At 70.5% G+C, this 57,140-nt stretch carries 50 protein-coding genes (2 of these 50 cut by a window edge); 29 read left to right on the forward strand and 21 right to left on the reverse strand.

Features of this window, described 5'->3' with window-relative positions:
- A protein-coding gene (locus ACFHWT_RS06775) for a SulP family inorganic anion transporter (protein ID WP_416593712.1) crosses the window boundary here: on the reverse strand, positions 1-1,318 show its 5' portion. Its footprint begins 182 nt before the window's first position; the window shows 1,318 of its 1,500 coding nt (coding positions 1-1,318); the start codon lies at positions 1,316-1,318; the stop codon falls past the left edge of the window.
- Positions 1,319-1,797: 479 nt separating this feature from the next.
- Here ACFHWT_RS06775 and ACFHWT_RS06780 point away from each other — a divergent pair, with 479 nt between their 5' ends.
- Positions 1,798-3,954, forward strand: a complete 2,157-nt coding sequence (locus ACFHWT_RS06780; RefSeq protein WP_416593713.1) for a HelD family protein — start codon at positions 1,798-1,800, stop codon at positions 3,952-3,954.
- A 51-nt stretch (positions 3,955-4,005) separates the two neighbouring features.
- Here the strand turns inward: ACFHWT_RS06780 and ACFHWT_RS06785 are convergent, their stop codons facing one another.
- The gene (locus tag ACFHWT_RS06785; RefSeq protein ID WP_416593714.1) at positions 4,006-5,028 is read right to left on the reverse strand and encodes an ADP-ribosylglycohydrolase family protein; all 1,023 of its coding nucleotides are present in this window, start codon (positions 5,026-5,028) and stop codon (positions 4,006-4,008) included.
- A gap of 233 nt (positions 5,029-5,261) precedes the next feature.
- On the opposite strand from ACFHWT_RS06785, the gene ACFHWT_RS06790 reads away from it, so the two are divergent.
- The 4 genes from ACFHWT_RS06790 (at position 5,262) to ACFHWT_RS06805 (ending at position 10,517) form a co-directional block, all read left to right on the forward strand.
- Positions 5,262-6,539, forward strand: coding sequence for an MFS transporter (locus tag ACFHWT_RS06790; RefSeq protein WP_416593715.1), 1,278 nt, complete (start codon positions 5,262-5,264; stop codon positions 6,537-6,539).
- A 146-nt stretch (positions 6,540-6,685) separates the two neighbouring features.
- On the forward strand, positions 6,686-8,509 hold the full coding sequence (locus tag ACFHWT_RS06795; RefSeq protein ID WP_416593716.1) for a carbohydrate-binding domain-containing protein: 1,824 nt from the start codon (positions 6,686-6,688) through the stop codon (positions 8,507-8,509).
- A gap of 163 nt (positions 8,510-8,672) precedes the next feature.
- Positions 8,673-9,527 (forward strand): class I SAM-dependent methyltransferase, encoded by an 855-nt coding sequence (locus ACFHWT_RS06800; RefSeq protein ID WP_416593717.1) that lies wholly within the window; start codon positions 8,673-8,675, stop codon positions 9,525-9,527.
- A 51-nt stretch (positions 9,528-9,578) separates the two neighbouring features.
- The gene (locus ACFHWT_RS06805) at positions 9,579-10,517 is read left to right on the forward strand and encodes a beta-ketoacyl-ACP synthase III (protein WP_416593718.1); all 939 of its coding nucleotides are present in this window, start codon (positions 9,579-9,581) and stop codon (positions 10,515-10,517) included.
- Between the two features lie 48 nt (positions 10,518-10,565).
- On the opposite strand, the gene ACFHWT_RS06810 is transcribed toward ACFHWT_RS06805, so the two are convergent.
- Positions 10,566-11,426 (reverse strand): cytochrome c biogenesis protein CcdA, encoded by an 861-nt coding sequence (locus tag ACFHWT_RS06810; protein ID WP_416593719.1) that lies wholly within the window; start codon positions 11,424-11,426, stop codon positions 10,566-10,568.
- A gap of 30 nt (positions 11,427-11,456) precedes the next feature.
- Positions 11,457-12,044 carry a redoxin domain-containing protein gene (locus ACFHWT_RS06815; RefSeq protein ID WP_416593720.1) on the reverse strand — a complete coding sequence of 196 codons (588 nt, stop codon included), beginning with the start codon at positions 12,042-12,044 and terminating at the stop codon, positions 11,457-11,459.
- Between the two features lie 123 nt (positions 12,045-12,167).
- Here ACFHWT_RS06815 and ACFHWT_RS06820 point away from each other — a divergent pair, with 123 nt between their 5' ends.
- Both ACFHWT_RS06820 and ACFHWT_RS06825 read left to right on the forward strand, forming a co-directional pair.
- Positions 12,168-12,461: a metal-sensitive transcriptional regulator gene (locus ACFHWT_RS06820; RefSeq protein ID WP_123604214.1), complete on the forward strand. Its 294-nt coding sequence runs from the start codon at positions 12,168-12,170 to the stop codon at positions 12,459-12,461.
- Positions 12,462-12,579: 118 nt separating this feature from the next.
- A complete protein-coding gene (locus ACFHWT_RS06825; protein ID WP_416593721.1) occupies positions 12,580-14,871 on the forward strand; it encodes a heavy metal translocating P-type ATPase in 2,292 nt (763 codons plus the stop codon).
- Here ACFHWT_RS06825 and ACFHWT_RS06830 read toward each other — a convergent pair.
- Complete coding sequence (locus tag ACFHWT_RS06830; protein ID WP_416593722.1) at positions 14,861-15,070, reverse strand: heavy-metal-associated domain-containing protein; 210 nt, start codon at positions 15,068-15,070, stop codon at positions 14,861-14,863. The two genes, ACFHWT_RS06825 and ACFHWT_RS06830, sit on opposite strands and share 11 nt — an antisense overlap.
- Positions 15,071-15,353: 283 nt before the next feature.
- Here ACFHWT_RS06830 and ACFHWT_RS06835 point away from each other — a divergent pair, with 283 nt between their 5' ends.
- The 3 genes from ACFHWT_RS06835 (at position 15,354) to ACFHWT_RS06845 (ending at position 20,197) form a co-directional block, all read left to right on the forward strand.
- Positions 15,354-17,234 (forward strand): adenylyl cyclase, encoded by a 1,881-nt coding sequence (locus ACFHWT_RS06835; protein WP_416593723.1) that lies wholly within the window; start codon positions 15,354-15,356, stop codon positions 17,232-17,234.
- A gap of 60 nt (positions 17,235-17,294) precedes the next feature.
- Complete coding sequence (locus ACFHWT_RS06840; protein ID WP_123604217.1) at positions 17,295-17,489, forward strand: phosphatidylethanolamine-binding protein; 195 nt, start codon at positions 17,295-17,297, stop codon at positions 17,487-17,489.
- 137 nt (positions 17,490-17,626) lie between these two features.
- On the forward strand, positions 17,627-20,197 hold the full coding sequence (locus tag ACFHWT_RS06845; protein ID WP_416593724.1) for a SpoIIE family protein phosphatase: 2,571 nt from the start codon (positions 17,627-17,629) through the stop codon (positions 20,195-20,197).
- A 73-nt stretch (positions 20,198-20,270) separates the two neighbouring features.
- On the opposite strand, the gene ACFHWT_RS06850 is transcribed toward ACFHWT_RS06845, so the two are convergent.
- The gene (locus ACFHWT_RS06850; RefSeq protein WP_416593725.1) at positions 20,271-21,050 is read right to left on the reverse strand and encodes a S1 family peptidase; all 780 of its coding nucleotides are present in this window, start codon (positions 21,048-21,050) and stop codon (positions 20,271-20,273) included.
- Positions 21,051-21,247: 197 nt separating this feature from the next.
- Positions 21,248-21,742, reverse strand: coding sequence for a hypothetical protein (locus tag ACFHWT_RS06855; RefSeq protein ID WP_416593726.1), 495 nt, complete (start codon positions 21,740-21,742; stop codon positions 21,248-21,250).
- Between the two features lie 509 nt (positions 21,743-22,251).
- On the opposite strand from ACFHWT_RS06855, the gene ACFHWT_RS06860 reads away from it, so the two are divergent.
- The 3 genes from ACFHWT_RS06860 (at position 22,252) to ACFHWT_RS06870 (ending at position 25,714) form a co-directional block, all read left to right on the forward strand.
- A complete protein-coding gene (locus ACFHWT_RS06860) occupies positions 22,252-22,755 on the forward strand; it encodes an RNA polymerase sigma factor (RefSeq protein ID WP_416593727.1) in 504 nt (167 codons plus the stop codon).
- A gap of 2 nt (positions 22,756-22,757) precedes the next feature.
- Positions 22,758-23,834 carry a hypothetical protein gene (locus tag ACFHWT_RS06865; RefSeq protein WP_416593728.1) on the forward strand — a complete coding sequence of 359 codons (1,077 nt, stop codon included), beginning with the start codon at positions 22,758-22,760 and terminating at the stop codon, positions 23,832-23,834.
- A 65-nt stretch (positions 23,835-23,899) separates the two neighbouring features.
- Positions 23,900-25,714, forward strand: a complete 1,815-nt coding sequence (locus ACFHWT_RS06870; protein ID WP_416593729.1) for a glycoside hydrolase family 15 protein — start codon at positions 23,900-23,902, stop codon at positions 25,712-25,714.
- On the opposite strand, the gene ACFHWT_RS06875 is transcribed toward ACFHWT_RS06870, so the two are convergent.
- Positions 25,647-26,930 (reverse strand): glycosyltransferase, encoded by a 1,284-nt coding sequence (locus ACFHWT_RS06875; protein ID WP_416593730.1) that lies wholly within the window; start codon positions 26,928-26,930, stop codon positions 25,647-25,649. The genes ACFHWT_RS06870 and ACFHWT_RS06875 overlap by 68 nt on opposite strands.
- 91 nt (positions 26,931-27,021) lie before the next feature.
- Between ACFHWT_RS06875 and ACFHWT_RS06880 the strand changes: the two genes are divergently transcribed.
- Positions 27,022-28,788: a glycoside hydrolase family 3 protein gene (locus ACFHWT_RS06880; protein WP_416593731.1), complete on the forward strand. Its 1,767-nt coding sequence runs from the start codon at positions 27,022-27,024 to the stop codon at positions 28,786-28,788.
- A 43-nt stretch (positions 28,789-28,831) separates the two neighbouring features.
- Here the strand turns inward: ACFHWT_RS06880 and ACFHWT_RS06885 are convergent, their stop codons facing one another.
- Both ACFHWT_RS06885 and ACFHWT_RS06890 read right to left on the reverse strand, forming a co-directional pair.
- Positions 28,832-29,551 (reverse strand): ABC transporter permease, encoded by a 720-nt coding sequence (locus ACFHWT_RS06885; RefSeq protein WP_416593732.1) that lies wholly within the window; start codon positions 29,549-29,551, stop codon positions 28,832-28,834.
- A gap of 71 nt (positions 29,552-29,622) precedes the next feature.
- The gene (locus ACFHWT_RS06890; RefSeq protein ID WP_416593733.1) at positions 29,623-30,513 is read right to left on the reverse strand and encodes an ABC transporter ATP-binding protein; all 891 of its coding nucleotides are present in this window, start codon (positions 30,511-30,513) and stop codon (positions 29,623-29,625) included.
- A 134-nt stretch (positions 30,514-30,647) separates the two neighbouring features.
- Here ACFHWT_RS06890 and ACFHWT_RS06895 point away from each other — a divergent pair, with 134 nt between their 5' ends.
- A complete protein-coding gene (locus tag ACFHWT_RS06895) occupies positions 30,648-31,808 on the forward strand; it encodes a sensor histidine kinase (protein ID WP_416593734.1) in 1,161 nt (386 codons plus the stop codon).
- The gene (locus ACFHWT_RS06900) at positions 31,805-32,428 is read left to right on the forward strand and encodes a response regulator transcription factor (protein ID WP_416593735.1); all 624 of its coding nucleotides are present in this window, start codon (positions 31,805-31,807) and stop codon (positions 32,426-32,428) included. The genes ACFHWT_RS06895 and ACFHWT_RS06900 overlap by 4 nt, the downstream gene beginning before the upstream one ends.
- Positions 32,429-32,469: 41 nt before the next feature.
- Here ACFHWT_RS06900 and ACFHWT_RS06905 read toward each other — a convergent pair whose 3' ends face one another.
- Positions 32,470-32,925 (reverse strand): hypothetical protein, encoded by a 456-nt coding sequence (locus ACFHWT_RS06905; RefSeq protein ID WP_416593736.1) that lies wholly within the window; start codon positions 32,923-32,925, stop codon positions 32,470-32,472.
- Between the two features lie 183 nt (positions 32,926-33,108).
- Here ACFHWT_RS06905 and ACFHWT_RS06910 point away from each other — a divergent pair, with 183 nt between their 5' ends.
- The 3 genes from ACFHWT_RS06910 to ACFHWT_RS06920 all read left to right on the forward strand — a co-directional run bounded on the left by ACFHWT_RS06910 (position 33,109) and on the right by ACFHWT_RS06920 (position 35,869).
- The gene (locus ACFHWT_RS06910) at positions 33,109-33,849 is read left to right on the forward strand and encodes a VIT1/CCC1 transporter family protein (protein ID WP_416593737.1); all 741 of its coding nucleotides are present in this window, start codon (positions 33,109-33,111) and stop codon (positions 33,847-33,849) included.
- A 407-nt stretch (positions 33,850-34,256) separates the two neighbouring features.
- A complete protein-coding gene (locus ACFHWT_RS06915) occupies positions 34,257-34,904 on the forward strand; it encodes a class I SAM-dependent methyltransferase (protein WP_416593738.1) in 648 nt (215 codons plus the stop codon).
- Entirely contained in the window at positions 34,901-35,869 is a 969-nt protein-coding gene (locus ACFHWT_RS06920; RefSeq protein WP_416593739.1) for a lysylphosphatidylglycerol synthase domain-containing protein, read from the forward strand. The genes ACFHWT_RS06915 and ACFHWT_RS06920 overlap by 4 nt, the downstream gene beginning before the upstream one ends.
- Positions 35,870-36,078: 209 nt before the next feature.
- On the opposite strand, the gene ACFHWT_RS06925 is transcribed toward ACFHWT_RS06920, so the two are convergent.
- From ACFHWT_RS06925 to ACFHWT_RS06935, 3 genes are all read right to left on the reverse strand, one after another.
- Positions 36,079-37,860 (reverse strand): hypothetical protein, encoded by a 1,782-nt coding sequence (locus tag ACFHWT_RS06925; RefSeq protein WP_416593740.1) that lies wholly within the window; start codon positions 37,858-37,860, stop codon positions 36,079-36,081.
- Positions 37,857-38,270 carry a DivIVA domain-containing protein gene (locus ACFHWT_RS06930; RefSeq protein ID WP_416593741.1) on the reverse strand — a complete coding sequence of 138 codons (414 nt, stop codon included), beginning with the start codon at positions 38,268-38,270 and terminating at the stop codon, positions 37,857-37,859. Before ACFHWT_RS06930 ends, ACFHWT_RS06925 begins: the two co-directional genes overlap by 4 nt.
- An 89-nt stretch (positions 38,271-38,359) precedes the next feature.
- Positions 38,360-38,617: a hypothetical protein gene (locus ACFHWT_RS06935; RefSeq protein WP_416593742.1), complete on the reverse strand. Its 258-nt coding sequence runs from the start codon at positions 38,615-38,617 to the stop codon at positions 38,360-38,362.
- A 348-nt stretch (positions 38,618-38,965) separates the two neighbouring features.
- On the opposite strand from ACFHWT_RS06935, the gene ACFHWT_RS06940 reads away from it, so the two are divergent.
- Together ACFHWT_RS06940 and ACFHWT_RS06945 are read left to right on the forward strand one after the other, a co-directional pair.
- Positions 38,966-40,222: an XRE family transcriptional regulator gene (locus ACFHWT_RS06940; protein WP_416593743.1), complete on the forward strand. Its 1,257-nt coding sequence runs from the start codon at positions 38,966-38,968 to the stop codon at positions 40,220-40,222.
- Positions 40,223-40,976: 754 nt separating this feature from the next.
- Positions 40,977-41,414 (forward strand): VOC family protein, encoded by a 438-nt coding sequence (locus ACFHWT_RS06945; protein WP_416593744.1) that lies wholly within the window; start codon positions 40,977-40,979, stop codon positions 41,412-41,414.
- A gap of 396 nt (positions 41,415-41,810) precedes the next feature.
- Here the strand turns inward: ACFHWT_RS06945 and ACFHWT_RS06950 are convergent, their stop codons facing one another.
- The gene (locus ACFHWT_RS06950; RefSeq protein WP_416593745.1) at positions 41,811-42,179 is read right to left on the reverse strand and encodes a DUF4180 domain-containing protein; all 369 of its coding nucleotides are present in this window, start codon (positions 42,177-42,179) and stop codon (positions 41,811-41,813) included.
- Positions 42,172-42,657, reverse strand: coding sequence for a helix-turn-helix domain-containing protein (locus ACFHWT_RS06955; protein WP_416593746.1), 486 nt, complete (start codon positions 42,655-42,657; stop codon positions 42,172-42,174). Before ACFHWT_RS06955 ends, ACFHWT_RS06950 begins: the two co-directional genes overlap by 8 nt.
- Before the next feature lie 247 nt (positions 42,658-42,904).
- Here ACFHWT_RS06955 and ACFHWT_RS06960 point away from each other — a divergent pair, with 247 nt between their 5' ends.
- From ACFHWT_RS06960 to ACFHWT_RS06995, 8 genes are all read left to right on the forward strand, one after another.
- Positions 42,905-43,384 carry a hypothetical protein gene (locus tag ACFHWT_RS06960; protein ID WP_416593790.1) on the forward strand — a complete coding sequence of 160 codons (480 nt, stop codon included), beginning with the start codon at positions 42,905-42,907 and terminating at the stop codon, positions 43,382-43,384.
- Positions 43,384-44,808, forward strand: a complete 1,425-nt coding sequence (locus tag ACFHWT_RS06965) for a hypothetical protein (RefSeq protein WP_416593747.1) — start codon at positions 43,384-43,386, stop codon at positions 44,806-44,808. The genes ACFHWT_RS06960 and ACFHWT_RS06965 overlap by 1 nt, the downstream gene beginning before the upstream one ends.
- Positions 44,805-46,160: a VWA domain-containing protein gene (locus tag ACFHWT_RS06970; protein ID WP_416593748.1), complete on the forward strand. Its 1,356-nt coding sequence runs from the start codon at positions 44,805-44,807 to the stop codon at positions 46,158-46,160. Before ACFHWT_RS06965 ends, ACFHWT_RS06970 begins: the two co-directional genes overlap by 4 nt.
- Positions 46,161-46,212: 52 nt before the next feature.
- Positions 46,213-47,328 carry an ATP-binding protein gene (locus ACFHWT_RS06975; RefSeq protein WP_123604239.1) on the forward strand — a complete coding sequence of 372 codons (1,116 nt, stop codon included), beginning with the start codon at positions 46,213-46,215 and terminating at the stop codon, positions 47,326-47,328.
- 11 nt (positions 47,329-47,339) lie between these two features.
- Positions 47,340-50,336, forward strand: a complete 2,997-nt coding sequence (locus ACFHWT_RS06980) for a hypothetical protein (protein WP_416593749.1) — start codon at positions 47,340-47,342, stop codon at positions 50,334-50,336.
- A 240-nt stretch (positions 50,337-50,576) separates the two neighbouring features.
- Positions 50,577-50,780, forward strand: a complete 204-nt coding sequence (locus tag ACFHWT_RS06985) for a cold-shock protein (RefSeq protein ID WP_123604240.1) — start codon at positions 50,577-50,579, stop codon at positions 50,778-50,780.
- A gap of 53 nt (positions 50,781-50,833) precedes the next feature.
- Entirely contained in the window at positions 50,834-51,523 is a 690-nt protein-coding gene (locus ACFHWT_RS06990) for a class I SAM-dependent methyltransferase (protein WP_416593792.1), read from the forward strand.
- 14 nt (positions 51,524-51,537) lie between these two features.
- Positions 51,538-52,092: a Uma2 family endonuclease gene (locus ACFHWT_RS06995; protein WP_416593750.1), complete on the forward strand. Its 555-nt coding sequence runs from the start codon at positions 51,538-51,540 to the stop codon at positions 52,090-52,092.
- Positions 52,093-52,168: 76 nt separating this feature from the next.
- Here ACFHWT_RS06995 and ACFHWT_RS07000 read toward each other — a convergent pair whose 3' ends face one another.
- From ACFHWT_RS07000 to ACFHWT_RS07020, 5 genes are all read right to left on the reverse strand, one after another.
- On the reverse strand, positions 52,169-53,464 hold the full coding sequence (locus ACFHWT_RS07000; RefSeq protein WP_416593751.1) for a serine hydrolase domain-containing protein: 1,296 nt from the start codon (positions 53,462-53,464) through the stop codon (positions 52,169-52,171).
- Positions 53,465-53,504: 40 nt separating this feature from the next.
- Positions 53,505-55,160 (reverse strand): peptidase, encoded by a 1,656-nt coding sequence (locus ACFHWT_RS07005; RefSeq protein ID WP_416593752.1) that lies wholly within the window; start codon positions 55,158-55,160, stop codon positions 53,505-53,507.
- A 100-nt stretch (positions 55,161-55,260) separates the two neighbouring features.
- Entirely contained in the window at positions 55,261-55,926 is a 666-nt protein-coding gene (locus ACFHWT_RS07010) for an FMN reductase (protein WP_416593753.1), read from the reverse strand.
- 5 nt (positions 55,927-55,931) lie between these two features.
- A complete protein-coding gene (locus ACFHWT_RS07015; RefSeq protein ID WP_416593754.1) occupies positions 55,932-57,062 on the reverse strand; it encodes an LLM class flavin-dependent oxidoreductase in 1,131 nt (376 codons plus the stop codon).
- A 76-nt stretch (positions 57,063-57,138) separates the two neighbouring features.
- Positions 57,139-57,140: a 2-nt sliver of a condensation domain-containing protein gene (locus ACFHWT_RS07020; RefSeq protein ID WP_416593755.1), read on the reverse strand. The gene runs 1,393 nt beyond the window's last position; only 2 of the gene's 1,395 nt are visible here; the start codon falls outside the window, past its right edge; only part of the stop codon is in view: it crosses the right edge, with 2 bases visible at positions 57,139-57,140.

A 57,140-nucleotide genomic window follows, 5' to 3' on the forward strand; every position in this document is an offset into this window, starting at 1 on the left:
GGTCGCCGGCGTAGTCGAACTGGTAGACGAGGTCGTTGCTGGAGGCGAAGAAGAGTTCGCCGTGCACCGAGTAGATCCGGGTGGTGCCGTCGGGGTCGAGCACGCTGGTGACCTCCACCATGTGTGCGACCCGGCGGGCGAAGATCACCATGGCGGCCAGGACACCGATGATCACGCCGATCGCGAGGTTGTGGGTGATCAGCACCGCGGCGACGGTGGAAACCATCACCGCGAGTTCGCCCCACGGCATCCGCTTCAGGGTGGCAGGGGCGACGCTGTGCCAGTCGAACGTCGACACCGCGACGATGATCATTACGGCGACCAGTGCGGCCATCGGGATCCGGGCGACGACGTCGCCCAGGGAGACGACCAGGATCAGCAGGAAAACGCCGGACAGGAAGGTCGACAGCCGGGTCCGGGCACCCGCCGCCTTCACGTTGATCATGGTCTGGCCGATCATCGCGCAGCCACCCATGCCGCCGAAGAAGCCGGTGACGATATTGGCCACGCCCTGCCCCCACGACTCGCGGGTCTTGTTCGAGTGGGTGTCGGTGATGTCGTCGACCAGCTTCGCGGTCATCAGCGACTCCATCAATCCGACCAGAGCGATCCCGACCGCGTACGGGGTGATCAACTGCAGGGTCGCCCAGGTGTACGGGATCTGCGGCAGACCGAGCACCGGCAGACTGTTGGGCAGGGAGCCCTGGTCACCGACGGTCGGCACGGCGAAGCCGGCGACGACCGTGACGACGGTCAGCACGACGATCGCGACCAGCGGCGCGGGCACCGCCTTCGTCAGCCGGGGCAGTCCGACCATGATCACCAACGCGACGGCGACCATCGGGTAGACCAGCCACGGCACCCCGATCAGGTAGGGCACCTGCGCGGCGAAGATCAGGATCGCGAGGGCGTTGACAAACCCGACCATCACGCTGCGCGGGATGAACCGCATCAGCCGGGCAACGCCGAGCGCGGCGAGCAGCACCTGCAGCACCCCACCGAGGATCACCGCCGCCAGCAGGTAGCCGAGCCCGTGGTCGCGGGCCAACGGGGCGACGATCAACGCGATCGCGCCGGTCGCCGCGGAGATCATCGCCGGCCGGCCACCGCAGATCGCGATCGTCACCGCCATGGTGAACGACGCGAACAGCCCGACCCGTGGGTCGACCCCGGCGAGGATGGAGAACGAGATCGCCTCCGGGATCAACGCGAGCGCGACCACCAGGCCGGCGAGGACCTCGGTACGGAACACCTTCGGCGACAACCACGACGGGCGGGACAGACGCGGCCGAAACGCCGCAGGGGAGAACGCAGACATACAGCCTTTTCCGATCAGGGCGCGCGACAGCGCGCGGGGTCTCGTGACGGGACTCGCGGACCAGCACCGATCCCGGTGGTCGTGGCGGCACGATCCGTCACGATCACGATGACCCGAGAAGATGACCTGGTTGTTTCCTGGCGTCGTCGCCTCGGAAACCATCCCCCGCCGCGCTGGTCGAACAGCACGGGCGGCAGGGGTGAATCTACCGTCGCGGAAGGGTAGGGACGGCGTGGAGTGGCAATCGTCACCATTGGCGGATGGTGAGGCAGCGGGCGGGCGGGTGGAGCAGCGGCAGCGGAGGGGGCGCCGGCTCCACCCCGCCAACACTGGGGCCCCGCCGGTCGCCGAGCAGCACTCGTACTCTACCCTGACGTCAGGGTATTCTGTCCGGACAGGCGTTTTGCGCCGGCACCACGACCCGCCCTGGCGAGCAGGACGTTGGAGTCGTTCCACGGCAACCTGATCCGGAGATTGCTTTGACAGACGCGCAGCCACGAGACGAAGAACAAGAGCGCCGACATCTGGCCGAGACGGTACGGCTGCTGACGACGGAGCTCGAGCGTTTCACCACCACCATCGGCAGTTCCGCCAGCGCCATCCAGGCGCACAAGGAGCAGATGTGGGCGAACTGGCGCGACATGGACGGTGCGGAAAAGGCCAACGTCCGCGTCGAAGTGAACACGTCGGTCGCCTTGGCTGACCATGCCGTGACAGCGCGGAAGCGGATTCAGCGCCTTCTGGCGACTCCCTACTTTGGGCGCGTCGACTTCCACGCGCGAGGCGAGGCGGACACCAGCGCCCACTATATCGGGGTGCACAATCTGACGGACCCGCGAACGCAGCAGATAGTAGTACACGACTGGCGCGCCCCCGTGTCCAGCCTCTACTACGACTTCGAATCAGGGGACGCGCACTTCGAGGCCCCGCAAGGGACCATCCACGGCGAGATCACCGGCAAGCGCCAGTACAAGATCCAGGATGGGCACCTGGAATACATGTTCGAAAGCACGCTGAACATCGGCGATGACGTCCTGCAGCGAGAGCTCAGTCAATCCGCCGACGACAAGATGAAGAACATCGTCGCCACCATCCAGCGCGAGCAGAACGCGGTGATCCGTAACGAGACCGCTCAGGTGCTCATCCTGCAGGGCGTGGCCGGCTCCGGTAAGACGTCGATCGCCCTGCACAGGGTGGCGTTTTTGCTCTACCGCTTCAAAGACACCCTCTCGTCAGACAACGTGATGATCCTCTCTCCCAACAAAGTGTTCGGCGACTACATCGCCAACGTCCTCCCCGAGTTGGGAGAGGAGCAGATAGCTGAGATCGACTTCGGAACGATTGCAGACAAGTTTCTCACCAAGATCACCAACTATGAGACCTTCAGCGAACAGGTTGCCAGCCTACTCGATCATGCCGACGAAGCGGCAGCCGAGCGCATCCGGTACAAGGCGACAACGGAGTTCGTCGCCGACCTGAGAGCATGGATCGACTCACGTGCCGACGAAGACTTCACGGCTCGCGAGATCGAGCAGAAGAACCAACGACTCTCAGCGAGGTGGGTTGCAGCCACCTTCACAGATGCACCGACACTTCCGATCTTCACGCGGCTCGACCTGCTAACCAACAGCGCTGTCCACCTGTTCAAGCAGCGGGTACTGGACAGCGGCGGCAAGTGGACGGCCGCCGACACGGCCAGCATCCGCAGGCAGGTCCGCGCCATGTTCCCACACAAAGACGCACTCGCGTTGTACAAGGCGTTTTACTCCGACCCAGCCCGCCGCGACCTGTTCAAGCCGCTCGGCCGGAAGAAGATTGAGTATGCCGATGTCTTTCCCCTGATCTACACCATGATCAGGACAGCTCGCCAGGAGAATTACGGCAGAATCTTGCATCTCGTGGTTGACGAGATGCAGGACTACACACCAATCCAGTACGCCGTCATCCGCGAACTGTTCTCCTGTAAAATGACGATTCTGGGAGACTCCAACCAGTCGGTGAATCCGTTCAGTTCGTCCACGCCCGCGACGATCCACAGCATCTTCCCGGAGGCCGACTGTCTCGAGTTGCGCAAGAGCTACCGGTCGACAATCGAGATCACGGATTTTGCCCAGCACATCTCCAGGAACAGCAAGACCATACCTATCGAGCGCCACGGGCGTCCGCCCCAGATCATCAACTGCGCAGACCCGAAGGACCAGGAGTCACGGGTCCTGGCTCTCGTCGAGGAACACCAGCGCACCACGCATCGGTCCCTGGGCATCATCTGCAAGACCGCCGCTCAGGCTGAAGAACTTCATCGCGCGCTGTCGGCGGCCGGCGTAGAACTGACTTTTCTTGACTACGACAGTACAGAGTTCGTTGGCGGCATAATCGTCACCACAGCACACATGTCGAAAGGACTGGAGTTCGATTCAGTCATCGTCCCTAACGTGAGCGACGCGAACTACTCCAACGACATGGACAGAAGCATGCTCTACATCGCGTGTACCAGGGCGATGCACGAGCTCCACCTGACTCACCACGGGCCCGTCTCACGCTTCCTGCGATTCTCCGATGCGCGCCCGGGCACCGGCACCAACGACGCCGACGCCGCGGGGATCCGCGACCGCGAAATCGGCGTCCAGGTGGGCTGACGGTACTCGGCTCGCTATCTGGCACGCCGCCGCTGCCCGGCACGCGGGTGGTCAGCCGCCGTCGACCGGGCCGGCCTGGGTGACCGCTGCCAGGGTACTCGCCACATGCCACAGCCGCCGGGTGTCCGCCACCCGCAGCCCCCACAGCACCGGCAGGCCCTGCTCCCCGCACCGGGCACCGCACACCGCAGCCGCCATGGCCGCAATCGTGTCGGTGTCCCCGCCGATACAGATGGCCGATCGGACGACGTCGTGCGGCCGCTGCGAGCCGGCCAGGAACACGGCCAGCGCCGCCGGCACGGATTCGACAGCGGCGACTCCGTTGCCGACCGCCTCGGCGATCTCCGCCGGGGTCGCCTGCCGCCGGGCCAGTGCCCGCACGATGGACAACGCGGCCCGGAACTGCGGCGTCTGTACCTGCGCGGCGACCGCCGCGATGAACAGGTCGGTGTCGACCGGCGTGTCCTGGCGCGATCTGGCCGCGACCGCGACCGCCACCGCCTGTGCGACGGCACCGTCCTGAGCCAGCGGATGAGCATGGGTGATCTCGGCGGAGCGCCGGGCGCGGCGCGCCACCTCGGCCAGCGACAGACCCGGCAACAGCCCGACCGGGGCGACCCGCATCGCGGCACCGTTACCGTAGGAGCCCGCACCGCCGAAGGCCCCCCGTGACGTCACCGCCCAGGATTCACCGGCGACGATACGGGCGAACTGTTCGGCCACCCCGGTGCCGTACCCGAGGTCGGGGCGGGCGGACCACTCGGCCGCGAACGCCGCGGCCAGCTGGTCCTGGTCGACGTCCCCACCTCGGCGCACCAGGTGCTCTGCCAGGGCCAGGGTCAACGCGGTGTCGTCGGTCCATCGCAGCTGGGGCGGTGTCGCCAGCAGGTGATCCACCGCAGCCACGTCCACTGCGGCCACGCCCTCGAACGGAGCGCCCAGTCCGTCGGCACAGGCAGCGAGCAGGATCGCACCTCGGACCCGCAGCGACCATGGGTCGGGCCCGCTGACAGGCAGGTCCGGTGCGCTGGCCGGCGTCGCTGGCGACACCGGCTCATCCTCCCTGAACGCCACCTCGACATCCTACCCTCACGCAAAGGTAGAGTCGCGCCCGTCCTACCGGCACCGTCGATTCCAGCCGCACCATCGACCCTGTTAGCCGCGCCACTGGGCACCACCCCGAAGGCTTCCCGCACGTTAGGTTCGGGAAGGTGACCGCAGGGCCCGACCGCTGACCGCCCGGCGCCGCAGTCGGCATCGGAGCCGCACTCCGATACCCTGCGGTGTTCCCGACCGAGGAATGAACCGTGACCAGCAACTGCGCGCCCTCTCCAGCGGAGTCGACCGCCGCGCCGCCGGTGCGCTTCCACGGCTGGCGCATCGTCGGGTACGCCAGCGTCGCGCTCGCGATGACCGCCCCCGGCCAGACCCTCGCCGTGTCGGCGTTCATCGACCCGATGATCGCCGACCTGGGAATGACCCGGTCCGCCGTTTCCACGGCCTACCTGATCGGCACCCTCGCCGGTGCCGCCGCGCTGCCCGGCATCGGCATCCTGATCGACCGCTACGGTGTCCGCCGCTGCATGACGGTCATCGGCGCGGTGTTCGGCACCGTACTCGTCGCCCTTTCGCTCGTCACCGAGATCGTCGGCCTGACCGCCGGATTCGTCGGTATCCGCCTCGCCGGACAGGGTGCCCTGGGTCTGGCCGCCACCACCGTGACCGCGCACTGGTTCCTGCGCCGACGCGGCACCGCGCTCGCTGTCGTCTCCGCGGTCGGCACCACCGGCATCTCCCTGGCTCCGGTACTCCTTGAACGGCTCATCGCGATCCAGGGTTGGCGCACGGCATGGTTGGTCGAAGGGCTGGTGGTCTGGGCCATCGTCATCCCCATCGCGCTGCTCGGCATCCGCGACCGGCCCACCGACGTAGGCCAGTTCGTCGACGGCCAGCCGCCCGCCAAGGTCGGCGGGGACACCGGTCCGGTCGGCGTGACCCGGGCCGGGGCGCTGCGGACGCCGTACTTCTGGATCCTGGCCGGGGCGGTCGCCACCGCCGGCATGCTCACCACCGCCGTCGGATTCCACCAGATCAGTCTGCTCACCGAGCGAGGGCTGAGCGCCACCGCCGCGGCCGCGAACTTCCTGCCGCAGACCGTCGCCGGGCTCGCCGCCACCCTGCTGGTCGGTCCGCTCGTCGACGGTCGGCACCCGCGTGCCCTGCTCGCGGCCGCGATGGCCGGTCTCGGTACGGCGCTGGTCTGGGCGACGTTGGTCACGCCGGGCTGGTCGGCCATCGGCTTCGGCGTCGCGATCGGGGCCGCCTCCGCCGCAATCCGTACGGTGGAGACCGCGCTCACGCCCCGGCTGTTCGGCACCGCCCACCTGGGCGCCATCCGGGGTCTGCTGACCGCGATCACCGTCGGCTCCACCGCCTTCGGTCCGCTGCTGTTCGCCCTGGTCCACGACACCACCGGCGGCTACCAGGCCGCCCTGCTCGGTTGCGCCGTGCTACCGGTGGCGGTCGGGCTCGCCGCCCTGGCCACCCCGCTGCCCGCACCGCCTACCAACGCTCCCGAGGTCTGACCGCCAGGCGAAGCCAGGGCTCCGGAGCGGGTGAACCTGGCCGAGTTGATCATGCCAACGGCCTCGACAGCCATCCACGTTCATCTATAGTTATCGATGTGTTCACGCGCGCGTCCCGTCCCATCCATCCGAGTCAGGACAGACCGATGAAACGCATCCCCCTGAGAGCCATCGTCCCCGCCGGGCTCGCGATCGCACTGGTCACCGGCCCGCTACCGGCACCGGCCGCCGCGCAGGCGACCGTCCCGATCACGCTGACCGGTGCCAGTGCCACCAGTCCGAGTCCCGACGTCACGATCGCCGGGCGGGCCGTCACGATCACCGCACCGGGCACCTATCAGGTCACCGGCACCCTCAACGACGGCTACCTCAACGTCGACGCCTCGGGCACCGTCAACCTGATCCTCGACGGCGCCGCCATCACCAACTCCAGCAACGCGCCGCTGCAGGTCACCGACGCCGACCAGGTCGTGATCACGCTCGCCGCCGGCACCACCAGCCGGCTCACCGACGCGACCAACTACGTCTACCCCGACCCGGACACCGACGAGCCGAACGCAGCCCTGTTCAGCCGCGCCGACCTGCGGATCACCGGCACCGGGGCACTGACCGTACGCGGCAACGCCTACGACGGCATCACCAGCAAGGACGGCCTGGTCATCGAGTCGGGCACGATCACGGTGAACGCAGTCGACGACGGCATCCGGGGAAAGGACTTCCTCGACATCACCGGCGGGAACATCGACGTCACCGCTGGCGGTGACGGCATCAGGTCCGACGACACCGAGGCGGACCGGGGCCGGCTCACCATCACCAACGGCACCGTACGGGTGAACGCCGGTGACGACGCCATCAAGGGCGAGAACACCGTCGACATCTCCGGCGGCACCGTCACCGTCACCAACTCCTACGAGGCGATCGAGAGCCGGCAGGTGACCATCTCCGGCGGCACGGTCGACGTCACCGCCCGCGACGACGCGATCAACGCCGTCGAGGACGGGTACGGCGACTTCGAGGTGGCGCCGAACGCGTTCGTCCGGATCACCGGTGGGACCACCCTGGTCGACTCCAGCATCGACGGTATCGACTCCAACGGCACGGTGACCTTCGCCGGCGGCACGGTCGTGGTCAGCGGTCCGAGCAGCGGCAGCCCTGGCGAGGGCGCGATCGACTCGAACGGCGCGGTCCACTTCACCGGCGGCACGATGCTCGGGGCAGGGTCGACCGCGCTGGCGGTGCTGAGCCTGCCGCCGACCTCCGGTCAGGGCTGGGCCGCTCCTCAACTGTCCAGCAGCCAGCCGGCCGGCACCCTGCTGCATCTGGTCTCCGGTGGCCAGGTGCTCGCCTCCTATCGCGCCGCCAAGGCGTTCCGCGAGGTGGTCTTCTCCTCCAACCGGATCCAGAACGGGCAGAACTACGACGTCTACCTCGGCGGTAGCCTGTCCGGCCCGACGACCGGCGGCATGGCCACCACCGGCGGCAGCATCGCGGGCGCCAACCGGCTGATGACCGTCACCGCCGGGCAGTACCGCGGCGGTCTGGTCGGCTGGCCGCCCGGCCCTGGCTGGCCCCCGCCGCCGAACCCGACCACTCCGCCACCGAACCCGACCACCCCACCGCCGAACCCGACCACCCCGCCACCGAACCCGACCACCCCGCCACCGAGCGCTAGCGGCTGCACGGCGACCTACTCCGTGGTGGGCCAGTGGCAGGGCGGCTTCCAGGGCGACGTACGGGTCACCGCAGGCTCGTCCGCGATCAGCGGTTGGCGGGTGACCTGGACCTTCGCCAACGGTCAGACGATCAGCCAGTCCTGGAACGCGACCATCAACGCCAGTGGCTCGGCGGTGACGGCGACCAACGTCTCCTTCAACGGCTCGCTCGGTGCCGGGGCCAGCACCACCTTCGGATTCATCGGCACCTGGAACGGCAACAACACCGCCCCGGCCCTGACCTGCACCGCGACCTGACCTACGACAGACGACCTGGTCGGCACAGCGACCTGATCGGACAGCGTCCGGTCGCCATCCGATCGGCGTCCGATCAGTGGGGCCCGGCACCACGCCGGGTGCCGGGCCCCAGCACACCGACAAGCGGATTGATTCTCCTTTGGAGATAAGCCAGGATCGATCAATGGACCAGACCCGTGAAGACGACGTGGCGGTACGGCAGTTCTACGAGACCTACGGCTGGCAGCGCGGATCATCCGGGCAGTTCCGGGACGCGGAAGCCTTCGTCGACCTGCGACCGGTGATGGACGGCTACCATCGGCGCCGTGACCAGCGGGTCGCCCGACTGCTGGCGGGCGAGGGGCCACTGTTGGACCTCGGGTGCGGTGGGGCGCCGGTGCCGGTTGCGGCCGACGGCGGCCTACGGGTCAATCTCGATTTCGCGGCAGCGGCGTTACGCGGCGCACGGCAGACCCTCGGCGACGCCGCCAGCTACCTGCAGGCCGACATCTGCCAGCTGCCCTTTCCGGCGGCCACTTTCGGCCGGGTGCTGTGCGCCCACGTGCTTTACCACCTCACACCGGAACGACAAACGCTGGCGCTCACGGAGATCTGCCGGGTCCTGCGGCCGGGCGGCGTCGCCGTGCTCGTGTACATCCAGACGTTCGCGCGGCTGCAGAAGCTGGCCCGCCGGCTCCGGCTGGACTCCCGTCCGGTAGCGGACCTCCCGCCGTTGCCGTACCACCCGGTCGACCATCGCCGGCTGCAGGTCGGGCTGCGCGATCGGGCGCGAATCGAGGTTCGAAGCTGGTCCATTCTCGCGCCGGAGATCACCCGTACGGTGGTGCCCGGCGGGCGGGCCGGCCGGGCGATGGTGGCCGGAGTCGCGGCGGTCGAGGACCGGCTGCCCCGCTGGAGCGCACGACTCGCCCGCTACCCGATGCTGGTCGTCCGCAAGAGCCGCAGCCACGACGACCCGCCTACTCATGGCAATCGGCCGGCAACGCCACTCCGGCCGGAGGGCGGGCAGGCACTATAGTCGACCCCAGTCGCTGGCGTCACTCGTGGCAGCCCAAGGGAGATCAGACCGATGACCGGTTCCCGCATCCTCTCCGTTGGGCACTACCAGCCCAGCCGGATCCTCACCAACGACGATCTATCCAAGATGGTCGACACCAGCGACGAGTGGATCCAGTCGCGGGTCGGGATCCAGACCCGGCACATCGCCGAATCCGACGAGACCGTCGACGAGATGGCGGCGCACGCCGCCCGCAAGGCCCTCGCCCAGAGCGGCCTGTCCCCCGCGGACATCGACTACGTCTCGGTCGCCACCTGCACCGCCATCGACCGGTCGCCGAACATGGCCGCCCGGGTCGCCGCCCGCCTCGGGCTCGGCCACCCGGCGGTCATCGACGTCAACGTCGCCTGCACCGGATTCACCTACGCGCTGGCCACCACCGACCACGCGGTACGCGCCGGCGCCGCGCGTAACGCCATCGTGGTCGGCGTGGAGAAGCTGTCCGACTTCGCCGACTGGTCCGACCGTACGACGTGTGTGCTGGTCGGTGACGGCGCGGGAGCCGTGGTGCTGACCGCCGCCGACCAGCCCGGAATCGGTCCGGTCGTCTGGGGCTCGGTCCCGGAGATGTCCGACGCGGTACGCATCGAGGGTCGTGCCGGCAACTTCCAGCAGGCCGGCCAGGCGGTCTACCGGTGGGCGACCACGGTGCTACCGACCATCGCCCGGCAGGTCTGCGAACGGGCCGGGGTCGCCCCGGCAGACCTCGCCGCGATCGTGCCGCACCAGGCGAACCTGCGCATCATCAGATCCCTCGCCGAACGGATCGGCGCACCGGACGCGATCGTGGCCGAGGATGTCGTCGAGTCCGGCAACACCTCCGCCGGCAGCATTCCGATCGCCCTGTCGAAGCTGGTGATGCGCGGCGACATACCGTCCGGCGCGCCGATCCTGCTGTTCGGCTTCGGCGGCGGCCTGTCCTACGGAGGCCAGGTCGTCCGCTGCCCGTGACAGCCGACTACCGCGCCTGACGCCGTCGGTCAGCACGTACTGGACAAACTATCTACTGCCCTGACGGCGGGACCGGACCAGCCGGAGCAGTCCGGCACCGACCAGCAGCACCACCAGGATCGCTGCCAGGACGGCAGCCCCGGCCTGGTCCAGCGTGGCGGCCAGCCACCGCTGGACCAGGCCGGCGCCGTCGATCAGCGGGTCCCCGCCCGGCCCGCCACGCAGCAGCCGGATCTCGTACCAGCCGTACCAGGCGACGTAGCCGCCGGCAGCCACCAGCAGCGCGCCGCCGAGGCGGGAGAGCAGCGGGGCCGCGCGGCGTACCCGGCGCAACAGCCCGTCGCGGGCCAGCGCGACGGTGACGGCCGCCACCGCGACGGTCAGCCCCATCCCGGCGGCGTACGCCACGAACAGGGCCACCCCGGACGCCACCGAGCCGGCGCGGAAGCTGGCCGCCACGATCGCCAGGAACGGGGCGATCGTGCAGGACAGCGAGGCGGCGGCGTAGGCCATCCCGAAGACGACCATGGACAGTACGGACCGGCTGGTGGCCGGGGCGCGGGACGGCACCATGCCGATGCCGGGCAGTTGCCGACCGGCCAGCAGCACCCCACCGAGCCCGATGAGCAGCAGCCCGATGCCGATGGTCAGCCACGGCAGGTGGCGCTGCACCGCTCCGGCTGCCGGCGCCACGACCAGGCCGAACACCCCGAAGACGACGACGAATCCGGCGGTCATCGCCGCCGTCGTGGTCAGTGCCCTACCGACGGCGGCACCTCGGCCGGTGCCGGCCGCGTCGCCACCACTGACCAGAAAGGACAGGTACGCGGGCAGTAACGCGAACCCGCATGGGTTGACTGCGGCGAGGGTGCCTGCCGCCAGGGCGAGGGCGAGGGGTGCGTCGGTCATCGGATCGCCTGCGGTCGGTGGCCGGGCCGGCTATCCGGCCAGCAGCCGGTCGAGGGTGCCGGGCAGCGAGTCGACGTCGACATGTCCCTTGTCGACGACTTCGCCGTCGGCGTCGAGGACGACGAAGGTGCTCTGTGCGGTAATTTCGAAGTGCCGCCACACCGCGCCCTGCTCGTCGGCCAGTTGCGGGAAGCCGGAGAGCTTGGCCAGCTCGACGAAGTCGTGCATGGCCGGCACCCCGTCGAGCCCGGCCACGCCGACCACGCTGGCGGTGTCGGCGTAGTCGGCGGCCAGTGAGTTGACTTGGGCGGCCTGACCGAGGCAGGTGGGACACCACGGCGCCCAGAACCACAGCACCGCCGGTTTTCCGGCCAGGCTGCGCCCGTCGAAGGTGTCGCCGGCCAGGGTGTCGGCGGTGAAGGCATGGCTGGCGCTGGCGCCGCCGCTGTCGGAATCTGTGCCGCTGTCGGTGTCTGCACCGGTTTCGGGGGCGGTGTCCCCGGCTGGCGCGCTGACACCGGTCCCGTCCCCGCCGGACGGCGACGTGCCCTCCCCGTCGGCCGGAGCGCCGCAGCCGGCCAACGCCACCGAGCCGGCGACGACGAGGCTGATGATCATCGACCGCACCCGCATAATGTCCGCTCCGTCCCGACATCCGACGTCCGACGATGTTCCGGTAACCGTACCCGTTCGCCGGCTCGTTTCTCGCAGATACCCCCTGGGGGTTGCTAGCCTACGGAGATGACCAGCCAGACCACCCGCGGCTACACCGCGTCCAAGGACCAGCTCCAGGCCCGGCTGCGCCGCATCGAGGGACAGGTACGCGGTATCGAGCGGATGGTCGACGACGATCGGTACTGCATCGACGTGCTGACCCAGATCTCCGCCATCCAGGCGGCCCTGGACAAGGTCGCCCTCGGCCTACTGGACGGGCACGCCCGGCACTGCATGCAGGAGGGATCCGCCGAGGGCCGCGCGGACGAGATGGCCGCCGAGATGATGGCGGCGATCGGTCGGCTGATGAAGCGCGGTTGACCTCGTCACATCCGCTCAACGACACCGGACGGCTTGCGAATTACCCCCTAGGGGTATGGTAGGTCCCGCCAGCACAGCGGACGAGGATCCCGCCAGCACCGCGGGCGAGGAGGACGGCATGAGCAGCACCGGGGCGGGCCGGCCCACGACGGCGACCCGGATCGAACTGAGCATCGGTGGGATGACCTGCTCGTCCTGCGCGGCGCGGATCGAGAAGAAGCTCAACCGGATCGACGGGGTAACCGCGACGGTGAACTTCGCCACCGAGAAGGCCAGCGTCACCGTCGAGGATCCGACCGTGACCGCCGACGAGCTGGTCGACGTCGTACGCCGTACCGGTTACACCGCCGAGCTGCCCGCTGCGCCGCCGACGGGTCGGGACGCCGACGGATCGGCGGGCACCGACCGGCCGGCCGTCTCCGACGACCTCGGTACGCTGCGTACCCGGCTCTGGGTCGCGCTGGTGCTCAGTGTGCCGGTGGTCGCCCTGGCGATGGTACCCGCCTGGCAGTTCACCTACTGGCAGTGGGTCAGTCTGGTGCTGGCCGTCCCGGTGGTGGTCTACGGCGGCCTGCCGTTCCACCGGGCCGCCTGGACGAATCTGCGGCACGGCGCGGCGACCATGGACACCCTGGTCTCGATGGGGACCCTCGCCGCTCTCGGCTGGTCGCTGTGGGCGCTGTTCTTCGGCACCGCCGGCACCCCCGGCATGACCCACCCGTTCAGCCTGTCCGTCGACCGGGGCATGGCCGCCGCCAACATCTACCTGGAGGTCGCCGCCGGGGTGACCGTGTTCATCCTGCTCGGCCGCTACTTCGAGAGCCGGGCCAAGCGCCGCGCCGGTGCGGCGCTGCGGGCCCTGCTCGAGCTGGGTGCCCGGGACGTCGCCGTACTGCGCGACGGCGCGGAGACCCGGATCCCGGTCGACCGGCTCGCGGTGGGTGACCGGTTCGTCGTCCGGCCCGGCGAGAAGATCGCCACCGACGGCGTGGTGACCGAGGGCACCTCGGCGGTCGACGCCAGCATGGTCACCGGCGAGTCGGTGCCGGTCGAGGTCGCCCCCGGCGACCCGGTGGTCGGCGCCACCGTCAACGCTGGCGGCCGGCTGGTGGTGACGGCCACCCGGGTCGGCGCCGAGACCCAGCTCGCCCAGATGGCCCGGCTGGTGGAGCAGGCGCAGGCCGGCAAGGCGGCGGCGCAACGGCTGGCCGACCGAATCTCCGGCGTCTTCGTACCGATCGTCATCGCGCTCGCTGTCGGCACCCTCGGCTACTGGCTCGCCACCGGGGGCGGGGCCACCATGGCGTTCACCGCAGCGGTCGCCGTACTGATCATCGCCTGCCCGTGCGCGCTCGGCCTGGCCACCCCGACGGCGCTGCTGGTCGGCACCGGACGCGGTGCCCAGCTCGGCGTGCTGATCAGAGGCCCGGAGGTGCTGGAGTCCACCCGTCGGGTGGACACCGTGCTGCTGGACAAGACCGGCACGGTCACCACCGGCGCCATGACGCTGGTCGACGTGCTGGTCGACGGCGCAGACCCGGACCCCGACGAACTGCTCCGGCTGGCCGGTGCGGTCGAGGCCGGCTCGGAACACCCGATCGGCCGGGCGATCGCCGGAGCCGCCGCCGAACGGGTCGGGCCGCTACCAGCGGTGACCGACTTCGCCGGCCGGCACGGACTGGGCGTACGCGGCACCGTCAGCGGGCGTACCGTGCTGGTCGGGCGGCCGGCGCTGCTGACCGACGGCGGCCTGACCGTGGACGCGGCGCTGGCAGCCAGGATGACCGCCGCCGAGGCCGCCGGCCGGACCGCGGTCATGGTCGGCTGGGACGGCCGGGCCCGGGGCGTGCTGGCCGTCGCCGACCGGGTCAAGTCGACCAGCCGGCCGGCGATCGACGCGCTGCGTCGGCTCGGACTCACCCCGGTCCTGCTCACCGGGGACAACGCCACCGTCGCCCGGGCGGTCGCCGCCGAGGTGGGGGTCGACGAGGTGATCGCCGGGGTGCTGCCCGCCGACAAGGTGGACGCGGTCAAGCGGCTGCAGGCCGGTGGTCGGGTGGTCGCGATGGTCGGTGACGGGGTGAACGACGCCGCCGCCCTGGCCCAGGCCGATCTCGGCCTGGCGATGGGGACCGGCACCGACGCGGCCATCGAGGCCGCCGATCTCACCCTGGTGCGGGGCGACCTCACCGCCGCCGTCGACGCCGTCCGGCTGGCCCGCCGCACCCTACGGACGATCCAGGGCAACCTGTTCTGGGCGTTCGCCTACAACGTCGCGGCGCTGCCGTTGGCGGCGGCGGGCCTGCTCAACCCGATGATCGCGGGTGCGGCGATGGCGATGTCGTCGGCGTTCGTGGTCGCCAACAGTCTGCGGCTGCGCCGGTTCCGGCCGGTCGCGGTCAGCCGCTGACCAGCTCGTAGCCGGCCTCCTCGACGGCGGCGGCCACCGCCTGGTCGCTGACCGGCTGATCGCTGGTGACGGTGACCCGGCCGGTGGCCAGGTCGACGTCCACCTCGGTGACCCCGGCGATCCCGCCGATCTCGGTGGACACCGAACCGACGCAGTGGCTGCAGGTCATCCCCTGCACTGTGTAGGTGCTGACCGCCATCGGTCTCTCCTTCGCGACTCGTTCCGATCCGACTCGACCGCCGAGCTTACCCCTACCGGGAATGCGTATGTTGGCGGATCCGGAACCGCCGTAGGCCGGCGACTGGCCAGCGCCCCATAGCCAAAGACCGATCCAGCGGGTAGAAACAGATCATTCCCCGACGGCACCTGTGGGTGTCGTCGGGCGATATTGAGAGAGCGCTCTCACACCGCTCTGACCGACCCCACCCCCACCCCACGCCGCGCCCGGGGCAGCTGCCACCGGCGTGACCGGAAGGAATCCGATGATCCGACGACACCCCGGCCAGTTCCGGCGGACCGCCGGCAGCCTCGCACTCGGCCTGGTCGTGACGACCGCGGCCGCCGGCCTGACCAGCGCCACCGCCACCGCCGGCCCACCGCACCGGCCGGACCGGACCGACCTCGGCCCACACGTCACGGTCTTCCACCCGGGCATGCCGGTCGACGAGATCCAGGCCCGGCTGGACGCCGCGTACACCCGGCAGGTCGACAACGAGATGGGCCGGCAGCGGTACGCGTTCCTCTTCCGACCCGGTAGTTACGGCACCGCAGAGCAGCCGCTGCACATCCGGGCCGGGTACTACACCGAGATCTCCGGCCTCGGCGCCAGCCCCACCGACGTGGTGATCACCGGCAAGATCGAGGCGTACAACCGCTGCCTGACCGACGGCGGCACCGGCAACTGCATCGCCCTGGTCAACTTCTGGCGGACGCTGTCCAACCTGTCGCTGCGCATCGACCCGACCGGGCAGGACGAGTGCCGGTCGACGGCGAACTTCTGGGCGGTGTCCCAGGCGGTCTCGATGCGCCGGGTGGACGTCAGCGGCGGCGGCCTGTCGTTGATGGACTACTGCACGGCCGGGCCGCAGTACGCCAGCGGCGGGTTCATCGCCGACTCCCGGCTGCCGGACGTCACCAACGGCTCCCAGCAGCAGTGGCTGACCCGCAACAGCGAGATCGGCAGCTGGTCGAACGGCGTGTGGAACCAGGTCTTCGCCGGCGTCGTCGGAGCACCGGACGACGCGGCGTTCCCCGACCCGCCGTACACCACCCTGGACACGACGCCGGTGCGGCGGGAGAAGCCGTACCTGTTCGTCGACCGGCGCGGGGCGTACCAGGTCCGAGTACCGGCCGTGCAGCGCGACAGCAGCGGCATCTCCTGGGGCGCCGGCCTGACACCGGGCCGTACGCTGTCGATCCGCGACTTCTTCGTCGCCACCCCGGCCGACCCGGTGCACGTGATCAACAGCCACCTCGCCCGGGGCCGCCACCTGCTGCTCACCCCCGGCGTCTACGACGTCGCCCGCAGCATCAAGGTCCGCCGACCGGACACGGTCGTGCTGGGCATCGGACACGCCACGCTGACCGCCCGCGACGGAGCCGTACCGCTCGAGGTCGCCGGCGTACCCGGCGTGGTGGTCGCCGGGGTGACGATCGACGCCGGCCAGACCGAGTCGCCGGTCCTGCTGCGGGTCGGCCGCGAACACGGCCGCAACCTGAGTACGCCGCGCAACCCGGTCACCCTGTCGGACGTGTACTTCCGGGTCGGCGGCCCGCACATCGGCCGGACCGACACCGCGTTGCAGATCAACAGCGACCACGTGCTGATCGACCACACCTGGGTGTGGCGGGCCGATCATGGAGTCGAAGGGTTCACCGAGGGCGTCAACGGTGACACCGACCGCTGGCACACCAACACCGGACGGTACGGCGTCGTGGTCAACGGTGACCACGTGGCCGCGACCGGGCTGTTCGTCGAGCACTTCCAGCGGTACAACACGGTCTGGAACGGCGATCACGGCACCACGGTCCTTTACCAGAACGAGCTGCCGTACGACCCGCCGAGCCAGGCCGACTGGATGAACGGCGACATCCCCGGCTGGGCCGGCTACAAGGTCGCCGACCACGTGCGGCACCACCAGCTGTACGGCGGCGGGGTGTACGTGTTCAACCAGAACGACCCGTCGATCCGCACCCGCAACGGCTTCGAGGTGCCGCACCGTCCCGGCGTACGGCTGCGGCACATCATGACCGTCAACCTCAGCGCGGGCGCCATCGACCACGTGGTCAACGGGATCGGTGAGGCAGCCGACACGACCCGGGTCGGCGCACCGGTCTACCTGGTCGAGTACCCGGTGCCGTAACGGGTACCCGTCCGGTCGAACGGCCACATCGAGTCGGACAGGTCATCGCGAGGAGGCACGATGTCGGGGAAACGACCAGGCAGCAAGGGGTACGACAACCAGCGCGCCCGGCTGCGCAAGGATCTGGAGAACTCGGGTACGGCGAACGACGCGGGTGCCGACGAACTCGCCAACGAGATCCTGCAGGAGCAGGCCGACCGCCAAGGCGTGCTGCGTACCGAACGGGGTCTCGGCCCGAAAGGGGAACGGTCCTAGGCCGCCGGCGGTGACCGGCGAGGGGACCGACTGGCGTCGCCGGCACCTGTGAGCCGAACGGCGGTCGACGCTGTCATTATTTCCCGGTGCGCACCGTGAGAGATCTCCTTGGTGCGCGACCGGGGAGGTTGACAGTTTTGACACAGGTCGCCGGCGAGCCGGCACGTCGGCGGGACCAGGCCGGGCAGCCGGGCCCGGCCGGGCAACTGGGCCGGTCTGCGCTGATCGCGCTCTGCGTCGCCGCCGCGTACGCGCTCGGCTCCGGCTGCGCCTGGCTGCTGTTCCACGCCTCGGCCGTCGGTGCCGTGTTCTTTCCGCCGGCCGGGGTGACCCTCGGGGCGCTGGTGCTGACCCGCCGCCGGCACTGGCCGTGGATCCTCGGTGCCGTCGGTCTCACCGAGTTCGGCATCAACCTGTGGCAAGGGCTCGGCCCGCTGACCGCACTCGGCTTCGCGCTGACCAACGTCGTCGAACCGCTGGTCGGTGCCGCTGGGCTGCGATGGCTGCGGCCAGGCCGGATCGACCTGACCCGGTACCGCGACGCGGCAGCGTTCCTGCTCTACCCGGTGGGCATCGGCCCGTTGGTCGGCGCGGTGATCGGGGCCACGACCAGCGCGGTCGGCACCGGCGGCGCCTGGTGGCCGGCGTTGGGCCGGTTCTGGGCCGGTGACGGGCTCGCGGTGCTCACCCTCGGTGCCGCCCTGGTCGGTCTCGACGCGGTCCGCAGCCGGGTCCGACCGTGGCAGCTGGTGCGGGGCGGTACGGCGTTGGCCGGCACCGCAGCGTTGACCGTCATCGGTTTCTGGCCCCGGGAGGTGCCGCTGTCCTACCTGCCGGTGCCGGTGCTGCTCGCGGTCGGCTTCCGGGGACGGGTGGCGACCATCGGGGCCGCCGGGTTCGTAATGGCGTTCGTCGCGAACCTGCTCAGCGCCGCCGGACACGGACCGTGGTCGGTGTTGGCCGGTCAGCCCCGGTTGGAGGCGGCATCGCTGCAGATCTACCTGGCGGTGGTGGTGCTCGGTGCCTGGGCGCTGGCGATCGCGGTGGCGGAGCGGGACCGGGCGCAAGCCGAGTCACGTCGTGAGGTGGCCGCCCGCCAGCGGTTGCAGGCGCTGCAGGACGTCACCGCCGGGCTGGCCACCGCCGCCACGTCCGACCAGGTGATCCGGGTGCTGGTCGACCGGGGCGTCGGCCTGGTCGCCGACCACGGCGCGGTGGCGCTCACCGATCAGGCCGGCAGCTCGATCCGCAGCTGGCCGACGGCGGCCCTCGCCGAACAGGTCGTCGGCGGCTTCGCCACGTTCCCGCTCGACGGGTCGGACCAGTTGCCGGTCGTGGATGTGATCCGGACCGGCCGGCCGGTCCAACTGCCGACCCTGGCGGCGCTGGACGCGCGTTACCCGGTACTCGCCGACGCTCATGCCCGGACCGGCACCCGCAGCCTGCTGGCGGTGCCGGTCAAGGTCGGCGACCGGTGCCTCGGTGCGCTGGCGTTCGCGTTCCGTCGGGACGACGCGATCACCCCGGAGGTGGTTTCGATCGCCCGTACCATCGCCGAACTCGCCGGTCAGGCCGTCGACCGGGCAGCGTTGTACGAATCCGAGCACGCCGCCGCGCACCAGTTGCAACGGGCGTTGCTGCCGCAGATCTCGCCCGACCTGCCGGGCGTCACGGCCGCCGTGTGCTACCGGCCGGCGGAGCACGGCCGCGACGTCGGCGGCGACTGGTACGACGTATTCGAACTGCCCGGCAACCGGGTGGGTATCGCGGTCGGGGATGTCGTCGGCCACGGGTTGTCGTCGGCGATCACGATGGGCCGGCTGCAGCAGTCGCTGCGCTCGGTGGCGCAGACCGGTGCGTCACCGGTCGAGGTGCTGGAGGCGCTGGACACCGCCTGCCAGACGATCGACGGGGCCGACTTCGCGACCGTCGGGTACGCCGAGTACAGCCCCACCGACCGGGTGCTCACCTACGCCTGCGCCGGTCATCTGCCGCCGCTGCTGGTGGCCGGCGGGGTCAGCCGCTACCTGACCGACGCCCGGTCGCTGCCGCTACGGCTGACCGCGCAGCCCCGGACCCAGGCCCAGATCGCGGTCCCCGACTCGGCGATGCTGGTCTGGTACTCCGACGGCCTGGTCGAGCGGCGCAACCAGGTGATCGACGCCGGGTTGGACCGGCTCGGCCGGGCCGCCGCCGGGTTGTCCGGCACCGAGCCGCAGGTCTGGTGTGACCGGCTGTTGGACGCGATGACCGACGGCCAGGTGATCACCGACGACACGGTGGTGGCCTGCGTCCATCTGGACGGGCTGCCGACCGGCACGGACGGCTCCCCGGTACTGCGGCTGACCCTGACCTCCCCTGCCGACCTGTCCGCCGCGCGCCGGGCGCTGCGGGACTGGTCCGCCGGCAACGACCTGACACCGGATCAGGTCGACGCGCTGCTGGCCACCTGCAACGAGGCCCTGATCAACTCGTTGGAGCACGCCTACCACGGGCGTCCGGACGGCCCGGTCGCGTTGCAGGTGATGCTGCTGGACCGGCAGCAGGTCCGGGTCGAGGTCACCGACCGGGGGCACTGGCGGGGCCACTCGCACGACGGGTCCGACCGGGGGCGTGGGCTCGATCTGATCAATCGGATGGCCCGCCGGCTGGTGCTCGATCTCTCCAATGCCGGCACCCGGGTGACCATCACCCTGCCCGGTCAGTAGTCGGTGCCGCCCCGTGGTCGACCACCGGGGCGGGTGGTCGACCACGGAGCGGTGGTCAGTTCCGGAGCGGTGGTCAGTTCCGGAGCGCCTGGCGGATCCAGTCGGCGATGTTGTCGACCCGCGACGTCGTCTCGACGTCGGAGTGCGGGCAGTCCGGGCCGAAACTCTCCACCGACACCAGCGCTGGACCGCGGCGACCCCGCTCGACGAAGTACGGGGCACCGGAGTCGTACGGGCAGGCACTGGTGTCCGGGTGCGGGTACCGGCCAGTCACGCCGATGGTCGAGTCGGCGACCTCGGTGACGGCGAACAGCCCGGTGCGCAGCACGGTCGACGGCACCGGGTCGACCGACGTATCGGCGCCGTATCCGGTGAGCCGAACGATGGCACCGACCCGCGGCGGCCGGTGGGCCAGGGAGATCGGCTTGATGCCGCGTACCGGCTGGTCCAGCTTTGCCAGCGCCAGGTCGTTGGTGGGCGACTGGCGTACCGCGATCACCGTGGCGACCTGACCGCCGTCGCCGGTGAGGTCCGCCCGGCCGACCGTCGCGGTGGTCAGGTCGGCGACCGGGCGTTCGACCCGTACGCCGTCGACGTCCCGGAAGCAGTGCCCGGCGGTGACCACCCACTGCGGGTGGATCAGGGCTCCGGAGCAGGCGCTGTTGCGGCGGCCGCCGTCGGCCGTCGGGATCCCGGTCATCGTCAACTTCACCGAGAACTGGTACTTGCCGTCAGGGACGACCTTGCCGTTGGCGACGGCACCGGCCGGCCCGGCCGTGGCCAGGCCGAGGCCGGCCGTCACGGCCAGCGCGAGCGCCGCCGTGGCCAGGCGGGAGGCGAGAGTACGGGACACAGTGGTTCCTTGTCGGATGGCCGCGCCGGACGACCGGGTCGCAGGCTGGGCGGCACCGGTGCCGGCGGGCAGCGGACGTTGGACTCTCGACGCTAGGTCGGCCCGCCGACCATAGGACATGGACATTTCCCTACATCTGTCCGTCACAACGCGACGGCGATACCGACTCACCGTTCGGTCGTGACGCAATGGTCCCCTCAGGTGCACGCGCGGTAGACATAGTCGGCCCGATTGCGGTGCGGTGAGACGTCGGGCACGGTCCGGCGGGCCGTGTCGACCACGAAGAGTTTGGTGTCGGTCGGGCCGGTCTCGTCGAGGAACGTGGTGCTGCCGTAGCTGACGTTGTAGTGCACGGACTCGGTCCGATTGCGCCACCCCCAATGGCCGAGGTCCTGCCATCCGCAGTCGCTGAGCCGACCCCGCGGATAGGTGTAGTTGGTGCCGTCGTAGAAGCAGAACCAGCCGCCGGGGCAGTCCGGTCCGGCAAGTAGCCCGACGTCGGCGATGCGGGCCACGCTGACGATGAACACCCCGCCGGAGTAGGCGATGTCGGTCCTATTGATCTGGACGCCGCCGGGGTGGGCCGTCAGGTAGGCGTCCACCCGGGACTGGACGTTGGCAGGGCTGGCGGCGGCGACGCCGGGCTGCAGTCCGGTGGCCAGCACGGCGACGGCCAGTACGGCGGACGTCAACCGCCGGCTCCGGCGAAGGCCCCGGTTTGGGCTCGGGTGAGAGCTCAGGTGACGGATCCGAATGCGTTGCGTCATGGCGGGCTCCAGTTGGTCCGTGGGGCGGTCCAGCAGTGGATTGGGGGCACCGACGATGCCGCCGTCACCCTCAGTGCTCAGTCAGGAACTTTGCGACACGACACCGTTGACGATAGCCAACCGACCAGCGAGATCACCATATCTGCGCCAGTAAATAAATGAGCTTCAGTCGCGTTTCTCCGACCCAGAGTGAGCTGCAACTTCCGGCCGGCAACCACCACCACGCAAAGCGCGACTTTCTCATGTTCCACATCCTGGAACAATTGACCATGATCAACAAAAATCATCGGGCACGATCTGGCACGCTGACGCCTCTTATATGACGGATGCCGGCACCGGCACCCCCGATTGCGACGACGTCACTGGAACGAGCACCGAGGAGCATTGTGGATGCAGAGGATGCGGCAGAGCTCGATGCATGGCTCGGGGAACAGGTGAGTCAGCATCATGCGCTGCTGTGGACGGTATTGTTTCAGCGCCTCGAGGACACCAGAGTCGCCGAAGATCTTCTGCAGGAGACATTCGTCAGGGCATGGCTGCACCGTCGGGACGGTCGCCAGATCCGGCATCCGAGGGTATGGCTCTACCGGGTGGCTCGGCGACTCGCCGAGAAACGTCTGGACGAGGGCCATCGCAGCCGGCAGACCTGGCGTACCACCGCGCTGACCCTGGTGGTCAGCAATGACCGCGACTCGGACGCCAGCGTACTGCGTCAGGACGTGGCCCGGCTCGGTCGACGGCTCAGCGCCAAGGACCGGGAGTGCCTGCTGCTGACCAGCTACGGCGTCAGCACGGCCGACATCGCCGCCATGTTGCGAATGAGCCCGGCGGCGGTACGGCGGTCGCTGCACCGGACCCGCCGCGCGTTGCACAAGCTCCGGGACGAGGTGCAGGGCCGGCGTACCCGCCGCACCCCGGCCGAACGAGGAAAGGACTGAGCATGGATCAGGAGCCGGCCGAGGACGAATTCCGCCGCGACGAGATGGTGCAGCTGGCCGTCCGGGCGCTGCTGCCCAGGCAGGGCCGGGTTCCGCCGCCACCGGAGATCGACGTCACGGACCTCATAGCCCTTGCACACCAGCGTCAGTCGGCGCAGGAATCGACCCGCTGGCGGTGGCGACCGCAGCCGTGGCGGCCCAGGCTGTGGCGGGTCGTGGTCCCTGCGGTCGTTCTGGTGATGCTGCTGATCGTCGGGATCGAGGTCGTCCGCCCGTACGGCGTGCCCGGTCCGACCGGATCGGACCCGGTCGGGTCGGACGCCACCGGCCCGGTCCTCGCCGACCCGAGGCAACCGTTGCCGCTGACCACCAGCCCGGGCACCGCCCCGGCCCGCCACCAGTTGGCGGCGATCGCCCAGCACGTCCACTCGCTGGACCGGCCGGCACCGGACCAACTCGTCACCATCGGTCGCTACACCTACGTCCATCTTCGGGCCTGGTGGCGCGACGATCCCGCGACCGGGCAGGATGGCGGAGCGTACGACCGGCGACTGTGGTGGGCCGCCGACCGGTCCGGGCAGGAGACCCGGGTCGACCCGGCGGAGCCGAACCGGACAGCCGAGGTGGTCGAGTACCCGCCCGGCGCGCTCGGTGTCGCCGTACCCGATCCCGCCGCCGACCGGACGGTGCTGGCCGGCCAGCTCGCCGAGGAGCAGCCGATGCACGAAGGCCCGCAGGCCGCGCTGCGGGCGGTGGTCGGCCTCTACCGATTCCACGACCTGTCCCCGGCCCAGCGGGCCGCCGCCCTGGCCGTCCTCGCCGACGCGGAGCTGGTCACCCACGGCCCAGTGCTGGACCGGGCCGGCCGATCCGGCGTCGCGGTCAGCGCGACCGGTGAGATGGACGGCCGACCGGTGCGGGACACCGCCGTCATCGACACCGCCACCGGTCGGCTGCTCACCTACGAGCGGGTGGCCCTACCCGCCGACGACCATGCAGCGGCCGGCACGGTCACCTACTACCTGGTGTTCCTGCGCTCCGGCCGGGTCGGTCGACTCGGCGCCGAACCGGCCGACTGACCCGTCACCGGGTACCCGCCCCGGACGGCCGGCATGAACCTTCGGCGGGCGGGTACCCGGTGACGATGCCCGACATCGCCAGCTACGGGCTGCTGAGTGACTGCCAGGGAGCGGCGTTGCTGTCCGCGGACGGCTCCGTCGACTGGTGGTGCCCGGCCCGGTTCGACGCGCCGAGCGTCTTCGCCCGGCTGCTCGACCCCGGCGCCGGGCACTGGTCCATCACCCCGGTCGACGGGCACCGCACCGCCCGCCGCTACCTGGCCGACACGATGGTGCTGCAGACCGACTTCCGGACCGCCGACGGCGAGCTGCGGCTCACCGACGCGCTGGCCCTCGGCCCCGGCGAACGCGGCCACCGCATCGGCGAGGGCTCGCCGCACGTGCTGCTGCGCCGGGTCGACGTCCTCTCCGGCACCGTGCAGGTCGACGTCGACCTGGTGGTGCGGCCCGAGTATGGCCGGGTCGTCCCGGTGGTGACCGGCGACGACGAGCGGATCGAGCTGGTCGGCGGCAGCGACCGGCTGATCCTGACCGGCGACCCGCTGCCGGCCCAACTGTCCGCCGGGGTGGATCGGATCGCCGGCCGGCTCACCCTCACCGCCGGGCAGACCGTACGGTTCGCGCTGCGGCACCTACGCGCCGACGACACCACGCCGCCAGCCGACGACCGGCGCTGCGGCGTGGACGACACCGTCGCCGGCTGGCGGTCCTGGGCCGACGAGCACCACAGCTACCAAGGGCTCTACCAGGAGCAGGTACGGCGTAGCGCGCTGGTGCTGCAGGCGCTGACCTACCAGCCGACCGGTGCGGTGGTGGCGGCGCCTACCACCTCGCTGCCCGAGGAGGTCGGCGGCGGCGCGAACTGGGACTACCGGTACGCCTGGCTGCGCGACGGGGCGTTCACCATGCAGGCGCTGTGGGTGGCCGCCTGCCCCGACGAGGCGCACCGGTTCTTCGACTGGATCGCCGACTCGGTCGGTGAGCTGCCCGCCGACCAGCCGGTACCGATCATGTTCGGGGTCGGTGGCGAGCGGGACCTGACCGAGCACGATCTGGAGCACCTGCGCGGCTACCGGGGCTCTGCGCCGGTACGGGTCGGCAACGACGCCTGGCGGCAGCGGCAGCTCGACGTGCTCGGCGAGGTGCTGCACGGTGCCTGGATTCTGCGCGACCGGCTCGGCGGCCTGTCGGCGGGCACCGTACATCTGCTCCGTGGTCTCGCCGAACGGGCCTGCCGCACCTGGTCCGAGCCGGATTCCGGGATCTGGGAGGGTCGGGAGGGCGAACGCCACTACCTCACCTCGAAGCTGATGTGCTGGGTGGCGCTGGACCGGGCCATCGGGCTGGCGCCGGCGCTGCACGCCGAGCGTGACGTCGACCGTTGGCACCGGACCCGGGAACGGATCCGGGCGGCGATCCTCGACCAGGGATGGAGCGACCAGCGCCAGGCGTTCACCGGTGCGTTCGGCTCCGACCATCTCGACGCCGGCGTCCTGATCATGCCGATCATGGGTTTCCTGCCCGGCACCGACCACCGGGTGGTCGCAACGATCGACGCCATCGAGGCGGACCTGACCCACCACGGCCTGGTCCAGCGATGGACCGGCGGCGAGGACGAAGGAGCCTTCCTGATCTGCTCCTACTGGCTGGCCGAGGCCCTCGCGCTGGCCGGCCGGCACGACCGGGCCCGCCAGGTCTTCGAGGCGGCCACCGCGTGCGCGAACGATCTCGGTCTGCTCGCCGAGGAGGTGGACCGCCGCGACGGCGGCCTGATCGGCAACTTCCCGCAGGGGCTGTCGCACATCGGTCTGATCAACGCGGCGTGGACGCTGTCCCGGACCGGAGAGGTTTCGCGACCACCGGGCCCACCCGCCGGGTGACCGGGCGGTCGTCGGCCGGCGGCGGCAACGCGGCAACTGCCGTCAGGTCCAGGCCGGCGAGGCTCGCCCGGTACCGCCGGTCGTCGAGAACCCGCCACACCGCGGCGGCGATCCGGTCGGCACAGCCGACGTCCAGCAGCCGGTACGCGGCGTCCCGCCCGGTGCGGGCACCCGCGTCGAGGTTGATCCCGATGCCGAGCAGGGCCGCCTGCCGGGCGACCAGCGGCTGATCGCCGAAGAACGGCACGACGACCATCGGTACCCGGGCGATGATCGCCTCGTGGAAGCTGTTGCTGCCACCGTGGGTGACGAACACGTCGGCCCGGCTGAGCACCCGCTGCTGGTCGACGGCGTGCCGGATCACCCAGTTCGCCGGGTACCGGTCCAGAATCCGGCGGCCCCGGGTCGGGAAGACCACCGTCAGGTCGTCCGAGGACCAGTGCCGGGCCAGGCCGGCGACGCACCGGCGCAGCGCGCCGACCAGCGCCGGCTCGGCGTACCAGAGGTTGTCCAGCACCTCGGTGCCAAAGGAGAGGTAGATGACCGGTCGAGCCTTTCTGGACCGGCCGTCCTGGCTGTCCGGCCGGTTCCGGGACGGCCAGCCGTCGGAGAGGTAGCCGGCGAAGCGGTAGCCGACGGCCGCGCGGTTGTCACGGAAGTCGGGCGGCGTGACCGTGCGGTACGACCAGAGGATGTTCTGCTCGGCCGGCAGGTGCAGACAGTTCGAGACGAGTTCCACCGCGGCCGGGTCGAGCGTGACGCCGTACCGCCGGTCCAGAGCGTCCAGTGCCGCCGTGTTCGCCGACGCCGTCAGGCAGCGCCGGAGGTATCCGGCGTCCGTCATCGGCCCGACCAGTCCCGGCACCGAGCACCACGCCGGCACGCCCAGCCGGCGGGCGACCAGCGCGCCCTCGATCGCGGCGAAGTCGTACAGCACCAGGTCGGGGCGGTAGGCGTGGGCAACCGCCAGGCATTCGCCGAACAACCGGTACGCCCGGTCGAACACCCGGTCCGCCGGGGTGTTGCGGAACTCGCGGCAACCCGGCACCGCGACGGTCGACCCGGCCAGGTCACCCAGCCGGGGCGCGGTGGTCTGCCGGTCGACGAGCACCAGGCGGAAGCTGTCCTCGGCCCGGTGCCGGCGGATCAGCCGTTTCAGAATGTTGAGGTGTCCCTCGTTGGGGATGCTGAACACGAGCACCCGTCGTCGCGGCATTCCGCACCTTTCCCGCCAGCCGGTCCGACAAACCACCGGAACCCGGCCGAACCGCCTACCCGGCGGCGCTCACCCCGCTACCGTCGGCCCGGTGACCACCCAGCAGCCGACCGTCATCCGACCACCACGACCACCGCTGCAACAGGCCGACGACCTGCTGGGCCGGATGAACCTGGCGGAAAAGGCCGGCCTGCTGTTCCATCCGATGATCGGCATCGGTCCGGGTGGCACCCTCGCCCCCGCCGACCCCGACGCCGGGCTGCTCGCCGCCGAGGACCTCGTCCTGCACCGCCGGATCAACCACGTCAACCTGGTCGGCGTCGCGGCACCGGCGGACCTGGCCCGCTGGCACAACCAGCTGCAGGATTTGGCCGCGTCGACCCGGCTCGGCGTACCGGTGACGGTCTCCACCGATCCCCGGCACGCCCGGTCCGCCAACCCCAACACGGCGGCGCTGGCCGGCGCCTTCTCCACCTGGCCGGAACCGCTGGGCCTGGCCGCCACCGTCGACCCGGAGCTGGTGTGGCGGCACGCCGACACCATCCGCCGCGAGTACCTGGCGGTCGGCATCCGGGCCGCGCTGCACCCGCAGGCCGACGTCGCCACGGACCCACGCTGGCCACGGGTGCTGGGCACCTTCGGCGAGAACCCGGAGCTGGTCAGCCGGCTGACGGTGGCGTACCTGTCCGGGTTGCAGGGCCCGACGCTCGGACCGGACAGCGTCGCCGCGCTGGTCAAGCACTTCCCCGGCGGCGGCCCGGTCCGCACCGGCGAGGACCCCCATTTTCGGTACGGCGCCGAGCAGGCCTACCCGGGTGGTCGTCTCGCCGCCCACCTGGCGCCGTTCGTGGCGGCTGTCCGGGCCGGCGCCGCGCAGGTGATGCTCGGCTACGGGCTGCCGGTCGGCACCGAGCTGCCGCCGGTGGCGTTCGCCTTCAACCACGAGGTGGTGACCGGGCTGCTCCGCGAGCAGTTGGGTTTCACCGGGGTGATCTGCGCCGACTGGGGGGTGCTGACCGACGCCTGTTTCCGGGGACCCCGGCCGGCCCGGGCCTGGGGCGTCGAACACCTCGAACCGGCGCAGCGGCTGCGGACCGCGCTGCACGCCGGGGTGGACCAGTTCGGCGGCGAGGCCCGCCCGGACCTGGTCGTCGACCTGGTCCGCAGCGGCCAGGTCACCGAGGACCGGATCGACGAGTCGGCCCGCCGCGTCCTGCACGACAAGCTGCAGCTCGGCCTGTTCGAGCACCGCTACGTCGACCCGGAGTACGCCGCGCAGGTGGTCGGTGGCCCGCCGGCCCGCGCCGCCGGACTGGCCGCCCAGCGGGCCTGCGTGACGCTGCTGCGTCAGGCCCCGCCGGACAGCCCGGCCCGGTTGCCGCTCGCCCCCGGTCTGCGGGTGTACGCCGAAGGCCCGCTGCGCGCCGCGCTGGGTGGCAGGTGGACAGTGGTGTCGGACCCGCGCCAGGCGGACGTGGCAGTGCTGCGGCTGGCCGCGCCGTACGAGCGGCGGCCCGGCCCGGTCGAGGCGTACTTCCACGCCGGGCCGTTGGAGTTCCCGCCGGGCGCGGTGGACCGGGTGCTGGCGATCGCGGCGGCGGTGCCGACCGTCGTGGACGTCTACCTGGACCGGCCGGCGGTGCTCACGCCACTCGCCGACCGGGTCGGCACGCTGCTGGTCAGCTTCGGCGTCGAGGACACCGCGCTGGTCGACGTACTCGCCGGGGAGCCGGCACCGACCGGCCGGCTGCCGGTCGATCTGCCGGCCAGCCAACGGGCCGTGCTCGCCGGGCAGCCGGACGCCCCGTTCGACGACCCGGCCCCGTTGTTCCGGTACGGCCACGGGCTGACGTACTGATCGCTGGTGGATACGCTGTCAGCGGCATCCCTGGTGGATGCGCTCAGCGGCGCGGTTCCCAGCGGAACAGCCGGGTGGCCAGCGCCACGGCGACGACGACCCAGCCGAGGGTGGGTGCCAGCAGGGCCAGCGAGTCCGTCACGGCGACGCCGCCGTTCCAGGCGTCGACCACCAGTTCGGTGGCCGCGCCACCGGGGAGCAGCCGCTTGAGCAGGGTGAGATCCTCGGTGCCGCTGATGCCCACCCAGCTCATCACGGCGATGACGCCGAGGCTGACCGGCAGCGTGGTCACCTGGGCGTGCTCGGGTGAGTTCGTCAGCCCTGCGGTGGCCAGCCCCAGACCGATCAGCATGATCGTCGTCGCGACGACGGCCGCCACCAGCAGCGGGACGTTCGCCGGCTGGCCGGTGACCACGGCCAGCACGGTCAGGATCCCGGTGACCTGAAACAGGGCGATGACGGTGGCCGGGGTGAGCAGTCCGGCGAGGATCTGCGGGTCGCTCGCCGTGGTGGAGCGCAGCCGTTTGAGGAAGAGGTTCTGCCGGCGGGAGGCCAACGTGGTCACCGTCGTGGCGTACAGCCCGAACGCGCCCACGGTGAACACCACCACCCCCGCGATGTACCCGAGGCTGCCCAGCGCCGCGAATGATTCGTGCTGGTAGATGAAGTACCCGCTGACCACCACGGGCATGATGAGACTCGTGACCAGTACGAGCCGGTTCCGGAAAATCTGGGTCAGTTCACTGACAGCGATGGAGAGCATGGCGATGCGATCCGTCCTTCAAGGATTCGGTACGGGTTCATTCGGTACGGGTTGACTCGGTGCCGACGGGTTCATTCGGTGCCGACGGCGCGGAACACATCGTCGAGCCGGGTCGGCCCGGCTTCGAGGCCACGCAGCTGCACGGCGTGGTCGTCTGCCCAGCGCAGCAGGGTGTGCAGGTCCCGCTGCAGGTCGAGGGTCTCGATGCGCAGCGCGCCGCCGTCGCCCTGCTCCGCCGGCAGTGGTAGCGCCGGGGTCGGTGCCGGCCCCGGGAGGGAGAAGCTGATCACGGCCGGCAGGGACTGGGTCAGTTCGGCGACGGTCCCCTCCCGGCGCAGGGTGCCCTGGTGCATCAGACCGATCCGGTCGGCGCGCTGCTGGGCCTCTTCCAGGTAGTGCGTGGTGAGCACGACGGTCGACCCGTCCGTACGCAGGTTGTCGATGACCTCCCACAGACCGTCGCGGGACTGGATGTCCAGCCCGGTGGTCGGCTCGTCCAGGAAAATCAGCTCCGGTGCCCCGTACACGGCGGTGGCGAAATCCAACCGCCGTTTCTCCCCGCCGGAGAGCTGGGCGACCAGGGTGCCGGCCTTACCGGTGAGGTCGACCAGGTCGAGCACCCGGTCGACATGGTCGACCCGCCGACTGAGTTTTCCGATCAGCCGGACCGATTCCCGCACGGTGAGGTCCGGGGAGAAGCCGCTCTCCTGGAGCATGATGCCCATCCTGGGCCGCACGGCTGCGCGGTCACCGGGGCGCTGCCCGAAGACCCGCACCACCCCCGAGGTCGCCGTACGGTGACCTTCGATGGTTTCCAGCGCGGAGGTCTTTCCGGCCCCGTTCGTGCCGAGCAGGGCGTACAGCTCGCCCCGGCGTACCTGGAAGGAAAGGTCCTTGACGGCGTGGAAGTCGCCGTAGGAGACGTTGAGGCGTTCGACCTCGATGACTGGTGTGGTGGACATGCCGTCAATTTCAGCGCTCACTGCGCCAACCGGTCAGTGCGACCACGTCACCACTTCGCGATGACATTCCCGCCGGTCCACCCGTGACGTAGTGTCACTGGTGGCCAGCCCGGAACCGGACGAATACTCAGCAGATGCCCGAGCACACCGAGCCCACGCGGCGGCGGCTGCGCAAGCTCAACCTCGTCATGCTGGTCCCGCCGCTCGCGGTCGGCGGGGCGGCCGTGGTGGTGGCCGACTCCCGTACCTGGTGGGATGCCGTCATCCTGGCCTCGGGCGTGATCACGGCGCTGGTGGCCTTCGAGCGGTGGACGGCGCGCGACCTGCCCCGGGTCGCTCCGGTCTGCCTGATCGTCACCGCAGCCGTCTGGCCCCTCGGCGTACTGGTGATCGACAGCCCGAGAGCGTCGTACGGCCTGGCTCTCGTCGGCTCCCTCGTCGTCCCCTATCTGAAGCGGCACCGGGCTGCGGCAGCCGTCGGTCTCGTCGGCTACGTCGCGGTGGTCGGCGCGGCGCGGCTGCTGGTGTCGTCCGAGGGTGTCTCCGACGTCCTGCTGCAGTACGTCGTCCTTCCCGCCGGTGCCGTCGCGGTGATCACCGGCCTGATGTTTCCGAACAAGCGGTTCTACGACGTCGTCGACGAGTTGCAGGAGTCCCGCCGGCGTGAAGCGGAGCTGGCCGTCTTCCGGGAACGGGTCCGGTTCGCCAGCGACCTGCACGACATCCAGGGCCACACGTTGCACGTGGTGAAGCTGAAGATCGCGTTGGCCCGCAAACTGGTCCGTACCGACCCCGACCGGGTCGACAACGAGCTGCGGGAGATATACGCGCTGGTCAGCGACACCATCAAACAGACGAAGGAGCTCGCCTACGCGCAGCGGCGGCTCAACCTCTCCGCCGAGCTGGAGAACGCCAAGAACCTCTTCGAAGCTGCCGGCATCCGGGTCCGCGTCGACCGGGAGGCCGAGGTCGACACCCGGGCGGACGAACTGCTCGGCCAGGTCCTGCGCGAGACGACGACCAACATCCTGCGGCACGCCCAGGCCACCCAGGTGAAGATCACCCTGTCCGGTTCGGGCATCACCGTGGTCAACGACGGCGCACCGCAGAGTCCGCTGCCCGAGCTGCGTGGCCTGGCCGCGCTGCGGGACCGGGTGGCCGGCAGCGCCGGTGAGCTCACCGTGGAGCAGACCGACGGGCGTTTCCTGACGGCTGCGACCTTCCCGCGCACCGGCCCGCACACCGGCCCGCACACCGGCCCGCGCACTGGCTCCGCACCGATGGAGGATCGATGACGCAGGCCGATGCCCCGGCGACCACCGTGGTGCTCGCCGACGACGAGGTCCTGCTCCGCAAGGCGATGGCTGCGCTGCTCCCGCTCGAAGGCGACATCACCGTACTCGCCGAAGCCGCCGACGGCGCGTCGGCTGTCGAGGCGACCCTGCACCACCGGCCCGACGTCCTCGTCATCGACCTGGAGATGCCCGGCGTGGACGGGCTCGGCGCCGTCGCCCAGATCCGGCAGGACCGGCCCGAGCAGGTCATCCTGATGCTGACTCGGCACGCTCGACCGGGCGTGCTGCGCCGCGCGCTCAAACTCGGCGTCCAGGGCTTTGTCAGCAAGTCGGCCGAGCCCGCGCACATCGCCTCGGTCATCGGCACCCTGCACGCGGGCAAGCGGTGGATCGATCCGGACGTCTCCGCACTCGCCGTCATCGACGACTGCCCGCTCACCGACCGGGAGGTCGACGTGCTGCGGGCCACCGGCGACGGCTACTCGGTAGCCGACATCGCCGTCCGGCTCCATCTCGCCGAGGGCACGGTACGTAACTATCTGTCCAACGCGATGCAGAAGACCCAGACCCGGACCCGGCACGACGCGGCCCGCTACGCCCGCGAACACGACTGGCTCTGAAATCCGGGGGTACGCCGCACGGCCGCGCGGGCGGTGCAAGGTCAGTCGCTGCGCTGCAGCCGGTGCAGTGCGGCGGCGGCGACCAGGCCGTACGCCAGGTGCGGCACGATGTCCGACGCCCAGTCGGCGGCGCTCCACTGCCGCGGGTCGGTCACCTTGAGCAGGGTCATCGGCGCGTCCGAGCCGGCCATCGCCAGCATGGCGAGCAGGCCGGTGGCCGCCCAGACCGGGGCCCGGCGGGGGCCGGCCACCGCGTACAGCGCTCCGGCGCCGAGGCCGGTCGCGTAGCCGAGCAGCGGCCCGAGCCCCGCCCGCCGGTTGCTGGCCGTCTCCTCGTCGCCAAGATCGACGTGCAGCGTCTCAGCGAGCCGGCCGACGCTGCGCTGCGGGGTGCTGCTCGCCGGCCGGGCCCGGCCCGCCATGTCGAGGTAGGTGACCATGTTGAGGGCGCTGGTGCCGGCGGCACCGGCCAGCAGCCCACTCCAGATTCGCCGCATGGTCTGCTGCGTACCCGGTGCTCGGGCGAGCTAACTCGGTGCTCATGTCCCCAGGCGATCGCCCGAGCCACTGTGGTAACAACAGAACCCTCTGCACCATGCGTCTACCTGCGACAGGGCAGGCTAAGCTGCGTTGCCGTGGCAGGACACCCCGCCGTACGGTGGCGGTGGCAGGTGATCTGGATGAGTGCCGAAGGTACGGGAGCCGGCCGGCCCAGCGCGATTCACGTGGGTGAACCGCACGGCAGCGGGATCTCCACCCGGCTGAACTGGTTACGGGCCGGGGTGCTGGGTGCCAACGACGGCATCGTGTCGACGGCGGGTCTCGTCGTGGGGGTGGCCGGCGCGACCATCGCCACCGGCCCCGTCCTGACAGCGGGAGTCGCGGGGGTGGCGGCGGGCGCCGTCTCCATGGCCCTGGGTGAGTACGTGTCGGTGAGCAGCCAACGTGACTCCGAGCGGGCGCTGCTGGCGAAGGAGCGCACCGAGCTCGATCGGTTCCCCGAGCAGGAGCTGGACGAGCTGACCGCGCTGTACGTCGCGAAGGGTCTGACCGTCGGGACCGCCCGGCTGGTGGCGGAGGAACTGACCGCGAAGGACGCCTTCGCCGCACATGCCGACATCGAGTTGCGGATCGACCCGGATTCGTTGACCAACCCCTGGCACGCGGCCGGCGCATCGGCGGTCGCCTTCACCCTAGGGTCACTGCTGCCGCTGATCGCGATCCTGCTGCCGCCACCCGACGCGCGGGTTCCCGTGACGTTCGCTGTCGTGCTGCTCACCCTCGCGGTGACGGGTGCGGTGAGCGCGAGACTGGGCTCCGCCGACGTGGGTCGGGCGATGGTCAGACTCGTAGCCGGTGGTGCCCTGGCCATGGCCGTCACCTTTGCCATCGGGCAGTTCGTCGGTGCGACAGTGATCTGAGCCGGCCTTTCAGCCAAGGGAACCGGCCGGTCGTGCGGGCTGGCCAACCGGGCCGGGTCCGGCTCGACCAGGCCGTCGTGTAGCTCCACCAGGCCGGCCTGCAGGGAGGTCAGCGGGGTACGCAGTTCATGGGGGGCGTCGGCCGGGTGCCGGTCGCCACGGCACCGGTGGCGTTGTGGGCGTCCGCCTGAGCGGATCCGGTCCACCGGTGGGCGGGTCTACCACACCCACGCGATAAAGTACGGCTACGTCCGGCGTACCACCGCGCACACCTTCCACGCCCAGATCGACGATCTGGGCAAACAGGCGGAGCGGGCCTACGACGGCCTGCCAGCCGAGATCATCACGCCACCGGTCGGCGCCTCCGACCGATCCCCCGTCACTGCCAGCACCAGCGAGGATCGCGCATGACCAGCTCACCGCCGGTCGAGACTCCCGGCATCGTCATCGGCAACCACACGCAGAAGTACACCGCCAAGAACCCGGCCATCCGGTGGCTCACCGCCCGCTGGGTGACCCGGCTGGAGCAGATGCTGGGCCGGGTCGCGGCCGACCCGGGCGCCGCCGGCACCAGCCACGCGCTCGAAGTGGGCTGCGGCGAGGGGGTCATCGCCAATCACCTGGCCACTCGCTGGTCCCGGGTGACCGCCCTGGATCTACCCGATGCCGGACTGCGGGACCAGTGGCGGCAGCGGCCGGGACCGCACTACCTGCACGCCGACGCACACCGCCTTCCGTTCGGGGACAACCGGTTCGACGTGGTGGTCGCGGCGGAGGTGCTGGAGCACCTGCCGGACCCGGAGCGCGGGCTGGCCGAGATCGCCCGGGTCGGCGCCCGCCACCTGGTGCTGTCGGTGCCGCGCGAACCAATCTTCCGGTCCTGCAACCTGCTCGCCGGGCGGTACGTGCGCGACCTCGGCAACACCCCCGGGCACCTGAACCACTGGTCGACCCGGTCCTTCGTCCGGTTCGTCAGCACGGTGGCCGAGGTCCGTGCGGTCAGCAAGCCGTTCCCGTGGACCGTGGTGTGGGCCACTCTGCGGACCCGCCCGTGACCGCCCCGCCAGCTCGCCGGCGAGGGTGGCGCCGCGCCGCCGAGGCGGCGGTCGTCGCCGCCTTCGTCGGCTTCCTCGCCCTCGCCCTGGTCCGGCAGTGGTCGCAGGTGGCGGAGGTCATCGGGGACCTGTCGGTGGTGGCGGTGGCGGTCTCCGCCCTCGCCACCATGGTGGGGATCTGGTTCAGCTTCCTGTGCTGGCGGGCGATCCTGACTGATCTGGCGAGCCGGATCCCGGTCACCGCCGGCATGCGGATCTTCTTCGTCGGCCAAGTCGGCAAGTATGTGCCCGGCAAGGTGTGGCCGATCCTCACCCAGATCCGGCTCGGCCGCGACTATCAGGTGCCGGGGCGCACATCGGCCGCCGCCGCGTTCATCTTCATGTTGATCGTGCTGGGCACCGGCCTGCTGGTCGCGATCTGTTCGCTGCCGGTGCTCGGCGCGGACGCGCTCGGCCAGTACTGGTGGTCCCTGCTGGCGCTGCCGGTCGCGGCGGTCGCCCTCTGGCCGCCGGTGCTCAACCGCGGACTGGGTTGGATCATGCGGCTGGCACGGCGGGAGCCGATGCCCCGGCCGCTGACGGCAGCCGGGATCGGCCGCGCGGTGGGCTGGGCGCTGGTCATGTGGGCGTTCTTCGGGGTGCATCTGTTCGCGCTCCTGACCGGACTCGACGTGACCGCACCGCACCTGCTCCTCCAGGCGACCGGCGCGTTCGCAGGCTCCTGGTCGATCGGCTTTCTGCTGCTGGTGGCACCGGCCGGGGTCGGTCCGCGGGAGGTGGCCCTGGTCGTCCTGTTGGGATCGATCACCACCCAGCCGGTTGCGCTGGTGGCCGTCGTGGTGTCCCGGCTGCTGATGACCCTCGGGGATCTGGTGTGGCCGGTCATCGCGCTCGGCCTGGAGCGCCGCCGCCGGGCACCGGCCCGGCCCGGCCAACTGCCCGAGCCGGCCGCTGCCGACCACTGAGCCGCTAGCCGTGCTGCACCGGGCCGCGATCACGGTGCCGGGGCACCGCCTCTGCGTGGGCGATGCCCCGGTTTCGTAGCCACTGACCGTTCGCGGGTTCTCCCGCTTGTGCCCTGGCCATGGCCGTCACCTTTGTCATCGGGCAGTTCGTCTGCGCGACAGTGCTCTGAGTCGACCTTCGACCATGCCTCCGACGAACTCTGCTGCGATCAACACTTCCTCGGGTGCTCTGTGGTGAGGGTGTGGGTGCCGTCGGGGTGGAGGCGGACGGTGGCGGGCTGGCCGGGTTGGGTGGCGGCGTGGCGGCGTAGCTGGGTGATGTGGGTTGTGGTGTCGGGGAGGGTTCCGGCCGTCGCGGGCTGTTGTGGGACGGGTATCGGCGTGGCCGGGTTGGTGGGGATGGTGGCGCGGAGTGCGCCGTGCAGGTAGCGGTAGCAGAGTGCGACGGCTTCGGGCAGGCTGGCGCTGGTGGGGACGGGGTCGACGGTGTGCGGTGTGGTGGGGTCGACGACCCGGACCGACCAGGAGTGGCCCTGGGACAGTTCGGGTCGGCCGATGGTGTCGCGGTGGTCGATGACGGTGATGTCGAGGGCGAGGCCGAGGCCGCGGGTCAGGGCGGCGACCTGGTCGAGGGTGGGGCCGGGCCAACCGTTGGCGAGGACCATGATCCGGGCGCCGTCGTGGGTGGCGCCGACTTCACCGAGGTACGCGTGAAGCGGGTCGCCGCCGCCGTGGGGGACCTGGCTGACACCCAGGCGCAGGTGCTGGTCGATGCTGTGTTCGCCGTCGATGTCGGTCAGGTCGGTCGGTCGCACGCCGAACCCGGCCGCGAGCGCCCCGATCTGGTAGTGCTCGGGCAGCTGCCACACCATGCTGCCGGACGGCCGGTCGGCGGGCACCAGCATCGGCGGCGGCTGGTCGGTGTCGTCGGGTCGCCAGTTGCGGTGCACGGTCCGGCCACGCAGGTCGGTGACGGTCAGCACCGCGCCGCGCCGGACCTGCCGGGTGCCGTAGCAGTCCAGGCAGAACGGCGGGTCGACCTGGTCGGCACATCGGGTGCAGGGGTGGGCGGGGATCGGCTCGCCCCAGTGTTTCGGCGCCGGCGGCTCCCAGCCACGCACGAATGTGCCGGCGGTGTCGGCGGGTCGCAGACTGGTGTGCCACCAGTGCCGGTTACGCCAGATGGCCTGCGCGCCGCCGTGCTGCTCGGCGTCGGCTGTCATGCGTCGTTCGACCTGGTCGAGGTCGTGGCCGCCGGGGTGCCCGTCCAACCCGACCGGCACCGCACGCCCGGTCAGGGCAGCTTCGGTCACGTAGTGGGCGGGCAGCAGCGGGTTGGCGACGGTCAGGCCGGTCACCGCCCGGGTGGCGGGGATGGTGGCGAGCGCGGTCGGCAGGTCGCCGATCCACCGGTGCTGGTAGTCGGGCACCGCACCGCCGGCGTGCTCGAACCGGACGTCCCAGCTCAGCCCGCGCCCGATGGAGCTGGGCCGCACTTCGAGAACCAGGTCGACGTGCAGCTGGTCGGCGAGCGCGCACAGCCGGCCGAGCAGCCGGCCCGGATCGCCGGGTGGCGGCGGCTCGACGCTGCGGCCGATCAGCACCAGCCACGGCGTGGCGGGCCGTTCGGCGAGCGCCACCGCCTCCCACCGCAGCCGGTCCCGCTCGGGTATGCCCGGCTGCCACTGCCGGGGCAGCGTCAACCCCGACGACGGCAGCCGGCCCGGTTCGTCGGGGAAGTCCGGGTCGCGCAACGTCGCGGCGGCGACCCCGGCACGCTGGGCGAGGTCGGTGACGATCGGCGCGTACGGCAGCCACCACGTCCCACCCGGCGTCGGCAGCGGCGTGAACGAGCCCGGAACCAAACTGGTGGAGGCCACCTGCCCGGTGTCGAGGTTCGCGACGGTGAACACCCGTTGCGCCCGCCGCCGCTCGGATCCATACCCGACGATGTGCAGTGAGCCGGCCGGCACCGCGTTGACGCCGTTCACGCCGCCACCCCCGCCCCGAACCGGTGCGACTGCTCGAACTGCTGCGACTGCCAGTCCCGCAACGCCTGCTTGACCCGCGCGTTCTCGTCGCGGGTGGCGGCCAGTTCGGCACGCAGGGCGGTCAGCTCGTCGGCGACCAGGTGCAGGAACGCCCGTACCTCGCCCGGGTCGCAGCCACGCCGGACACGGTCGCCGAACGCGCGTTCGCGGACCAGGCCGGGGCTGATCGACGGCCGCACCGGCCTGCCGTACAAGTGACCGGCAGCGTTCGGGGCCGGCGTCACCGGCCGGCGCGCCCCGGCCGCCACGTCGGTCGGCCGCCGGTTGTGGCGGGCGATCTCGGCGAGCAACCGCCGGTTACGACGGCTCCGCACCGGAGCCCGCCGGAACAGGTCAATGAACCTACGCACAGCAGGAACCACCTTTCACACAGTCGAAAACCTTCAGAGGTACGGATGGAGGGCGCGCGGTTCGCGTCGCAGTTGTGCCGCCGCGCTGGTCAGCGGTGCCGGCGCGGGCGGGGAGCCCAGCGGAGACCGTCACGCTGGACGAAGATCTCCCGACGCTCACGGGCCTCACCGTCGGGTGCCAACACATACCCGGCCAACCAGACCCAGCCCTGATACGTCAGCTTCGTGTCCACTGTCGTCACCCGGAACCGGAAACCCCGCCCGGCCGCGAACTGCACACTCGCCCGACCATCGATGATCAACTCGTCACCGGGGCGGGGATCCGCCGGGGACCGGTCGGCCGGCACGCTACCGATCAGCGGCCGGCAGCGTCGTCCGACCGCAGTCGGGACACCACCGCGATTTGATCTTGAAACTGAACAACCCGACAAAGAACCCGAGCAGGATCCCGGAAACCAGGGCACCAAGCGCCACCATGATCAACCCTTCTGATTGGGCTGGGGCGACGAATGGGCCGCCGCCTTGCTGAGCACCAACTCACCTGGCACTACGCCAGATCTTCCGCGCCTTCTGGTTGACAATCAGATGTCGATAGAGCAACGATCTCACTCGATCTTGATAGGCGGCAGGTGTCACGGCGGTGACAGGTCGAAGTCCCCTGCCATATCACCCCTGTGTGGTGGATACTCGAAGCCATGAGGGATGAGCTTGAGGAAGACTCCCGGCCGGCGTGGGCGCAGCGGCTTCGCTCGGAGCGGACCGCCCGGGGGTGGTCCCAGAGTGACGCGGTACGGGCACTCAGAGCACACGCAGCCGAACCACTGCCCTCCGACAACGCCCTGTTGCGCAACTGGAAGCGGTGGGAAGCCGGTAGCTCCGAGCCCGATGTCTTTTACAAGACGCTGATCGCCAAGACCTATGGCACCGTCACAGCCGCATTCTTCCCTCGCCAGGGTGGGGCACACGTCGAAGCGGACCTGCTGGCGGACAGTGGCCTGGAAACCCTGGAGATTCTCTCTCGCATTCGCGCCTCGGATGTCTCGGCAGCCATGCTTGATGCACTTCGCATTGCGGCCGATCGGCTCTGCTGCGAGTACCCCTACGCTCCCCCGTATCAGCTCTATGTCGAGGGGAAGGCGTGGCTTCGACGCCTCACGAGCCTCATGGATCGCCGTTTAACGCTCGCGCAGCACAAAGAGGTTCTATCGCTTGCTGGTCTGGTTGCCTTGCTCGTAGGGTGCGTCGAATACGACTTAGGGCTACGGCGGGAAGCGGAAAGCACCCGTAAGGCTGCGCTAGCCCTTGGCGAGGAGGCGGGCGACGCTGCAGTTGTCGGATGGGCGCACGAAATGCGCGCGTGGTACGCGCTGACGCAGGGCGACTACCGGGGAGCGATAGCCGCCGCTGATATTGGAGCGGCAAAGGCCCCCGGCCAAAGTGTTGCTGTGCAGCTTGCAGCGCAGCAGGCCAAGGCATGGGCACGTATCGGAGACCGCAGACAAGTGGAGACGGCACTTGATCGGGGCCGGTCACTCCTGGAATCACTGCCCTACCCAGAGGATACCGACCACCATTTTGTGGTTGATCCGTCGAAGTTCGACTTCTACGCGATGGACTGCTACCGGCTGGCCCGAGAAGACCGGCTTGCCGGGATTTATGCCCATGAAGTCATACGGTCTTCCACGGATCCGGACGGCACCGAACGAAAGCCCATGAGGAACGCCGAGGCTCGTTTGACACTAGGTGTGGTATCGGCGCGCAGAGGGGAGATTGAGGAGGCAGTGGCCTACGGCCGACAAGCGCTGTCGGGCGACCGCAGGTCCCTACCGTCACTCCTCATGTGCTCCCGAGAGCTAGGGCAAATTTTGCAGGAGCAGTACCCAAGGCACCCTAAGGCGCTAGCCTTCCTGGACGAGCTACGAGTCCTCAGCACCCCAGCAGGCTCCCGGTAGCCCAGGAATCCATCCACGGGTGTTGCAGTCAGGGCAACAGATCCGGTTTCGCCCATCTCCGAACACAGCCTCGCCGGATCCTGCACACAGCTGGCAGGTCGAAGCGGAGGGCGGCCGGTCCGGCATGAGATTTCTCAATTCCGGGTAGCGGCGCGCTGCCTGGACGTGGGCGAACTCGTGCTCGCTGGCATCGGCGGGGCGCAACCTACCGTCGTCTTCGTCGATGAACACCTCGCCCGACTGCGACATGAGAAAGGAGATCCCCAGGGTGCCGTAGACACCGAGCAGTCCGAGCTCCCGCGCCATCGCGGCAGCGGGATGGGCGGACGAAGCTTGGTCCTCGACGAGCCTCGCAAAGTTCCCAGAGACTTCCACGAGGCGAACATACTCGGGATCGCTCATCGGTAGCGCCCCGTCACCCGGGGTCGCCGGTCCGTAGATTGTCGACTATGGTCGGACGTACCTGACGAACATAAGCACCCTTCCGGCGAGGCTGCTCCGCGACCGGGGAGGCCAGTTCGGCGAGCGTTGACGTGGTCAAGACCCGACTGAGCAGGGGCCTGCGAAGCATGTCCCTTTCTCAGTCGACCTGCTCTCTTCTCAATGTTCCGGCTCCGCCTGGCGGGTTCTCAGCCAAGGTGCTCAGGCTGTCGGGGTACGGCCTGGCGTGCAACGCTGCGTACGGGGTGGATGTGCGTAGCCGGACCGAACTCGCCCGGCCGTCGGTTGACCGTCGGCGGTCTATGGTGGGGCGATGTCCGAGCAATGGTCCTTGACCGTCGACTGCGCGCGCCCGCGCCAACTGGCCGCGTTCTGGTGCCTCGCGCTGGGGTACGTCCCGGCCGCCCCACCAGAAGGGTTCGCCACCTGGGAAGCATGGCAGACCCATTTCAAGGTTCCCGAGGACGAATGGGACGACGGCGCCTTCATCGAGGACCCAGACGGCGTCCAGCCCGGTGTGTCGTTTCTGAAGGTGCCGGAACCGAAGGTAGTCAAGAACCGCATGCACTTCGACATCCGCGTCGGCGGAGGTCGGCAGGAGCCGTCCGAGATGCGCTGGCCGCAGGTCCAGGCGGCGGTCGACAAGCTGGTGGCGGCGGGCGGCACCGTGCTCCGGGTGGACGAACCAAACGGTACGCCTGACCACGTGACGATGGCAGACCCAGAGGGCAACGAGTTCGACGTCCTTTAGTGCGGCCGCCGGGCAGCTGGCCGCCGGACCCGGATGGGCGTATCGAACGCTCGTTCTCACCCCGCTACGCCTACAGGACAAGGCATTCAAGTCAGCCAGGGCTACAAGGCCAGCCGTGACCCCTGCAAGATCAGCCGTACTCACACTTACCGCGCGGATCTTGATGGCCGCGACGGTCGACGAGGTCATCGCCCAGCTCGCGCGCTGCCGCTGGCCTCAGCTCGGCCGCCGCGATGGCCCTGCGCGCCCAGCAGGAAGTGACCGAAGTCGAGGAGACCGCCGCTCAGTACATGTAGTCGCCCACCCTTGGCTGATGATCCACAGCGGCTGTTCGACTTGACACGCCGAGGATGTGTCAGACCAAGCGCATCCGATCGTCCGACTCGATCGCCCGGCTCAAGAGAGGCGGGCGGCGAGGGCGTCGAGGTCGTCGAGGTCGTCGACGAACCAGACCTGGTTGCCCCGGTTCGACTCGACGACCAGGTCACGTAGCGCCGTACTGCCGGCGGTGTGGCCGGTGATGTCGCCGACCACGACCAACCGTAGCCGGTAGTTGACGAACTTCTGCATGATGCCGCCGGCCAGCCCGCTGCGCAGCGCGAAGAAGCGTTCGTCCAGCCGCGCGACCGGGATCGCGACGATCTCGGCACCGGCGAAGGTCTGGCCGATCACGTCCAGCGCGTCCTGCTCGCCAGCGATTGTCGGCCCGTCGGCGGCGCAGACCAGCACCGGTACGCCGGCCAGTTCGACGATCTCGTCAGCCATCGTCTCCCGCCCTCTCCCCGCTGTCCGTACGGAACATTCCGCTGCCCGCCCGCGTCACGGCGTCGATGGTGGACAGGATCTCCGCGACCGCGTCCGGGCCGCCGAAGACGACGATCTTCAGCCGGTCGCGCGCCGGGTCGTACCCGGTCTGCAGCCGCAGCGGCGGCGCGGCCGACGCCCGGCTGCCGCTCTGCGCCCCGGCGACCAGCAGGGTGCTCAACCGGTCGGCGTCGGCGGACGTCAAGCCGTCGATGTCGACCACCGCGGAGACCTCGACCACCGGGTCGGCCGGCTCGGCGGAGCCTGCGGACCCGGCCGGGCGGCCGGTGAACGCGTCCAGGTCGGCCGGTGCGATCCGGTACTGCTTGCCGATCCGTACGGCTGGCAGCCGTCCGCCCCGGATGTAACTACGCACCGTACGCACGTGCAGGTCAAGCTGCTCTGCGACTTCCTCCACCGAGAGCCACGACTTCGCCATTCTTCCCCATCAGCATCTATTCGATGTACGGCAGGGAAGTTTAGCGTATCGGTCGGCCATTGACCACGATCCGGACCGGTCACCGCCCGCCACCCCGGTTTGTCGCACCGGGGCGATACAACTTTTCGGGTACGGATCACCGGTCCGCAGCCCCGCCGTCTGAGATGACGGCTGACGACGGCTGCGGTCGACACGCCTGGAGGGCAACCCAGTGGACGCGGACGACGCCGCCTGGCAGCGGCGAAGCATGGTACGGGTGGTGCCCACCGCACGACCCCGCAAGCTGGCGAAGGTCCCCTTCGTCGAGATGGCGGACGGACGCCTGCAGGGCGTCGTCTCCAGCGGCTCCGACATCGGGCGGGTGTACGTGTCGTCGGTCGCCGCCGGCAGCTACGAGGTCAGCTGCAGCACCAACAACAACCGGCCGTGCGGCGGACTGCGCGGCGGTGACTACGCGTGCAACCACCTGACCGCGCTCGCCGACGAGGCCGTCGTGCAGTACGGCGGCGACCGGGTCGCCCGCTTCCTGCGGCTGGAGACCAACGACGAGGTGACCATCGGCAACGAGATCTTCTGGGCGATCGGCCGGACCACCCTCGCCGGCACGTCGCCGGCGGCGGCCGTGTTCAGCCGGTTCCTGCACCACCTGTCCTACCTGGACCTGCCGGGGGCGGTCGAGCCGCTGCCCGAGCTGAGCTGGTTCCCGGCCGGGGCGGGGGCCCGCTGATGCGCGGGGCACAGCTCGACGACCTGCGCGACGGCGTACCGGCCGGGGTCGCCGAGGCGCTCGACGTGGTCGACCGGTTCGACCAGGCGATGACCGGCGGCTTCGGCCGGCTCGACCCGCAGGGTACGGCGGCCCTGGCCGACCTGGCCGGCGCGGTCTCGGCCACCCCGCTCGGCGCGGCGGCGGTCGAAGCCGTCGACAAGGTGACCGCCGGGTCGGTCGGCGAGGAGCAGTTGCTGCTGCTGGCTGCCGCCCGTACGGCTGTGGTGGGCGCGGTGCACGACGCGCTGCGGGGCCGGCTCGACGGCACGCTCGGCCGCGACCGGGCGCAGTGGACGGCGCCGACCACGGCCGCCGCCCCGGCCGACGGACGGCTGCTGGCGGCCCGCTCCTGGCTGGCCGAGCTGGCCCTCGCCGGCTGGCGCAACGTCGACCACGACCTGGTGTCGGCGAGCCAGCAGGCGCTGACCGCGCTGCTCGCCGACCCGGCCCGACGCCGGATCGCGGTGCTGCTCGACGGACTCGCCGACGAGCTGCGCTACGCCAGCCCGGTGGCCGCCATGGAGCGGATTCCGGCCCGCCGCTGGGCCGACCTGTGGACCCGCGCCATGCTGTTGACCAGCCCGCAGAGCGGGCCGGCAGCGCCGGAGACGGTCTCCGGCCGGCTGCTGATCGTCGGCGCCGACGTGCAGGAGCACGCGACCGCCGTACAGCTGCAGGTGCACGCGGTGCTCGAAGCCGGCGGCGGGGCCGGCGACGCCGACCGGTCCCGGCTGGTCCGGGTCAACGTGTCCGCCGCCAAGGTCGACACGATCGTCGGCCCGGTGGTGTGGCAGCTGCTCGCCGAGCATCCGGTGCTGCTGGCCGCCCTGGCCGGCCGGCTCAGCCTGGACGTCACCGACCTGCCGCTGCTGCCCAGCGGCGACCTGCTCTGGCGCGACGACCAGGCCCGCCCCGGCGCGCCGACCGACCCGTTCGCCGTCGCCCGGGTGCAGCTCGGCGAGGCGCTCGCCCCGGCCGTACCGCCGCTGGACCGGCACCCGGTCGCCATCGCCGAGCCGGTGCTGCTGGAGGGCTACACGGTGGTCACCGACGACGACGGGCTCGGCTTCGAGGTCGACGGCACCCGGGTCGCTGTCGACGTCGACCGGCTGCCCGGCTGCGGGCCGATCACCGCCGAACTGCTGGCCAAGTCGTCGGCCTGCATCGGGCTGCTGCGCTGGGACGGTGACGCGGCGGCCGGCCCAGGCTGGTCGGTGCAGCCGATCGGCATGCAGGCGACGGTGAAGCGCAAGCAGGTCGACCTGCACACCGGCGACTGGGCGCAGGGGCCGACCGACCCCAAGGTCGCCAAGGCGGTGGCCCGCTCCGGCGACAGCGTCGCGATGCTCCGGGAGCGGGCGGGACGGTTGCTGCGCAAATGACCGATTCGATGATCAACTATCACGAGAACCGGCGCCAGGTGCTCTACTGGCGGCTGCTGGCCCGGCTGTTCGACGGGCAGGAGCAGGCCGCGCTGGAACGCACCAGCATGGCGGTGGTCGACGAGCTGGGGCTGCCGGCCGCGCTGCTCGACCCGGCGGTCTCCATCGACACCGTCGTGCAGCGTTTCCCGGAGCTGGCCGACGAGCTGCCCGGCCTGCTTGTACCGCCGGCTGAGGGCGAGAGCACCGGCGAGCAGCCGGCTGCGGGCGGCTCGGGAGATGACAAGGCCGCCGGCGAGTCGTCGGTGCAGGTCGGTGCCGACGAGGTACGCCGGGCCGCACTGGCGTCGAAGCTGCTGCTCAACGTCTTCGCCACCGGCAGCGGTGACGTGTCGGCCGGTCAGCTGGCCGGCTGGCAGGCCGACGCCGGCTGGTTCCAGCAGGCCTGCGGCGCGACGCCGGGCCGCCGCGACGGAGTGCTCGGTGCCATCGAGGCCGACCTGGTACGCCGGATGCGGCTGCGCGAGGTGCTGGCCGATCCGGCGCTGGCCCGCCAGCTCACCCCGAGCATGTCGCTGATCGAACAGCTGCTGCGGGACAAGTCGAACCTGTCCGGGGTGGCGCTGGCCAACGCCAAGGCGTTGATCCGCCGGTTCGTCGACGAGGTCGCCGAGGTGCTCAAGACCCAGGTGCAGCAGACCAGCGTCGGCACCATCGACCGGTCGGTCCCGCCGAAACGGGTGTTCCGCAACCTCGACCTGAACCGCACCATCTGGAAGAACCTGCCGAACTGGAGTCCGCAGGACGAGCGGCTCTACGTCGACCGGCTGTACTACAAGCAGACCGCGAAGCGGACCACCCCGGCCCGCATGATCGTCGTCGTCGACCAGTCCGGCTCGATGGTCGACGCGATGGTCAACTGCACCATCCTGGCCTCGATCTTCGCCGGGTTGCCCAAGGTGGACGTACATCTGGTCGCGTACGACACCCGGGCGCTGGACCTGACGCCGTGGGTGCACGACCCGTTCGAGGTGCTGCTGCGCACCCAGCTCGGCGGCGGCACCGACGGCATGGCCGCGTTGGAGCTGGCCCGGCCGAAGATCGCCGACCCGCGCAACACCGTACTGGTGTGGATCTCCGACTTCTACGAGTGGAAGTCGCAGGAGGTCTTCGACGGGCTGCAGGCGGTGCACCGCAGCGGCGCCCGGCTGATCCCGGTCGGCTCGGTCTCCAGCGGCGGCCAGCAGAGCGTCAACCCGTGGTTCCGGCAACGACTCAAGGACCAGGGCACCCCGGTGCTGTCCGGGCACGTCCGCAAGCTCGTCGTCGAGCTCAAGAACTTCCTCACCTGATCCCCCTTTCCACTCGCCGTACGAGCACCCTTCGACTAGGAGAAACCGCACCATGACCGCAGAGATGCTGCGCGCCCCCGCCGAGATCAAGTACGCCGAGGAGCTCGACTGGCTGGAATCGATCGACGACAGCCCGAAGCCGTACTCGTGGCGGTTGAGCCCGAAGATGGTGCGCCTGTTCATCCTCGGGTCCGAGCGCGCCGACGGCCTCGACCGGGAGATCCCACAAAAGTGGTTCGGTGACCGCAGCTTCGTCGAACGCAGCATCGTCACCCTCGCGTCCGACCGGGGGCTGCTGCTGATCGGTGACCCGGGCACCGGCAAGAGCTGGCTGGCCGAGCTGCTCGCCGCCGCTATCTGCCGCAACTCGACCCTGGTGGTGCAGGGCACCGCCGGCACCACCGAGGACCACATCAAGTACTCGTGGAACGTGTCGATGGTGATCGCCAAGGGCCAGTCCCGGCAGTCGATGATCCCGTCGCCGATCATGACCGCGATGGAGCAGGGGGTGATCGGCCGGTTCGAGGAGCTGACCCGCTCCACCAGCGACGTGCAGGACGCGCTGATCTCGATCCTGTCCGAGAAGTACGTCTCCATCCCCGAGCTGGACTCGGACAACATTGTCTTCGCCCAGCCCGGTTTCTCCATCATCGCCACCGCGAACAGCCGCGACCGGGGCGTCAACGACCTGTCGTCGGCACTCAAGCGGCGGTTCAACTTCGTCCGGATCCCGGTGATCACCAACAAGCGCAGCGAAGCGGAGATCGTCCGGTTCCGCACCACCGAGCTGCTGCGTCGCCACCAGATCGAGCTGGAGGTGCCGCCCACCCTGCTGGACGTACTGCTGCAGAGCTTCGCCGACCTGCGTAAGGCCGCCGCGTCGGCGACCAGCGACGACGAGAAGCTGGAGTCGGCGCTGTCCACCGCCGAGCAGATCGGTGTGCTGGAGGACGCCATCCTGCACAGCCAGTTCTTCGGCGACCGGACGCTGCGCGCCGAGACGCTGGCCAGCTCGATGGTCGGTTCGTTGGCCCGGCGCAGCCCGGAGGACCTGGCGATCCTGAACAAGTTCTGGCACGGGGTGATCGAGCCACGCAGCAAGGCCGACGGCGGCGAGTGGCCGGCCTTCCTCGAAGGCGGCCGGCAGAGCATCGCGACCCTGTCATGAGCAAGCCCGTCATGAGCAAGCCCGCCACGAGCGACCCCGTCAGGGGTACGCCGGTCACGGGTGCGTCGTCGGACAGCCGGTTCGGGGCGTTGCGGGAGCAGTTGGCGGACGCCGCGACGGCGTTCGCCGACTCGCCCGACGCGCTGACCGGCATCCTCGCCGGCCTGGTCGACGACGTCGACCACGCGCTCGGCGAGGAGTTGGAGATCTTCCCGGTCTGCCACCACTCGCCGTCGTCGGCGTTGGCAATGGCCCGCCGGCTGCGCGACAAACAGCCCAAGGTGATCTACCTGGAGCTGTGCGAGGACATGCAGCCGCTGCTGACCGAGCTGCGCAACTGCGAGCTGCCGGTGGCGTTGCAGGCCTTCGCCAGCGACCTGGACGGCTTTCCCGCCGGGGCCGGGCCGTTGAGCGTGATCGCACCGATCACCGAGGCGTCCGCCGAATACCAGGCGATCGCGTACGCACTGGAGACACCGGGCGTGGAGTTGCTGCTGGTGGACCGCTCCACCGACCACGTCTTCCAGTGGCAGTCCGACGACCGGACGGACCCGACCACCGCCGCGAACGGCGACGACGAACCGGCGCAGCAGGACCAGCAGCAGGACCAGCAGGGCCAGGCCGGCGGCGAGGACGACGAGAAGGCGCTGCACGGCGACGCCGTCGGTGTCGGCATCGGCGACCTGCGCCCCGGGTTCGCCGAGCTGGAGGCGTACCTGCTGCACCACGGCAAGGTGCGGCACTGGTCGGAATGGTGGGACCAGTACGTCGAGCAGCCGCTGATCGGCGCCGACCACGACACGTACCGGCAAGTCATGGTCATGATCGGCAGCCTGTTCCGGCGGCTGCGGCCGAGCGACGCGGCGCGACTCGACCGCGACGAGGACCGGGAACGCTACATGTGGACCCGGATGCGCGAACATCTCGCCGCCTCCGGTGCCGACCCGGCCGACTGCCTGTACGTCTGCGGCGCGTTCCACGCGGCCAGCCGGGTCGAGCAGTTCGGCGTGCGGTCGACCGCGCCGTTCGAGATCACCGCCCGGACCGGCACCAAGTGGCGGTACGGGCTGATCCCGTCCAGCCACTCGGCGATCGAGGCACAGTTCGGGCTGGCCGGTGGCACGGTGTCGATCGCCGCCAGCACCTGGCGCAAGGCGCTGACCGGCAGCAAGGTCACCCCGTACCGGCTGGCCGGGCAGCAGGGCGGGCGCAAGAGCTCGGCCCGCAAGCCGAAAGCGGCGGCGCGGCCGACCGCCGGCGGTACGGCGGCGGCCGCGGCCCCCGGTGACGACCGGCTCAGCGGCTTCCTGGCCGCCCCGAGCCGGCCCGGTGAGCTCGACGAGGCCGAACTGCGCGGCTGGTCGGTCGACATCGTCCGGCTGGCCCGGCGCAACGGCTACCTGGCCAGCACCGCCGACGCGATCGCCGTCTTCGAGACGGCGGTGCTGCTGGCCGGGATGCGCAACCGACGTCGGCCCACCCCGTACGACTTCGCCGACGCCGCGGTCACCTGCATCGAGAAGGACGTGGTGCCGGGCCGGCGCGACGTACGCCGGCTGTGCGAGATCATGTTTGGCGGTGACCGGATCGGTCGGGTCGGCTACGACGCGCTGCCACCGCTGGCCCGCGACGTCTACGACCGGCTGGCGCCCCTCGGGTTGGACCCGAAGCGGCGTACCGTGCAGCGGGCGCTGTTGGACCTGCACGGGCAGCCGGAGCTGCGGCCCTGCTCCGATCTGTTGTGGATGCTGCGGCGGCTGCTGCCACCCGAGGTGGTCCGGCCGATCATGGGCGAGCGGCGGCTCGGTGAGCAGTCGGTCCAGGAGAGCTGGGACGTCGCGATCGGTCGCCACCAGCGGTCGATCATCGAGCTCGGCTACGAGGGTGTGACCATCGAGCAGGTGCTCGAACAGCGGCTACGCCGGGCGGCCTGGGATCCGCAGGCCACGGCGGCACACGCCCTCGCGGCGGTTGAGGACTCGCTGCTGTTCCTGAGCAACCGGCGGCTGACCGACGAGCTCGGTGCCCGCGCCGTGCAGCTGCTCGCCGCCGAGCGCACCGCCGACGGGGCACCGGAGGTGTTGCACCGGATCCGACAGTTGCTGGCGTACTACCGCACCAGCGGTGAGCCGGAGCTGCCGGCCTGGTGCCAGGACTTCGTCAGCACCGGGTACGCCCACTACTGCACCCTGCTGCCGACCGCGTTCATCGACGACGAGACCGGGCTGCGGCAGGTGGCGGCGATGCTGGGCTTCCTGATGACCATGGAGAGCGTCGCCATGGCGTTGGGCTGCGACCGGACCCAGCTGGAGCTGGCGGTACGCCAGTCGCATCCGGAGGCACCGGCGAAGATCGCGTTGCACTGGGCGGCGCAGTCCCAGCTCGGCCAGCTGCCACTGGCCGAGCTGCGCGACCGGTGCGCCGATCTGCTGGCCAGCCCGCTCACCGTCGGCGCGTTCCCGCACTACCTGAGCGGGTTCGTGCAGGCGCTGGAGCCGGTGCCGACGTTGGCGCCGTTCGTGGTGGAGGTGTTGTCGGCGGCGTTCGGCCAGCTTCCCGACCCGGTGCTGCTGCCCTGGCTGCCGTCGCTGATCACCACGCTGCGGGAGCAGGCCGGCGAGTTGGTGCCGATCCTGGTCCGGGAGGCGGGCCGTACCTTCCCGGCGTCGCTGCCGGCGTTGGACTCCTGGACCCCGCCGTGGGCCGCGGCTGCCCCGACCGGCACGCGGACCGGCCTGCAGAACGGCGTTCCCGGCGGCGGGACGGCACCGGCGGCGGAGGCCGCCCGGTACGCGATGTCCGGACCGGCGCCGGAGCTGCTGGCCGAGTATCCGCTGGCCGCCGCAGCGGTGGCGGATCTGCTGGGCTGCGCGGCCGATCCGGTAGGTGCCGCAGCCGCCGCGCCATCGGCCCTCGGGGATCCGGCGGTGGCCGACCTGCTGGAGCGGTTCCCGGCCAGCGCGGCCGGGGTCGCCGCGCACGTCGGACTGGTCCCCGCCGCCGGCTGACAGTGGCCCGGGAGGCGCCGGTGCCGGCGGTACGCCGCCGGCACCGGCGAGGCCGGGGCACTCGTACCCCTCGACATGCTAGGTTTGCCGCGTTGCAGTTGATTTCTTCATGCCGCCTGCCTGATCGCAGCCGGCAGCAGCCGGGCATTGGCAGATTCTGCCGGTCTCTCCGGACGGAGATTGATGAGTGCGGCAGCAGAGGTCCGCACGTCGCGGACCCGTCACCGGCTAGGAGCAGACATGGCAATCGGCACCGTGAAGTGGTTCAACGCTGACAAGGGTTTCGGCTTCATCACCCAGGACAGCGGAGAAGCTGACGTCTTCGCCCACTTCACCGCGATCGCGTCCAGCGGTTTCCGTACCCTCGAAGAGAACCAGCGGGTGGAGTTCGACGTCGAGCAGGGCCAGAAGGGCCTGCAGGCGGCCAACATCCGGGTGATCTGAGGTTGTCCCCGTCCCTTGGGACGCGGCCGCTGACGGCGTCGTCCCAGGGCGGGCTGGCACCGGATCCCCTGCAACGGCAACTCTTCGATGACGCCGCCGGCACCGACAGCGGCGGAGCGGACCAGCTCCGACTGACCAGGGTGCCGCTCGCGGCGGAGATCAAGCTGTTCCTCGCCGACGATCCGACCCTGCTCTGGGCCCGGTTGGAGGCCGCCGCCGGCCGGCGACTACCGCCGCCGTACTGGGCCTCGGCGTGGGCCGGCGGTCAGGCACTGGCCCGCTACCTGCTGGACAACCCCGGCCTGGTCGCCGGGCGGCGGGTGCTCGATGTCGCCTCCGGCTCCGGGCTGGTCGCCATCGCGGCGGCGATGGCTGGTGCCGCGACGGTCACCGCCAACGACATCGATCCGTACGCCGCGACGGCGATAGCGCTCAACGCCGTGGTCAACGACGCCCGGCTCACCACCACCGTCGACGACCTGCTCGACGGCACCGTGACCGAGGTGGACCTGGTGCTGGCCGGCGACGCGTTGTACAACGCCGAACTCGCCACCCGGGTGCTGCCGTTCCTCAGCCGGCTCGCCGACCGGGGCGTGCAGGTGCTGGTGGGTGACCCGGGCAGGGGCCACTGCGCCTTCGACCGGCTCGAACCGGTCGTCAGCTACCACCAGCTGAACGCGGGCGCCGCCGAGGACTCGTTGCTCGACCGCACCCAGGTACTGGCCCTCCTGCCGCGTCGCTGAGCTAGAGTCAGCGTATGAGCGCGGAAGCCGTCGGCCGGCACATGCCTACGGTGATCACGCTCGACGACCTCACCGCGATGATGGCCGAGGACGAGCACCATCGGTACGAAATCAGCCCCGATCAAGTGCTGTCGGTCATGCCACCGGCCGGGTACATGCACGCGATCATCGCCACCCGGCTCACCGGATGGCTGCTCGCCGCCGGGATTCCCGCAGACCGTATCGCCCAGACGGTCGGCCTGCGTATCCCTGGGGCAGCAGGGAGCACCGGTGGACGCATTCCTGATCTTGTCGTCTGGAACAAGGCGCAGGCTGATGGGGTGTGGCTACCTGTCACCGATGTCCTGCTGGTAGTGGAGATCATCTCGCCGGGATCCGAGGCCACCGACACCGTCGCAAAACCGACCGAGTACGCCGGTGCCGGCATCCCTCAGTACTGGACGATCGGCCAAGATTCGGCGCAGACCGTCACGATGTACCGGCACGAGGGTAACCACTACCAGCCCCGGGCCACCATGCCGCTCGCCTGGGTGCTCAACACCGACCCGGCCGAGCACGACCTCCACTAATAGGTGCAGGGCCGCCGAGTGGTCCCGGCGCGCCGGACGGCGCAACCGGGACCACGGCCGAACGGTCGCCGTACGGCTATCCGACCGGTACCGGCCCCGCGTTGCCGGGCAGCCGGGTCACGCTGGGCGGCAGCTGGGCCGCACCGGCGGACCGGCTCGCCGACGCGTCGGTCGGGCAGAGCGCGGTCAGCAGCAGCGTCTGCCAGGCGATGTCGACCGGATGCGCGTCCGGGAACCCGATGTTGTAGTGACTGAGGTTGATGCCGGTAGAAACCTGACGCGCACCGTCCCGGCTGTGCAGCGAGATCGTCAGGTGACCGAGCACCGCGCCGTCGTGCCCCCAGAACTCGCCGCACGGCATCGGCGCCGAGTAGATGCCGAGCCCGTAGCCGCCGAACTGCGGGGCGGACGGGTCGAACGGCACCGTGGTGAGCATCTCGTCGAGGGTGCCCGCGTCGAGCAGTTCACCGTCGAGCAGCGCCCGGTAGAACGTGTTCAGGTCGGTGGTGGTGGCGATCATTTCGCCGGCGGTCCACGCCCAGCTCATGTTGAACTCGCCGAGGTCACGCACGCCGAACGACGCGAAGTAGGCGCCGCCGTGCGGGCCGCGGATCCCCGGATCGGTGCCGGGGAAGTAGGTGCCGTGCAGTCGCAGCGGCCGCAGGATGCGCCGCTGCACCTCGGTGACGGGGTCGTTGCCGGTGACCGCCTCGATCAGCAGGCCGGCGAGGACGTAGTTGGTGTTGGAGTAGCTGAACATCGCGCCAGGCGGGTTGGTGCGCGGCATCGCCAGGCCCGTCGCCACCAGATCCGCCGGCGGGTACGTGGTGACCTGCATCTGGTCGATCGCGGCGTACGAGGTGAGCATCGCGTTGGTGTAGTTGCCGATGCCGCTGGTGTGGTTGAGCAGCATTCGTACGGTGACCTGCTCGCCCACCTCGCCGGGCACCATCTCGGGCAGCCACTGCCCGATCGGGTCGTCGAGCCCGAGCCGGCCTTCGTCGACGAGTTGGAGCACCGCGGTGGCGACGAACGTCTTGGTGATGCTGCCGATCCGGTGCCGCATCCACGGCTGCATCGGGCGAGGCTTGGTGGCGTACGCGTGCCCGGCGGCGGCCTGCCACTCGTGCCGGCCGTCGCGGACGGCGGCCAGGACGCCGGGTACGCCGGCTTCCGGCACGTCGTCGAGTACGGACTGCAGTGCGGCGCGGTCGATGGTGTCGCCGGGCGAGCCGCCCGACGCGGGTCCACCGGCGGACGGGCCGGTTGACGGGCTGGGTCGCGCGGCGGCGGACGCTGGTACGACGGCGATCGCCGCCACCAGTGTCACGCTGGTGGCGGCGACCCGGAGTGTCCTAAAAAGGCTAGACATATTTACATGTTGACGGCCTAGCCGGTGTGACGCATCGTGCTCAGGTGCGAGAGCCAGCTCCCGCTGGCGGACGACCCGGCCTCCTGCCCGTCCGCCGCCGTACGGTCAGCAGCAGCGCGACGCCGAGCGCCACCGCGACCGCACCGACGCCGACGGCCGTTCCGACCGGCGCGCCGGTGATCGGCAGGTAGTCGCCGTCGCCGGCCCCGCCGCCACCCGGTTCATCGTCGGGGTCGTCGCCCGCACCGGTGAAGACGATGGCGACGGTGTTGTTCGACGGGTCGGATTCGGTCGACGGCCCGCCACTGTCGGCGACGATCGTTCCGTCCGTACCCGGCGTTGATTTGATCTTCAATTGGAGGGTGTGGGTGATCCGCCCGCCGCCGGACGCGGTGGCCGGGAAGATGCTCTCGAAGTTGCACCGCAGCGCCGGTGACTCGGGCAGCCGGGTGCCCGGCTCGCCCTCGGTGTAGCACCAGTCGGACGGCAGCAGGACGGTGCCCGACGGCGCGGTGACGGTCACGCCCGGTCCACTTCCGTCGGACGGCCCGTTGTTGACCACGGTGAAGGTCAGGTCGACGGTCTCGCCCGGCGCACCGGTCACCGGCTCGGCCGTCACCGCGATGTCGAACGTGTTCGGCTTGGTGTGTACGGCGAAGTAGTCGACGTTGTCCTCGGTGTCAATCTCCTCGGTGTCGATCTCCTCGAGCAGCGACGCCGCCGAGCGGCCGGCCGACGCCTGGGCCTTCGCCAGCGCCTCGTTGATCGACTTCCCGCCGGCCGTCGACGCCCGTGCCTGCGCCTGCGCCGGGTCCCCGGCGACCAGCCGCGCCTCGAACGACCCGCTCGTCTCACCCGGACCGGCCAGGTTGTTGCCGAAGTACAGGTCGAACAACGACTCGCCCTGCTCGTCGACGAGGAACAGAGTCTCCCCCGGTGCCAGCGGGATGGTCAGCGCGCAGATGACCCGACTCGGGCCGTACGCGTACCCCTCCGTCTTCGGGTCGTTCGGCCAGTAGGAGATGTAGTCACAGTCGGTGTACTGGTCGACGAAGCCGACACCGGTCGGCAGGTCCAGCCCGATCGTGTAGCTGTCGGCGGTGCTGTCACCCTCGTTGAGCACGGCGGCGTACAGCGGGGCGGTGTCGCCCGGTCCGACCCGGTCCTGCTCGGTGTTGATGTCGTCGACCATGGCGACCAGGTCAGCGCCGGAGGCCAGTACGGTCACCGGGAAGGTCTCGGTGTTGTTTGCCGGGTTGGCGTCCTGCTCGGCCGAACTGATGGTGACGGTCATGGTGCCGGCGTCACCCGGCGTGGCACCGGCCCGGCTGACCAGCCGCACCGGGTAGATGTGGTCGGTCACTCCGGCGGCGAGGGCACCGTACGCGCAGCTGACGACCCGGTCGGCGATCTCGCAGCCAGGGTGGTAGCCCTCGGCCAGCTGCACCGCGTCGTCGACGCCGGTGGCGTCGACGACGATGGTCACGTCGCTCGCCGGCGCATCGCCGTAGTTGTAGACGTACATGCCGAGGGTGACGCCGGAGTTGTCCACCTCGGCGACCGGCTTCCGGTCGAACGAGACGAACAGGTCCGGCCCCGGGTTCTGGGCGGCGGCCGGAGCGGCCGCGGCGACGACGAGGGCACCGGCGAGCAGGGTGCCGGCTCCGAGCCGGTGCCAGCCGGCTGCGTTCAGCATCATGATTCTCCTGTGGACGGGGCAGGAGCCGGACTCTATCGACAGTCCACGAGGTCTGCCACCCCGATCACACCACCGGGATCAGATTGCGTCCGAGATTTCACCCGCGCTTCGAGTTCATCCGCAGCTGCTCGAAGTCGGTGGTCAACGCGAACGGGTCGGCCACCCGTACCGGCTCCCGGCGGTGCATCTCGGCGGCGAGCTCCCGACCGGCCCGGGAGATCCGCCCGCGCAGCGCCCCGACCTGGCCACCGCTGTCTGCGGCCTGGTCGCCGACCTTTTGCCCGGCCCAGTCCTCGGGGCCGGCGAAGACGGCGGTCGGCAGCACCACCGCACGCAGGTAGGCGAACATCGGCCGCAGCGCGTGCTCCAAGGTGAGCGAATGCCGGGCGGTGCCGCCGGTAGCACCGACCAGCACCGGCTTGTCGAGCAGCGCGCCCTCCGGCAGTACGTCGAAGAATGCCTTGAACAGCCCGCTGTACGCGGCGTTGAACACTGGGCTGACCGCGATCAGCCCGTCGGCGGCCGCCACCGCGTCCAACGCCTGCTTCAGCGCCGGTGCCGGGAAACCGGTCAGCGTGTTGTCGACGATCTCGTGGGCGTGGTCGCGTACCTCGATCACCGTCGTTTCCAGCTGCCCGCCGAGGCCGGCCAGCTCGTCGCGGACCGCCGCGGCGAGCTGGTCGGCGAGCAGCCGGCTGGTCGACGGCTGCCGTACGCCGGCGGTGATGACCGCCAGTCGACGGCGGCCGCTGCTCGTGGTCATCGCCGTCACACCGCAGCCGGGGCGGCGGCGTCAGCGTCAGCCGTACTGTCGGCTGCGCTGCCGTCGGCCGCTGCCTTGACCAGGGACGCGTGGGTGGGGGCGTCCGGCACGTGCGCCGGCCGGCCCACCGCGAACTCGCGCCGCAGCACCGGCACGACCTCCTCGCCGAGCATGTCCAACTGCTCCAGCACCGTCTTCAACGGCAGACCGGCGTGGTCGACCAGGAACAGCTGCCGCTGGTAGTCGCCGACGTACTCGCGGAAGGTCAGCGTACGGTCGATGACCTGCTGCGGGCTGCCGACGGTGAGTGGCGTCTGCGAGCTGAAGTCCTCCAACGACGGACCGTGCCCGTAGACCGGTGCGTTGTCAAAGTACGGCCGGAACTCGCGCACCGCGTCCTGCGAGTTGCGCCGCATGAACACCTGCCCGCCGAGACCGACGATCGCCTGGTCGGCGGAGCCGTGGCCGTAGTGGGCGAACCGTTCCCGGTAGAGGCCGACCATCCGCTGGGTGTGCTCCTTGGGCCAGAAGATGTGGTTGGCGAAGAAGCCGTCGCCGTAGTAGGCGGCCTGCTCGGCGACCTCCGGGCTGCGGATCGAGCCGTGCCAGACGAACGGCGGTACGCCGTCGAGCGGGCGCGGCGTCGAGGTGAAACTCTGCAGCGGAGTACGGAACTTGCCCTGCCAGTTGACGACGTCCTCGCGCCACAGCCGGCGCAGCAGGTCGTAGTTCTCGATGGTCAGCGGGATACCGTTGCGGATGTCCTGGCCGAACCACGGGTAGACCGGCCCGGTGTTGCCGCGCCCCATCATCAGGTCGACCCGGCCGTCGGCCAGGTGCTGCAGCATCGCGTAGTCCTCGGCGATCTTCACCGGGTCGTTGGTGGTGATCAGCGTGGTCGCGGTGGACAGCAGCAGCCGCTCGGTCCGGGCCGCGATGTAGCCGAGCATGGTGGTCGGCGACGACGGCACGAACGGCGGGTTGTGGTGCTCGCCGCTGGCGAAGACGTCCAGGCCGACTTCTTCGGCCTTGAGCGCGATGGCGACCATGGCCTTGATCCGCTCGCGCTCGGTCGGTTCCCGACCGTTGGTCGGGTCGACGGTGACGTCACCGACGGTGAAGACGCCGAACTGCATGGTCTGCTCCTCCTCGCGGCGAGGGGCCGGTTGGGATTCCCTCGGACTACCCGGCCAAACATAGTTGCTGCGTCAACT

The organism is Micromonospora sp. LOL_021, assembly GCF_048060215.1.
In the GTDB taxonomy this organism is placed as follows: Bacteria; Actinomycetota; Actinomycetes; order Mycobacteriales; family Micromonosporaceae; genus Micromonospora_E.

What these genes read in the sequence shown, in the direction of transcription:
- ACFHWT_RS06800 (WP_416593717.1), top strand. Translation starts at nt 8,673, where the DNA reads ATGGACCAGACCCGTGAAGACGACGTGGCGGTACGGCAGTTCTACGAG.
- ACFHWT_RS07010 (WP_416593753.1), bottom strand. Translation starts at nt 55,926, where the DNA reads ATGACCACGAGCAGCGGCCGCCGTCGACTGGCGGTCATCACCGCCGGC.
- ACFHWT_RS06895 (WP_416593734.1), top strand. Translation starts at nt 30,648, where the DNA reads ATGCCCGAGCACACCGAGCCCACGCGGCGGCGGCTGCGCAAGCTCAAC.
- ACFHWT_RS06820 (WP_123604214.1), top strand. Translation starts at nt 12,168, where the DNA reads ATGACCAGCCAGACCACCCGCGGCTACACCGCGTCCAAGGACCAGCTC.
- ACFHWT_RS06940 (WP_416593743.1), top strand. Translation starts at nt 38,966, where the DNA reads ATGAGGGATGAGCTTGAGGAAGACTCCCGGCCGGCGTGGGCGCAGCGG.
- ACFHWT_RS06950 (WP_416593745.1), bottom strand. Translation starts at nt 42,179, where the DNA reads ATGGCTGACGAGATCGTCGAACTGGCCGGCGTACCGGTGCTGGTCTGC.
- ACFHWT_RS06970 (WP_416593748.1), top strand. Translation starts at nt 44,805, where the DNA reads ATGACCGATTCGATGATCAACTATCACGAGAACCGGCGCCAGGTGCTC.
- ACFHWT_RS06985 (WP_123604240.1), top strand. Translation starts at nt 50,577, where the DNA reads ATGGCAATCGGCACCGTGAAGTGGTTCAACGCTGACAAGGGTTTCGGC.
- ACFHWT_RS06890 (WP_416593733.1), bottom strand. Translation starts at nt 30,513, where the DNA reads ATGTCCACCACACCAGTCATCGAGGTCGAACGCCTCAACGTCTCCTAC.
- ACFHWT_RS07005 (WP_416593752.1), bottom strand. Translation starts at nt 55,160, where the DNA reads ATGCTGAACGCAGCCGGCTGGCACCGGCTCGGAGCCGGCACCCTGCTC.
- ACFHWT_RS07015 (WP_416593754.1), bottom strand. Translation starts at nt 57,062, where the DNA reads ATGCAGTTCGGCGTCTTCACCGTCGGTGACGTCACCGTCGACCCGACC.
- ACFHWT_RS06830 (WP_416593722.1), bottom strand. Translation starts at nt 15,070, where the DNA reads ATGGCGGTCAGCACCTACACAGTGCAGGGGATGACCTGCAGCCACTGC.
- ACFHWT_RS06865 (WP_416593728.1), top strand. Translation starts at nt 22,758, where the DNA reads ATGGATCAGGAGCCGGCCGAGGACGAATTCCGCCGCGACGAGATGGTG.
- ACFHWT_RS06795 (WP_416593716.1), top strand. Translation starts at nt 6,686, where the DNA reads ATGAAACGCATCCCCCTGAGAGCCATCGTCCCCGCCGGGCTCGCGATC.
- ACFHWT_RS06975 (WP_123604239.1), top strand. Translation starts at nt 46,213, where the DNA reads ATGACCGCAGAGATGCTGCGCGCCCCCGCCGAGATCAAGTACGCCGAG.
- ACFHWT_RS06910 (WP_416593737.1), top strand. Translation starts at nt 33,109, where the DNA reads ATGAGTGCCGAAGGTACGGGAGCCGGCCGGCCCAGCGCGATTCACGTG.
- ACFHWT_RS06810 (WP_416593719.1), bottom strand. Translation starts at nt 11,426, where the DNA reads ATGACCGACGCACCCCTCGCCCTCGCCCTGGCGGCAGGCACCCTCGCC.
- ACFHWT_RS06825 (WP_416593721.1), top strand. Translation starts at nt 12,580, where the DNA reads ATGAGCAGCACCGGGGCGGGCCGGCCCACGACGGCGACCCGGATCGAA.
- ACFHWT_RS06955 (WP_416593746.1), bottom strand. Translation starts at nt 42,657, where the DNA reads ATGGCGAAGTCGTGGCTCTCGGTGGAGGAAGTCGCAGAGCAGCTTGAC.
- ACFHWT_RS06960 (WP_416593790.1), top strand. Translation starts at nt 42,905, where the DNA reads ATGGTACGGGTGGTGCCCACCGCACGACCCCGCAAGCTGGCGAAGGTC.
- ACFHWT_RS06870 (WP_416593729.1), top strand. Translation starts at nt 23,900, where the DNA reads ATGCCCGACATCGCCAGCTACGGGCTGCTGAGTGACTGCCAGGGAGCG.
- ACFHWT_RS06885 (WP_416593732.1), bottom strand. Translation starts at nt 29,551, where the DNA reads ATGCTCTCCATCGCTGTCAGTGAACTGACCCAGATTTTCCGGAACCGG.
- ACFHWT_RS06805 (WP_416593718.1), top strand. Translation starts at nt 9,579, where the DNA reads ATGACCGGTTCCCGCATCCTCTCCGTTGGGCACTACCAGCCCAGCCGG.
- ACFHWT_RS06875 (WP_416593730.1), bottom strand. Translation starts at nt 26,930, where the DNA reads ATGCCGCGACGACGGGTGCTCGTGTTCAGCATCCCCAACGAGGGACAC.
- ACFHWT_RS06835 (WP_416593723.1), top strand. Translation starts at nt 15,354, where the DNA reads ATGATCCGACGACACCCCGGCCAGTTCCGGCGGACCGCCGGCAGCCTC.
- ACFHWT_RS07000 (WP_416593751.1), bottom strand. Translation starts at nt 53,464, where the DNA reads ATGTCTAGCCTTTTTAGGACACTCCGGGTCGCCGCCACCAGCGTGACA.
- ACFHWT_RS06980 (WP_416593749.1), top strand. Translation starts at nt 47,340, where the DNA reads ATGAGCAAGCCCGCCACGAGCGACCCCGTCAGGGGTACGCCGGTCACG.
- ACFHWT_RS06900 (WP_416593735.1), top strand. Translation starts at nt 31,805, where the DNA reads ATGACGCAGGCCGATGCCCCGGCGACCACCGTGGTGCTCGCCGACGAC.
- ACFHWT_RS06995 (WP_416593750.1), top strand. Translation starts at nt 51,538, where the DNA reads ATGAGCGCGGAAGCCGTCGGCCGGCACATGCCTACGGTGATCACGCTC.
- ACFHWT_RS06965 (WP_416593747.1), top strand. Translation starts at nt 43,384, where the DNA reads ATGCGCGGGGCACAGCTCGACGACCTGCGCGACGGCGTACCGGCCGGG.
- ACFHWT_RS06840 (WP_123604217.1), top strand. Translation starts at nt 17,295, where the DNA reads ATGTCGGGGAAACGACCAGGCAGCAAGGGGTACGACAACCAGCGCGCC.
- ACFHWT_RS06905 (WP_416593736.1), bottom strand. Translation starts at nt 32,925, where the DNA reads ATGCGGCGAATCTGGAGTGGGCTGCTGGCCGGTGCCGCCGGCACCAGC.
- ACFHWT_RS06945 (WP_416593744.1), top strand. Translation starts at nt 40,977, where the DNA reads ATGTCCGAGCAATGGTCCTTGACCGTCGACTGCGCGCGCCCGCGCCAA.
- ACFHWT_RS06815 (WP_416593720.1), bottom strand. Translation starts at nt 12,044, where the DNA reads ATGATCATCAGCCTCGTCGTCGCCGGCTCGGTGGCGTTGGCCGGCTGC.
- ACFHWT_RS06915 (WP_416593738.1), top strand. Translation starts at nt 34,257, where the DNA reads ATGACCAGCTCACCGCCGGTCGAGACTCCCGGCATCGTCATCGGCAAC.